We start from the raw sequence: 57,671 nt of genomic DNA, 5'->3' as shown, positions 1-57,671 counted from the left end.
TCCGGAATAACATTCGCATGGTTCCGGAAGGGCTGCGGCGCTACGATCGCGTCCACCGATGCATGTTCCAACAGCTCAAGGTGGCTGCCGTAAACGTCCGCTACGCCATAACGGCCGGCTACGTGACCGGCAAACGTTACCGTGCCCATAACGACGGCGATCCGGGAGCGCATGATCCCATTCAAGCCTGCGGAAGCGGCTGTCATAAAGGCTAGAAGCTACATCGAAGAAAACTATCAGCAGCCGATCACGCTGGAACAGCTTGCTAAAGTCACCTTCGTCAGCAAGTACTATTTGTCTCATTTGTTTCACCGGGAAGTGGGGATGTCCATCATCCAATTCCTGATCCGGTGTCGGATGGAAGCGGCAAAGCGCTACTTGATCATGACTGAACGGCCGGTGAAGGAAATAGGAGAATTGGTAGGTTATCAGAGCGGGCCGACGTTCCATAACCTTTTCAAGAAGGTAACCGGGCTTACGCCATGGCAATTCCGAGAGTCAGCTGGAGATAAGTAAAAATTATTTGATGCAGTTAACTAAAGTTAATTGGCTCTGAAAATGATATTTGCTAAGCTTGTCCTGCTCATTCAGTTAGAGGAGGACGAAGGTTGTGTTTCGTAAATTAAGCTGCATGCTGTTGCTTATCGCAATTGCTTTCGTATTTTTGCCGACGGGGGGTGAAAAAACGGCATTTGCCGCTGTGTCGGTGGAGGAGCTGCCATCGTCTTTTAACCCGCCGGAGCTGCTTCCCGGAGCTATGGCCAGTGCGCTTGGAGGGAACAAAATTCTTTTAACCGGGGGACAAAACGGAAGAAACAATTCTTTTCCGAAGAACTCGTACGTCTTCGATACGGTTACTCAAACCTGGACTTCCAATGCGCCTGCTTTGCCGGTGGCTTATCACGCGCAATCCATGCTGCCAAACGGCAGCGTGCTTGCCATTGGAGGGAATGCGTTCATGAATAATGTGGGCTACGTCTACAACGACGCTGTCCGCATTTATAATCCTTCCGCAAACGCTTGGACCAATGCGGCGAATTTCCCTCATACGGTGCTGGGACATTCCCAGAGCACGCTGCTTGACGGCCGCGTGTTGGCCGTAGGCGGAGCAAACGAAATTTATTCCCCAAACTCGGGATCCATCCTGTACAACAACGCATACATCTATAATCCCGCAGCCGACCGTTGGGATGAGGCTGCTCCTCTCCCAAGAGGCATATATGGCGCGGCTCAAAGTACGCTGAAGGACGGACGAGTACTGCTGACGGGCGGTCTTAGCGGATATGTATATTCCTTTGACTCCTATATTTACGATCCGGCAGCCAATACATGGGCAAAGGTCGCTAGTCTGCCATATGTCGGAATGGACATCTTTTCCAGGCATTCCCAAGTGACGCTTGCGAACGGAAAAGTATTGGTTATGGGCAATTATAATTTCTACCTGTATGATCCGGCGACGAATACTTGGACAATCGATGTTGAAAATCCGAATCATTTAACGAATGCCAGCCTTATCCCTATAGGGTCTGACGTTTATATCTTAGGCGGTTACAATGATAGGGATTATACGGACAATACCAAGATGTATAAATTGACCTTCGACTTTAATCCGCCAACAGCCCCTACGATTACAGGTGCGGGCAGCGGGTGGAGCGCATCGGATGTCGACTTAACCATTCAGCCAGGCATGGATGCGGAAACGGGAGTTAACCGGACGGAGTACAGCCTGACAGGCGCTACGTCCGTAAGCTGGACCCCGTATAACGGTTCCGATCCGGTAAGAATTTCAAATTCGGGACAAACAACGATATCCGCGCGAACGGTAGATAATGCCGGGAATATAAGCGCTATAGCAACCGCGGTTGTCAAGATTGACCGGACGCCGCCGACAACGCCAGCAATCAGCCTGTCGAAAGCAGGCTGGAGTTCAACTTCGGTATCGGCCTGGTTCTCGTCATCGTCGGATCCGGGCGGTTCGGGGGTAGATCGGATAGAATACAGCCTCTCCGGAGCCGTTACTCAAGCTTGGAAAACCTATACCGCCGGGTTCTCGATTCTTGCGCAAGGGCAAACGACCGTCCATGTGAGGGCCATTGATCAGGTAGGCAATGTAAGCGGCGAAGGGACAGCCGTTATTATGATCGATAAAGCGCCGCCAGCAGCCCCCATTATTACCCCGGCATCGGGAGCTTGGAGCAGTACGGATGTTACGGTAGCCGTCCTGGACGGAACGGATACGGGAGGTTCCGGCGTTGATCGGACCGAATACAGACTGACAGGCGCTTCTAACGTGAATTGGACGACTTATAATAGTCCGATCTTAATCGGGGCGAGCGGACAGACCACCGTTGAAGCAAGAACCATTGATCAGGCGGGCAATATCGGAACGAGCAAAACGGTAACCGTAAAGGTGGATAAAACCCAGCCAACGGCACCTGTCGTAACGCCGGATACGGCGAGCTGGACAAACGCTGCTTCCGTGCAGGTTGCGGTCGCCGGGGGAACGGATGCAGGCTCCGGGGTCAACAGGACCGAGTATAGTCTAAGCGGTGCTTCAACGCTCGGATGGACTACCTATACAGGGCAAGTGACGATCAGCGCGGAAGGACAAACGACGCTAAGCGCTAGAACGGTCGATAATGCCAATAACATCAGTTCGATCTCGACAACGGTTGTAAAAATTGACCGAACCAAGCCCGCTTCTCCGATTATAACTCCTTCTAACGGCACATGGTCCGCTTTGAGCGTAACGTTTACGGTTACAGCCGGAACGGATAACGGCGGTTCGGGAGCTGCACGAACGGAATTCAGCCTTAGCGGAGCAACAATTGTGGATTGGGCTACCTACCCGGGTACCGTGTTAATCAGCGCGGAAGGCCAGACAACCATTCACGCCAGAACCGTTGATCAGGCGGGCAATATAAGCACCGAACGAACGACGGTCGTATCCATAGACAAGACAAAACCAACCGCGCCGGTTGTTGCGGCATCGGCAACGGATTGGAGTTCGTCCGATGTGGCGGTAACGGTTGCTGCCGGAACCGATGCGGGCGGATCAGGCGTGAACAAAACGGAATACAAGCTGTCCGGAGCAACAACCAAAGACTGGACAACGTATACCGGAGCCCTATCGATAAGCGCCGAAGGCCAGACAACGGTTGAAGCAAGAACAACCGATAATGCTGGCAATACGAGTATGGCGGCTCCGTTTACGGTTAAGGTGGACAAAACAAAACCATCGGCGCCGATCGTTGCGCCGGATGTAACGGGCTGGACAAATGCAGCTTCGGTTAAGGTTACCGTTACGGCGGGAACGGATAGCGGTTCAGGAATCGGCCGCACGGAGTATAGCTTAAACGGTGCCGCTACACTTGCATGGACAACGTATACGGGCCAGCTATCCGTAACGGCCGAAGGCCAGACAACGATAAGCGCAAGAACGATCGACTTAGCGGGCAATATAGGTCCCGTAACGACGGGAACGGTGAACCTGGATCGGACATCGCCAGCAGCTCCGTCTATAAGCCCTGCAGGCGGAATCTGGTCAGGAGCTAATGTAACCGTAACGTTAACGGCCGGCGCGGACAACGCCTCTTCGGTCGACCGCGTTGAATATAAGCTGTCCGGTGCAACGACGCTGGGCTGGACTTCTTATTCGGCACCGATTCCGCTCACGGCGGAAGGAAAAACGACGGTTACGGCAAGGACGGTTGACAAGGCAGGAAACATAAGCGATGAGTCCGAGGAAATGCAATGGATTGATTTTACGCCGCCTGGAGAAACGCTGCTGTCTCCCGACATATCCGGTTGGAATGCCGGAGATCGTGTAACGGTAACCGCAACAGCGGGAACCGATAAGGGAGGATCCGGTGTGAAAGAAGTGGAGTATAGCCTGTCCGGTGCTGCCAATTCGGATTGGAAGCCTTACACGGGCCCCATTATCGTAACCGAGGAAGGTCAAACCGAGGTGTTTGCAAGAACGATAGACAAAGCAAGCAACAAGGGGACGGCCTCTAAAGTGACCGTTCAGATTGACCGAACCGCTCCGGAGCATCCTGAAATAGAGATCTCTACTGACAAGTGGACGAATTCGAGCGTTGACGTTACGATCACGCCGGGGACAGATCCTTTATCCGGTACAAGCCTTACCGAGTATAGCATGACCGGAGCAGTTGATACGGATTGGGCGACCTATACCGGAAAATTTACAGTATCGGCCGAAGGGAAGACTACGATCCACGCGAGAACGTTGGATCAGGCAGGAAATATAAGCGACATCTCGGACATAAGCGTATACGTGGATAAAACAGCACCAACCGCTCCGGAAATAGTCATTAATAAAACCGGCTGGGTTTCGGCGGATAAGGTGAATGTCTCGATAGAGCCCGGCGAAGATCAAGGGGGATCGGGAGTAAGCCGAACGGAGTACCGATTATCCGGAGCAACAACAACAGATTGGACGGTCTATTCCGTAACGGTTGGCGTTGAGGCTGAAGGCATTACGACGATCAGCGCAAGGACCATTGACAAGGCAGGGAATGTTGGAGAGGTGCGGGAAGCAAAGGTGCAAATCGATCGGTCATTACCCGAGGCTCCAGCGGTTGTACCCGATACGGAGGAATGGACATCGGCAAATGGCGTGAAGGTAAATATAACGGCTGGCTCTGATCGCGGTGAATCCGGCCTTGACCGTACCGAATACCGAATTTCGGGAGCCGGAGCGAAGGATTGGACGAGCTATGAAGGAGAGCTGTCGGTTACGGCGGAAGGAGAGAGTACGGTCAGCGCGAGGTCGATCGACAAAGCGGGTAATAGTAGCCCTATCGCGGAAGCGACCGTTCGCATTGACCGGACTCCGCCGTTATTGCCGGTCGTATTAACGCCGGAGAACAATGAGGTTACAAGCGATAACACACCGGAAATTTCAGGTACTGCCGAAGCAAATGCCGAAATTACGATTAAAATCGATGATCAAACGCTGCCAGCCGTCATTACCGACGGTGCAGGGAAATGGAAGGTTCAGCCGGTGTCCCCGTTAGCAGACGGCATTCATCATGTGTTGGTTACGATCCGGGATTCCGTGGGCAATACCTCCGCAGATTCCGCTCAGCTTGTATTTACTATTGATTCTACAGCACCTGCAGCTCCGATTATTGAAGCCCCGGCAAACGGTGCTATTACGGGCAGCAGCAAGCCGTTGCTTCAAGGACAAGCAGAGGCGGGCTCGAAGGTTACGATTTATATAGACGATTCGGCCGTAACAACGATTAATACTAGGGAAAACGGCATTTGGAGTTACCCGTTAACCGAAGCGCTCAAGGATGGGGTTCATATGGCGAAAGCCGTTGCCGAGGATTCCGTCGGCAATGTCAGCGGCGACTCAAATTCCGTCTCGTGGACGATAGACACCAAGGCGCCGGAAGCGCCGGTTATTCTTCAGCCCACAGAAGGAGCCGTTACGAAGGTGAACAAAGCCACCATTTCCGGAACGACGGAAGCGGACGCAGCTATTACTATTTTTATAGATAGCCATAAAGCTGCACAAGGACTAGCCAACAAATCCGGTCTCTGGTCGTTTACTCTTGCCGAAGAATTGCCCGATGGCAAGCATTCGATTTATGCCGTGGCTGCGGATGAAGCAGGGAATAAGGGACCTCAATCGGAAGAAGTAACATTTACGATAGATACAATCGCTCCCGAATGGGCTGACATATCGGCACCAATCGAAGGGGCACTGTTAAATACGGACAAACCTCTTATTCGCGGATATGCGGAGGCAAGAGCTTGGATTCGCTTAACGCTGGACGGATCAGCAATGGAGCCTTTTCAGGTTAATGAAGAAGGGGAATGGTCCTTTGTTCCTGCGGTTGGTCTAAGCGACGGCAGCCATCGGGTCAAGATCAAAGTCGCCGACGCCGCAGGCAATGCGAAAGAAGATGGCGTACAGCTGAATTTTGTCATTGATACGACTGCCCCATCGGCGCCGCTAGTCAATAAGCCGGATGAAGGTTCGAAGACGAACCGGACAAAACCCGAAATTGCCGGAACAGCGGAAAAGCACGCTGAGATTATTATTCAACTGGATGGCGAGCCTATTGGTAAAGTGTTAACCGGCGATGACGGCAAATGGAGCTTTGTACCGAGCCGGGATCTCGCAATAGGAGCACATATCGTTCAAGCAAAAGCAAAGGATGCTGCCGGCAACGAAAGCGACTTAACTTCCGAACATCGCTTTGAAATCGTGTCCAGCAATGCGAATTTAAGCACGCTTAGGCTCAGCGATATCCAAATGAATGAGCCGTTCGAGGAAGCAACGTTGAACTATACGGCGGGAGTTACGTATTCGGTATCAAAAACGAAAGTGATGGCTGTCCCAAGCGATGCGAATGCCAAAGTCGATATTTTGAATGAAAAAGGAGAGCCGCTGGGCGAAATCATTGATTTGGCAGTTGGCACTCAGACCATTACGGTTCGCGTTACGGCCCAGGATGGGACAACGGTACAGGAGTACACCGTGAAAATCACCCGATACAACCCGGTCAATCCGCCTCAGGTGGAGCCGGAAGAGCCCGGCAAGCTTGAGCTTGTCGCATGTAAGCCGGCAGCTGACGGCACATCCCAATTCGGCGATATGTCCGGACATTGGGCGGAAAAAACGGTGAAGGATGCATACGGCTGCGGAATCGTTCATGGCTTTAACGACGGCACGTTCCGGCCTGAGGGACAGGTAACGAGGGCGGAATTCGTCACGATGCTTATGAATGCGGTGATTGATAAATCTTCGTCTGCAGCACCGGAATCGGAGTTTTCGGATAAAGACGGCATTCCGGCTTGGGCAGCGGAAGCTATAGCCAGAGCAAAAGAGTTCGGAATTGTGAATGGTTATGCGGATGGCTCGTTCCGGCCGAACGATCAGGTTACCCGCGCGGAGCTTGTGACCATGCTGTCCAAAGCGGCGGGGATGAAGCCGCTGGCACCGGAGAAGGTGAAGGATTTGTTCTCCGACGCCTCGGATATTCCAGCTTGGTCTGCCGGCTATGTAGCCGCATTGCAGCAAGCAGGTATTTTGCAGGGAAGAGGAGACGGCAAGTTCGTGCCGTCAGGTCAGGCTACTCGAGCGGAGGCTGCAGTGCTGCTGCTGCGGCTCATCGAATTCTATCAAAATTAATAGAGAAGCGAAGAAACCATTGCCAGCCAAGGCAATGGTTTTTTTCTGTTTAATCAGCCTAGCCTCTCAAACTATTTTTGAGCAAAAAATGTCGAAATTTCAGTATAATAAAGATGATATGTCGGACTTAGAAGGAGATCGTATGTTATTCTCTGAACCTATTCTATTAAAAACAAAAATACGGCTTCCTGTTGTTAAGAAAAATCTTATTATCCGGGAGCGGCTGCTTGATTCGCTGGAGCAAGGGATGCAGGGCCGAATGGTGACGGTGTGTGCTCCGGCGGGCTCCGGAAAGTCTACGTTAATAGCACAATGGGCTCAATCCGCCCGAATTCAAATCTCGTGGGTTTCTCTGGATGAAAGAGATAATGATGTAGCGAGATTTTGGCGTTATGTATTAAATGCTTATATGGAAACGGGCCCATCCTCTTTAGCGGATTCGCTTTCGTCTGTTGGAGCATTCGTATCGGGCACAACGGTAAATGCGGTCATCGATACGCTTCTGAACGAACTGGCTGCCGCTCAAGATCCAATAGCCCTCGTGCTGGATGATTATCATCATATTGAACAGGCTGAAATTCATTACAGCTTGTCTTACTTTATAGAATACTTGCCATCCCATCACCGGATTATTATTGCAAGCCGGGGAGAAATCTCCTTTGACGCGGCCAAATGGCTTGCAAGAGGAGAACGAACGGATATCGGCATGCAGCAGCTTCATTTTACCCAAGAGGAGACGCAAGAGTTTTGCAGATCGGCAGGGATTTATTTGGAGCAAAGGCATACCCGCAAGCTGTTCGAGAAAACGGAAGGATGGGTTGCGGGGCTTCAGCTGGCTTCCATCTCGCTTCAGGCTCAACAGGATATTGAACGGATTATCGCTGGCTTTGACGGAAGCAACGAAAAGGTCTCCTCTTATTTGTTCCAGGAGGTGCTCGACAAGCTGCCTTCGGACATTACGGAGTTTCTCCTTCAAACCAGCGTATTCGAGCGCATGGACGCGGAGGTGTGCAATCAGGCGTTTAACCGTTCGGACAGTCGCGAAATGCTGGAGCAGCTTCGTATTCTCAATTTGTTTGTTATTCCGCTGGATAATCATAACGGCTGGTTCCGGTACCATTCGCTCTTTGCCGAATTTTTGAAGAACCGTCTCCGCTCCCGAAGCCTTGAGCAATGGTTGCACTATCATTATGCGGCTAGTCAGGCGTTTGCTGCCAGAGGGATGCTGGATAAGGCGATCGACCATGCGATAGCGGGAGAAAGCTACAAGGATGCTGCAGAGAGGTTGGAACAATATATTCCCGATGCGTTGAAGCAAGGCGAGCTTGCTTCGCTGCTTGAACGCATTCAGGCAGTCTCCGAACATATCCCGATCCCGGCGAGTTTATTAATGTATCAGGCCTTTGCTCATCTGTTGATGGGGCAGATGCATTTTTCCGCGGAGACCGTTGAGAAGCTGGAAAGAATGTACGAACAGCCCGATTCCGCGGGTGAGCTTGAACCGTTGCAGGGAGGCATGCTATTCCTTCAATCGAATCTGCTCTTCTATACGGGGCGTTACGAGCTGTGGGATTCGTTTGTCGGCTACCGGCTTCAAGGGGTGCTGCCGGAGGATCCCATCTTCTATAACTTTAATTACAATATGATTGAGCCGCTCGTCAGACGGACGGCTTTTGGCTTGAAGGGCATTTTGTCGGCCGATACCGAACGGATCGGACAGCGGTTCGTATCCGTACTGGAGCAGCACGGGTGGGGGCAATCGCTCATTAATTTGTATGTCGTTCAAGCCTTAAGCGAAGGCTACTACGAATGGAACAGGCAAAGCGACAGCCTGCAGCTCATTCGCAAAATCGAGCTGTCCGACAGGGCCAGACAGACGGCAGGCTTGTTTATTCCTAACCGGATTACGCTGTCACGCCTTTACGCCGCTGACGGACAGTATCGGAAAGCGCATGTAGCGATTGACGAAGCCATCCAAATGGCGGACCAAAAAGGCGAGTATCACTGGCTGTATCCGCTGCGCGCAAGCCGTGCCCATCTCTATGTGAAGGAAGACAATCTTTCGGAAGCCAAAGCGGAGATATCCAGACTGCGCATGTCAGACCGCATTCAACCGGCGTCTAACCGTTGGACCGAGTATACCGTGTATGCCAGAATACTGACCGCGCAAGGGAAAACAACCGAGGCTTTGAAGCAATTGGAATTTATCAAGTCTTCAATAGAACAGGATCCTTGCTTCCTTATTCGGACAGAGATCAGCGTTGTGCAGTCGCTCGCGGAATATCAGCGCGGCAATCGCGGCGCGGCTTTGCAGCTTCTTCAAGAAGCTCTTGCCATTGGCGAGCAGAACGGTTATATTCGCAGCTTTGTTGACGAGGGGATTCAAATGAAGAAGCTGCTGCAGATGTATGCGGAGCAACGGCAGCGAGAGGCTGAAGAAGATGAACCGTCGTGCGTTTCGCTAGCATATGTGAAGAAGCTGCTGGATTGCTTCCCGCAGCAGGAGAATCCCTCCCAGCCACAACCGGTACTGGTAGAGCCTTTAACGGAGCAGGAAACCTTTATCCTGCAGTTGCTGGGACAAGGTGCTCCTAACAAACAAATCGCGGCCAAGCTGGCTTTAAAGGAAGGCACGGTAAAAGTATACCTGTCCAGGATCTACGCCAAGCTTGGCGTATCCTCCCGGACACAGGCACTCGCGGCAGCCCGCCAGTTGGACGGGCCAGCCGAATAAAGCGGGGAATAAGAATGAACGCAGGTCAATTAACAAGCACGGGAACGTTTGGATTCCGTTTTACAATGCCGGAGCATCTGGCCCTATGCAACCTGTTTGCAATCGGACAAGATGTCATTCGGGACCAGCATTACCGCTGGGACGGTTTGACCCGGAATGACGGACCGCTGCTATTGTTCCAATATACGTTTGACGGAGAAGGGATTTACGAGAAGGGGACGGAGACCTTCCGTATTCAGGCGGGACAAGCCTTTATGACGGAGATCCCCGGGGATCACCGCTATTATTTTCCGCCCGAAGTATCGCATTGGTCCTTTATATTCGTATTAATTCGTCCTTCTCTCATTCTCCCGAATTGGGAAGAAGTGAAGAAGCAGCTGGGTGAAACTCCTTTCCTGCCGGCAGGAAGCCGTCCGATACGGCTGCTGCAGAGCATGTACGAAGAAGCTCAAGCCGGCCGGATCAAGGAGCCTTATACGGCTTCTTCCTATGTGTACCAGTTCATCTCCGAGCTATGCCGGTTCGCGCTTGCCCCACAGGAGGATACAAGGGAATGGCCGCTTAAGGTGAAAGAGGCAGTCGCTTATATTGATGCGCACTACGAAAATATGATCAGTCTGGATCAACTGGCCGACCAGCTTAGCTTATCGAAGTATCATCTGCTTCGCCTGTTCACCAGAACGGTTGGCATGTCGCCTAACGATTATTTGAATCAGGTGCGGATTAAAGAGGCGATCCGGCTGCTGAAGGAATCCGACTGGAGCGTGGAACGGATCGCGGAGCAGGTGGGCTATTCCGGCGGCAGTTATTTTATTAAATGGTTCCGCAAAATTACGGGTGAGACGCCGGGTCATTTCCGTAATGGAGAAGGCCAGCTTGTCTATAATCGGGTATATTTCGACTAATAGCTACAGTCGGAAGAGCGCAATATTTTACTATAATTGAAGCTAGATTACTGTAGATGACCTGATCCGATTGGAATTAATATAGGAATATAGCAGCAATTCATTCCTATTCATTCTTGAAATACAGGAGGGTCATTATGCAGCATCTTGAATTTGCCCCAACACCGCCGCTCGGGTGGAACAGCTGGGATTGTTACGGCGCAACCGTAAGGGAAGACGAAGTCCGCGGTAATGCCGATTACATGGCGCAGCATATGAAAGCTTTCGGCTGGGAGTATGTCGTTGTCGATATTCAGTGGTACGAACCGGGAGCCGTATCGGATCTTTACCGTCCTTTTGTCCGGCTTGAAATGGATGATTATTCCCGGCTTATTCCGGCAGTGAACCGGTTCCCGTCCGCTGAAGGCGGTCAAGGCTTCAAACCGCTTGCCGATTATGTGCATAGCCTTGGACTCAAGTTCGGCATTCACATTATGCGCGGGATTCCGCGTCAAGCCGTTCATGATAATACGCCAATCAAAGGCACCTCGGTAACGGCCCGAGATATCGCGCATACCTGCTCCTTCTGCGGTTGGAATACGGATATGTACGGCGTGGACGCAAAGAAGGAAGGCGCGCAGGAATATTACAACTCGCTCTTCGAAATGTACGCCGAGTGGGGCGTTGATTATATCAAAGTGGATGATATCGCCGACTCTTGGCTGCATGGCGGGGCGCATCTCGGCGAGATCGAACTGATTCGCAAAGCCATTGATCATGTAGGGCGTCCGATCGTGCTTAGCTTATCGCCTGGTCCAGCACCTGTGAAGCATGCGGATTTCCTGGAACAGAACGCAAATCTGTGGCGGATGACGGATGACTTCTGGGACCGCTGGCCGCTGCTGCTCGACATGTTCGACCGCTGCAAAACCTGGGAAGGGCTTCCGAAGCCTGGCAACTGGCCGGACTGCGATATGCTTCCGCTTGGCCGCATCGGCGTCCGTTGTTCGCATCCGGACCGTATGACCAACTTCACGCGCGACGAGCAGTTGACGATGATGACCTTGTGGTCGATCTTCCGTTCCCCGCTTATGATGGGCGGCGAAATGCGCGATAATGACGAATGGACGTTGTCTCTCTTGACGAACTGGGATGTGCTGCATATGCACCGAACCAGCTTTGGCGCAAGACAAGTATCGCGGATTGGCGATAGAGTGGTATGGTCGGCGGAAGGAAGCAATGGGGAACGTTATGTTGCATTGTTTAATACCGGTGAAGAAGAGACGGAAGTATCCGTATCCTTCGGCGATTTGGGTATGGACGGAGAAGCAAGCATTAAGAACTTGTGGACCGGCGAAGTAATCGGTACGCAAAGCTCCTCGTTATCTTCGGTTATTGCGCCGCATGGTGCCGCTTTGTACAGACTCGACACCGTATAAATATAAATGGCGAACTCCATTGGGGCTCGCCATTCTTCCTATGAGCGTTACTTCAATTGGTCTGCACGAAGCTCAGCGATCCCCGTATTCATCATGGAATCTACCTTCTCTCCATTGCTTGCCCGGAGCAGGGTCTCTACAATCATCCGTCCCCAAATCGTCTCGTTCTGCGAGATGAGGGCCGCAAGCTGTCCGTTAATCAAGGCATCATTGTTTGTGGAGGTAATCCCCATTGCTATAGCCAGCCGGTTTAACCCTTTTGCCTTCCAGATTAAGGTAGACGCGGAAGCGGAGATAAAGTCGAGACCGACCATGGCGTCAAAATGGGGATGGGCATCAATCATATTCTCGATATCGCTCATCGCTTGCTCTTCGCTGCCTTTATTATAATGAACCTCCAGCACGTCTATGGACGATTCCTGAGCCAGATAGTCAAGAAAGCCCTCCAGCCGCTGCTTCATTCCAAGCATTTCCTCCATGCCGTTCTCCACAATGATCATGCCTTTATGGCCAAGCAGACGGCTGACCGTCATGGCGTTTTGACGTCCGGTCATAAAGTTGTCTGCTCCGATATAAGCGGTGCGTTTGCTGTCTGGCGCATCCGATTCGAAGGTAACGACGGGAATCCCGGCCGCCACTGCTTTATTTATGACGGGAGCAAGCGCCTCGGAATCGACGGGGGATATGGCAATACCGTCAATTCCCTGTTTGATCATGGATTCCATAATGCGAATTTGCTGCTCGGTATTCGCCTCATCCGGCGCATTAACGATTAACGCCACATTGTTTTTCGCTGCGGTTTCGTTAGCGTTAAGCGTAATAAGCTCATAAGTCGGATAGGTCATCGGATAAATAATGCCAAAGGTTTTATCCTTCGTAAAGCTGCCGTTTGGCGAAGGGGAGCCTTGAGCAGCAGACAATGGCTGTTTTCCTGTACCGATGTTGGAACAGCCGCCAAGCAGCAGGGTGATCATGATAAAAAGTCCCGTCAGCCGTCTCATGCCGTCTCATCCTTTTCTCCTTGGTTGCGGTATTCCTTGGGTGTCATGCCCGTCATTTTCTTAAACAGATTGGAGAAATAATGAGGGTCATTATAGCCCACCTCAAAAGCAATCTCAAAGGACTTGCTGCGGGTCGTCTTAAGAAGCTCCATCGCCTTGCCGATTCGGATCTGCGTCAAATATTCGGTAAGCGTCTGACCGGTTTCCTGGCTGAATACTTTGCTCAGATGGCTAGGGCTGATCCTCACATGGGCAGCCATCATTTTGAGCGATAATTGTTCATTATTGTATTGAGCCTGAATGTGATCCTTCACTTGCTTGATCACATCCCCGTATTTGTCGGAGGATTCCGACCGCCACTGCCAGAGCTCTTGCAGCAGACTATTCAAATAAGAGCAGCAGTCCTCCCAAGCTGCTATTTTTTTAATCTCCTGCTGAAGCCGGGGTGCGCTGCAGCCCGGATCTGCACCGGTACGGAAGGTTTGCTTCGCGCAGCGCAGCGCCTCCAAGGTGAGGTCATTGAACAGATAGAAGCTGTAGCTGCTTCTAAAAGGAAGAGATTTTAACGGTGCCGCAAACTCCCTTACAAAAGTATCCCGCTCTGCGGGAATGCCAATCTTCATAAACTCAAGGAACTGATTGCGGTTGATGACAATGTCCATCGGCTCGTGAATGTCAAGGAGCGAAGCTTGGTTAAGCCGGGTAAGCCGGCTAATATATTTGTCTTCTTCCGCTTCCAGGTAGGAAATATGAATGCCCTGTATCCGCTCGTGTTGACTGCCCATTCCGGCGTAAATTTCGCAGCCGAACTGCTGCTCGAGCTGTAACCGGATATCGGTGTTGAACGTATGGAGAAACCCGGTTAGGCTTTCCGCGGAATTGCTCTTGAAAATAGAGACAAGCTCTGTCTTGCTGCGGTAAAAGGATAAGCATTCGATCGATTGTTCAAGCTGTTGATCAAGCTCGTTTCTGACGCTGGTCAATAGCTGCGGGTCGGCAGAATCAGCCGGTCTGACCTCCAGAATGACGGCGGCATAGAAGCGTGAGGTGAGGGGGAGATTCAGCTCTTTAGCCGTTTCAATCGCTTCCGAAGTGCCTATTAATCCGCCGCACAGGTCTGCCAGCAGCCTTTCTTTCGTAAGCGTCTGTCCTTTGAGCCGCTTCTGCTCCTCATCAATCTTAACGCTGACTTTACGGAGAAGCTCAATCAACTCGGCCGCGCTGACCGGCTTGAGGCAGTAGTCCTCGACACCAAGGCGAATCGCGTTTTGGGCATAACGGAATTCATCATGGCCGCTCATGATAATGACTTTGATATGAGGCATCTGTTTGCGGACAATGGCCGTTAATTCAAGTCCGTCCATAAACGGCATCTTGATGTCGGTAATCAGAATGTCGGGCTGCTGCTCCTCGATAAGCGGCAAGGCGATCTCTCCGTCCGGGGCGTCGCCGCAGTAGATAAAGCCTTCCTTCGTCCAGTCGACGCAGCTTCGGATATTTTCGCGAATCAATATTTCATCGTCAACGATCATCACTTTTTTCATCGTTATGACCATCCTTATTTTTTTGGAATACGAACGGAAATTTTGCTGCCTTCCCGGTAGACGCTTTCGATCTCGACCCCATACCGCTGGCCGAAATACAAGCGGATCCGTTGATGCACGTTTTGCAGGCCAAACCCGCCTTCCTGATCATCCTGCTTTACGGCAATAGAATCGACGGGCTGATCCAGTTCCTCCTGCAGCTCGACAAGCCTCTCGGGGGTCATTCCAATCCCGTTGTCTTCGACCGTAAGAACCAGATCGCGATCCTCCACATGCCCGCTGATTCTGATCATCCCTTGGCCGCGTTTGTTTTTGATGCCGTGATAAATGGCGTTCTCTATCAAAGGCTGCAGACTCATCTTCAGAATAGGGTAGACCTGCAGCTCGGGATCAACCTTAATCTCGTATTGCAAAATGTCATGATATCTCATCTGCTGGATGACCAGGTAAGTATGGGCATGCTCAAGCTCCGTCTTAACCGAGATCCAGTCCCGGCCTTTGTTCAAGCTTAACCGGAAAAACCTTGCCAAGGCCTTGACAAGCTTGATAACGCTTTCTTTTTTCTCCGCTTCCGCCATCCATATAATCGAGTCCAAGGTGTTGTACAGAAAATGGGGGTTAATCTGGGCTTGAAGGGTTCGCAGCTCCGCCAGCTGCTTCTGTTCCTGCTCCCGCCGGTTTTTTTCCATCAGACTTTTGATCTCTTCAATCATCCGGTTGAAGCTGTTGCCCAAGTCGGCAATTTCATCGGTTCCGCTTGGCGTGACCTTCGCATCGAGGTACCCGCTGGAGGCTTTGCGCATTTTGTTCATCAGAATTTGTATCGGGTGGGTCAGCCGGTTCGTCAAGAAGAAATACAGCGTTAACGCAAAGACCGCGCTGAGCGCAACGCTTACGATAATAAGCTGCCGGATGCCATTCGCTTCGGCGATAATTTCTTGAAAAGGAACAACGCCGACAATTTTCCAACCGGTTATTTGGGAGGTGCTGTACACGATGAACTGAGGCTTTGCTTTGGTGGAGAGAACAAAGCTGTCGCTTGTAGCGGTCATCGGTTCTTGATCGATCTGTTCCAGAATAGCAGGTGAGGCCGCAGGGGACTGAGGCTGGAACACGGTTGCTCCGTATTGGTCATTAATATAGAAGAAGCCGGTTTTGCCGATAACGGTATTTTTGAGAAAATCGTCAATCATCGCTTCATTGAGGTCAATGACGATAAAACCGATTACCTCATGGGTAATCCGTTGCTTGATCGCTGCAATAATGGACAAAGCATTCTGTCCCGGATAAGTGAAACCGTCCAACCGATTGGAATCGGAGGAGGATGACTCCGGAATTCGAAGGACCGCATCGGGATATTGCGTCAAATATTGAAAATACGGATTGCGTAGAGGATTTCGGTCAAGCTGGAAGACGCCTTTCCGTTCGCTGATGCCTTTTCCGTAAAAATTGACCATCGATATGTTCAGCACTTTGTCGTACTTATAGGTTTCGCGGTAGAACTTGAACGTCTGAAGAATGGATTTGGCTTCCTGATACGTCTCGGATTGCGAATAGAGAAATTGCAGCACTTGCGGATCTTTCCCCATCTCGAGAATTCTCTCGGTATCCCCGAACAATATATCCATATTGCGTGCTAATTGATCGGCGACCAGCTGGGTTGAGGCTTTACTATGATCGGAGACCGTGTTGTACGATTTCTGATAGGAGATGAGGCCAACCACCAGTAAAGGAACCGCGGTAAGAATAATAAACATGCTCAGCAATTTGGCCCTAAGGCTCGACGTAATCCATTTGATGAGCTTCATTGGCTGCTCTCCAATTGAGGATGAAATTTGTTTTCTTATTATAGCATGAAATTTTATGCTTTTAAGAGATTCGCGGTATAGTGCACCTTTTGCGTAAAAAATTACACTTTACGCTCCCGGTTGCCCGGAAGATGCCAAAAGGATTCAACGATTCTCCAAACGGACTCCGTATTTTCGCTCACCGGAACGGTTCTATACTTGAATCACGCCAAACATGGTGAACGAAAAGGGAGGATTAACCTGATGAAGCTAAAGAAAAGATGGGGACTTGCGGTAACGCTTGCCGTTATGGTGTCTATTGTAACCGCTTGCGGAGGTAACGGGGGCAACAACGGGAACAACTCGAACACGGCAAATGCAACCAATAAGCCGGCCGAGACGGCTGCGGCTCAAGAAACGGCAAGCAGCTCGGGAGCGGGCGATAAGAAAATTACGCTTGGCTTCTCGCAGGTAGGGGCGGAGAGCGGATGGCGTACGGCCAATACGAAGTCGATACAGGAATCGGCGAAAGAAGCCGGGTTCGATCTGAAGTTCTCGGACGCCCAGCAGAAGCAGGAAAACCAGATTAAAGCGATTCGTTCCTTCATTCAGCAAAAGGTTGATGTTATCGCCTTCTCTCCGGTAGTGGAATCGGGCTGGGATACGGTGCTGAAGGAAGCGAAGGATGCAGGCATTCCGGTCATTCTGACGGACCGTGCGGTTGATTCGGCTGATACGTCGCTGTATAAGACCTTTATCGGTTCGGACTTTATTGAAGAAGGCAAGAAAGCCGGTCAATGGCTCCTAGACCAATACAAAGATACGCAGAAAGATGTCAATATCGTCGAGCTGCAAGGAACAACGGGCTCCGCACCGGCAAATGACCGTAAAGCGGGCTTCCAGGATACGATTGCTTCGAATCCCAAGCTCAAAATTATCGCTTCCCAGACCGGCGACTTCACTCGTGCCAAAGGAAAGGAAGTTATGCAGGCTTTCCTGAAGGCGCATAAAGATATCGACGTTCTGTACGCGCATAACGACGACATGGCATTAGGGGCTATTCAAGCGATTGAAGCCGCAGGTCTTGTGCCGGGCAAAGACATTATTATCATTTCGGTAGACGCTGTTAAGGACGGGATGCAAGCCGCGGCAGACGGCAAGATCAACTTTATCGTGGAATGCAATCCTCTGCTTGGACCTCAATTGATGGAAGCCGCTCAAGCGGTCGTAGACGGCAAAGGGATTGATGCGCGTATCGTAACGAACGAAACAACCTTTACATCCGAGCAGGCGAAGGAAGCTTTGCCGAGCCGCCAGTACTAATAAAAAGAATGAAAAGCCGCCTGGAGCACCAGATTGCCGCTGGGCGGCTTTTTATCTTGGAAAGGAGAGAGCAGCATGCAAGCACCTATTCTTCAAATGACCGGAATTACCAAGCGGTTCCCCGGCGTAAAGGCCCTGTCCAATGTGGATTTTCGGCTGTTCCCCGGCGAGGTTCACGCGCTGATGGGAGAGAACGGCGCAGGCAAATCGACCCTCATTAAGGTGTTAACCGGCGTCTACTCGATCGATGAAGGTACGGTTACGATCGAGAATCAGGCGGTCTCGATCGGCGGTCCATTAGAGGCTCAGAGAGCCGGGATCAGCACCGTCTATCAGGAAGTGAATTTATGTCCGAACCTGACAGTGGCCGAAAACATTTATATAGGCAGAGAGCCAAGAAAATTCGGCAGAATTCTGTGGAACAAGATGAACAAGGAAGCCTCGTATCTTCTGAAGGAACGATTGAATCTGAGCATTGACGTTACGCTGCCGCTCCATGCTTATTCCGTCGCTATCCAGCAGCTTATTGCGATTGCCAGGGCTCTAAGCATTTCCGCTAAAGTGCTTATTCTCGACGAACCTACCTCCAGTCTGGATCAAAATGAGGTACAGCAGCTGTTCAGCATCATGCGCAAGTTGAAAAATGACGGACTGGCTATTCTGTTCGTTACCCATTTCCTCGATCAGGTCTATGAAATGTCCGACCGGATTACCGTTCTCCGGGGCGGAGAGCTGGAAGGGGAGTATATGGCAGCCGGGCTGTCGCGCATTGAGCTTGTTCTGAAGATGATTGGCAAGGATCTTACGCTGCTGGAAGAGCTGCCGAAGCTGTCTGAAGAGGCCGGGGATACAGTGGGGAACACGATGATTACCGCAACCTCGCTTGGCCGAAAAGGAGCGATTAACCCGTTCGATCTTGAGATCCGTAAGGGAGAGGTAATTGGATTAGCAGGCCTGCTGGGCTCCGGCCGGACGGAGATGGCAAGACTGCTCTTTGGCGTAGACCGGCCTGATCAAGGGAAGCTGCTTGCCGGGGAATCCGGCAGTCCGGTGAAATCGCCAAGAAGCGCTATTGATCTTGGCATTGCTTATTGCTCGGAGAACCGGAAGACCGAGGGTATTATAGACGACCTGACTGTCCGTGAAAATATTATCCTTGCGCTGCAGGCTGCAAGAGGCTGGCTCCGGCCGATCTCCCGCAAGAAGCAGGATGAAATCGCAGACCGGTATATCCGGATGCTTAACATTAATCCTCCGAACCCCGAACATCTGATTAAGAACCTGAGCGGCGGCAATCAGCAGAAGGTACTGCTTGCCCGCTGGCTGCTGACGGAACCCGACCTTTTGATTCTGGATGAACCAACGAGAGGGATCGATATCGGAGCCAAGGCGGAGATTCAGAAGCTGGTTCTCTCGCTTGCGAAGCAGGGAATGTCGGTTCTCTTTATTTCTTCGGAGCTGGAAGAAGTCATCCGCGTCAGCGACCGCGTGGCTGTACTGCGAGACCGTTCCAAAGTCAAGGAGCTTGGCAGCGGCGAAGTGAACCAGCAGCAAATTATGCAAGCGATGGCAGGGGGATAAGCTATGGGTGGCAAAATGTACCGGCATCATTTGTTCTGGCCGTTAGTTGTGCTTGGGGCGCTGCTGTTATTTAACCTCATCTATTCGCCGGATTTCTTCTCTCTAGTGATCCGAGGCGGCAACTTATACGGCAGCTTGATTGATATACTTAATTTCGGGGCTCCTTTAATTCTGGTCTCTATCGGAATGACTATTGTCATTGCAACGGGAGGAATTGACCTTTCCGTTGGTTCCATCGTTGCGATTTCCGCCGCTATGGCTTGTCTGACTATAAGCAAAGGCACGGATCAAAGCTCCATGCTGCTTGTAATTGGGGCGGTGTTGGCCTCCATCGCGCTGTCTATCGTGCTTGGCTTGTGGAATGGCACGCTTGTTACGGTCACGCGTATTCAGCCTATTATTGCGACTCTTATCTTAATGGTTGCCGGGCGCGGTATTGCGCAGTTAATTACCAGCGGGCAAATTATAACCATATCCAATTCGAACTACGAATATATCGGCGCGGGTTCGCTTGCTTCCTTGCCGTTTTCTATTTTTATCGTTGCGGCCGTTCTGTTGTTTGCCTCGCTGCTGACACGAAAAACAGCCATCGGATTGTTTATTGAATCCGTCGGCAGTAATCCGGAGGCTAGCCGGCTTGCCGGCCTTCGCTCCAGAACCGTTATTTTGACTGTCTATGTGTTCTGCGGCTTATGCGCGGGAATAGCAGGACTGATTCTAAGCTCGAACGTATCCAGCGCGGACGGAAACAACGCCGGTCTATGGTATGAGCTGGATGCCATTCTGGCTGTCGTAATTGGCGGAACCTCTTTAAATGGCGGACGGTTTTATTTAATGGGAACGGTTATTGGCGCTTTGATCATTCAGACTTTGACCACCACCATCTATATGATTGGCGTTCCGCCCGAAATTACGCTTGTCGTCAAAGCCTTTGTCGTGCTAGCCGTATGCCTCATTCAATCCGAGGCCTTCCGCCAGACGTTGATTACCCGCTGGAAAAAGAGGAATTACCCTGCAGAACAGGAGGTTACCCGCCATGCTTAACCGCAAATACGTTCCGATTCTTGTGACCTTTGGCTTGCTAGCGGTCATGTTCGCCGCGGGATCATTCCGCTACACCGGATTTTTCTCCGCACAAGTGCTGTATAATCTGCTCATTGATAATTCGTTTTTAATTATTACGGCCGTAGGGATGACCTTCGTCATTATTTCCGGCGGCATCGATCTGTCGGTCGGCTCCGTTATTGCCCTCACCACGATGATTTGCGCCACTTTGGTAGAGCGGCATGGCTGGTCACCGGCGCTAGTTATTCCGATGGTTCTTATCTTCGGGGCTTTATTCGGGACTTTGCTTGGGGCCATTATTCATTATTTCAAAATCCAGCCGTTTATCGTTACGCTTGCCGGAATGTTCCTAGCCAGAGGGATCTGTTACATTATCAGTATTGATACGATTACGGTAACAAACGGCTTTTTCACCAGGGTAGCCCAAACCAAGGTATCGCTGCCCGGCGGCAATATATCGATTAACGTCATCATCGCGTTGGTTGTTGTTCTTGCCGCTATTTATCTGGCGCATTATACGAGATTTGGCCGCAATGTGTATGCGATTGGGGGAAGCGAACAGTCCGCGCTCTTAATGGGGCTGCCGGTGGCCAGAACGAAAATATTGGTCTATACGTTCAGCGGCTTTTGCTCGTCTCTTGCGGGAGTGGTGTTTACTTTCTACATGTTATCCGGATACGGTTTGCATGCGATGGGATTGGAGCTTGATACGATTGCGGCGGTTGTTATAGGCGGAACATTGCTGACCGGCGGTGTCGGATACGTCGCGGGAACCTTAATTGGCGTATTGATACAGGGGGTTATCCAAACTATAATAAGCTTCGAAGGAACGCTTAGCTCCTGGTGGACAAAGATCGTGATCGGTTTGTTATTGTTTGTGTTTATCCTCTTCCAGAGGCTGCTCAGTGACCGGCGGGTCACGTTAAAGACATAGTTATTCCGTAATTTCAAGGGGGCGGAACGGTAATGAAGAAGCTAATCTATCTTTTATTTGGTTTGTTCATGATCCTACTGCTCCAAGGCTGCACTTCCCGGGAGGAAGCGACTGTCCCCTCGCCGCCCTTAGACAGCGAAGCGCCGCCAGCCATAAGCGAATGGCTGAAGAGCTCTGCCTCGAACGTAAATCCCGGTAAAACGATAACTCTCGGCTTCTCCCAATTGGGAAGCGAAAGCGCATGGCGCCTCGCCAATACGGCCTCTGTCCAGGATGCGGCTGCCGAGTCGGGTATTCGGTTAGTTTTGAGAAATGCGGAGCAGTCCCAATCCAAGCAATTCGAAGCCATCCGCTCTTTTATTGAGATGAAGGTGGATGTGATCGCTATTGCTCCGGTCGTGGAATCCGGCTGGGAGGATATTCTTCGTGAGATTAAGCAGGCCGGGATTCCGATAGTCATCTTGGACCGCTCGGTTGACGTGAAGGATACGTCCCTGTTCGTCACGACAATTGGCTCTAACCTTTATGAAGAAGGCGTAAGGGCGGGCAAATACCTTCTTGACCTGATGCGCAGCCAGCCTGGCCCGATCCGGATCGCGGAACTGCAGGGAACCAAAGGCTCTACGCCTTCCATTCAGAGGGGAGAAGGATTCCGCAGCATTATTAAGGCAAGAAAAGATATGGTCATTACGCAAAGCGCACCCGCCGACTTCACGGAAGAGGAGGGCAGAGAGGTTATGCGGACCTTCCTGAAAGTTCCGGAAAACGAGCGTCCGCAAGTATTATTCGCTCACAATGACGATATGGCTCTTGGCGCCATTGAGTCTATTGAGGCAGCAGGCCTAAGACCTGGTGTCGATATTATAGTCATTTCGGTTGACGGCTCCCGCAAGGCGCTGCAGCAGCTTGCGGCAGGCAAGCTGAACGCCGTGGTGGAGTGCAATCCGCTGCTTGGGCCTCAGCTTATGCAGACGGTCAAAGAGATTATGGCCGGAAGGACGCTGCCTAAGCGAATGGTGCCGCCGGAGGATGTCTTTACGCAAGAGAGAGCGGCGCAAGAGATAAGCAAACGTAAATTCTAGCAATTAGGGATAAACAGAAAATCCGCTCAAGGCGGATTTTTTTCTTTTTGCCAAGTTCCGTCTCGTATATAATAGATCTGGTTATCTTTGGAAGTTTAGCTTTGGAAGTTCTCGGAGCCGTCTATCAGGAGAGGAGAGGTTGGTTTGCAGGAGCAGTTAGTGAAGGCAAACAAAATGGCTTGGGAGACGAAGGCTTATGAAGCTTGGGTCCGGCAATACGGTACCCCCGTTGAATTGGCCGAGACGTTAAGACAGACGGGCATTCATAATCTGCGTTATTGGCTGAAGTACATAGGCGATCCGGCGGGGAAGCGGGTGCTTAATCTGCTGGGATCGCATGGCAGAAAAGCGATTTCGCTGGCCATGCAAGGAGCAGAGGTTACGGTCGTGGATTTATCCGCGGAAAATCGGAGGTATGCGCTGGATGTTGCGGCTGCGGCCGAAGTAAAGCTGAACTACATCTGCTCGGATGCCCTGTCTATTCCGGATGAGGAAGAACTGGGACAATTCGATATTGTCCTGATGGAGTTTGGTGTCTTGCATTACTTCTCCGATCTGAATGCGATCTTTGATGTTGTCCGCCGAAGGCTGCGCACGAACGGAAGATTTCTGCTGACGGATTTCCATCCTTTTGCACGAGCCTGGGTAACCTCAAGAAACCTCACTGAGCCAAGCGGCAATTACTTCGAGAAAGGGATTAAGGAGGGCGATGTTGCTTTCGCCAAGCTCCTGCCGGAGGAAGAAAGGGAAGGTCTTGGCAAAGTGCTGGCCTGCAGCTGGACGGTTGGCGATATTTTGTCGGCGGCGGGTGCAGCCGGTTTATTTATTCGAGGCTTTGAAGAAATTCCGAGTTCAGCGAACCCAAATTTTCCCGAGTTCTATACGCTTGTTGCCGACAAGATCGATATCGCTTTGGCGCCGCTTTATCCAAATCCAAATGGGGAGAAGTGATTCGCGTGACCAATAAGCAATTGGAGCAGGTTGAGATTGTTACATTGGAAGAGAAGCATTTTGTGGGAGTGGCGGTAACAAATGCGTTCAGGCGCGTAAATCCTAAAAGCATCCAGGAGGTTAATGATCTTTTTCTGTCCAGAATTAAAGAGATTCCGAATGTGATTAATTCAGGCAGTTATGTTTGCCCTCATTTTGCCAACGATTTTTTGTTCACTTATATATACAGCATGGAAGTATCCCGAATTGACGAAGTTCCCGAAGGAATGCTTGGCTTTTCCGTTCCGGGACAGAGCTATGCCAAGGTAAGGTCAAACGAACAGGATCCTTATGCGTTGATCAAGGCAGCCCTGGAAGCGATGAATCTTAAAAACAATACGAGATCTCTAGCGCTTGAAGTATTCCGTTTCGGTGAAGAACAGCATGTTCGCAATGCGGATGTGTATGTTCCAATTTTGTAGAAGCACATCTCTAGAGAGAGTAGAGTTATAGATTGCAACCGGAGAATCCGGATTGACGGGACCAGCGGACCCGCAGGTCCAGCAGCAGGAGCAGCCGAAGCAACGGGTAAATCCGTCCTTTCTAAATGATGGGACAGAAATAGTTCTTTTGGACAATGACCGAACAAAATAGGCCAGAGCAAAGTTGTTTGTCGGTTATGTACAAGCGTGCTGAGCATAGAGTAAAACTAACGCAAGATTAAGCCTCAGGAGGCAGCCGTGATGGCAGCCTTCTTTTTGCTGATAATCACCGATTAGGCGTCGGATTTGCGGGAAAATTGAAACATTTTGGCTTGTACCAGCGTTATACTTAACATAAAAAGGTATAGTCACGGCACGCGAAAGGGGCGACTGAATTGCAATTATTTTTTCGTGAAAATTTTTGGAATGCCGGTGTGACGGAGATTTTAAATGAGCAGGAGCAGCAGGTCGGGCAGTTGGATATGAGAAGCGCTTTTAGCTCTGCCATCGATATCTATGGAGCTAACGGCGAACTGCTCTATAACGGGAGGTTCCCTTTCTTCTCGGGCAAGTGGGAGGTCAGCGGGGCGGACGGAGAGGAAGCAGGAGTGCTTAGAAGCAGGCTCTCGTTTTTCTCGAAAAAATATTCCTATGAGACGATAGGTCGCGGTGATTACGAGATTATTTCGCCGGCCTTTTCGAGAGAATACGATGTAATAGATGAATCCGATAACGTTGTCGCCCAATTCAAACAAGTTAACGGATGGTTGTCGTCCGGTGCTTTCGTGCTCGATAATCAATGCGAATTTCTGGATTCCTACGAACTAATTGCCGTAATCATCGGCATGCATGCCATGCAGAAGGCTGCAAGCAGCGCGGGAACCGCCGGGACTTAAATGATAGAAGACGCTCTAATTAGGGGCGTCTTTTTTTGATATTCAGATCTATGCATTCCACAATCTTTATCATATAATTTGGTAGAATTATGTCGAATATTACATACATAAAGGAATGGTCTAACATGCAGTTAAAAAAAATAATGACAATTCTATTGATTGTCTGTCTCGTGCTGCCATTGCCAATTAGGCATGCTGCCGCGGCAGGAAATGATGTCAGCGTACAAGCAGTAAGCGTGGGTGGCGAGCTCTATCCGTCGTTTTCGAACAATGTTTCGGATTACGAGGTTTACATGGATAAAAGCTCGAATCCAAATACCCACATTGGCTTGTTGGTGAACGATAATCAAACGAAACTGGAATACCGGGTAAATAGCGACACTTGGAATCCGATCGGGAATTGGACTTCGAGCGGAAATTTATTCATGAACCCGGGGCTGAATTTAATAGAGGCGAAAATTACTTCCGCCGATAATACGGCAACCCGAATGATCAGCTTTCATGTTCACCGGCCGCTGCCAAACGATTCTACCGTTAGGAAATTAACGGTGTCGGAAGGAGCTTTATCGCCGGGCTTTGATTCTGCTATTACAAGCTACACCGTGAATGTCCCGTATACGACGTCTTCGATTGCTTTTGCTCCGACTCTCGCGGATGAGGATGCTTCAGCGACAGTAAATGGCCTAGTTGCGATAAGCGGTCAGGCGAGCGATGCCGTTAATCTTAATGTCGGCAGCAACAGCATTCCCATAATGGCGACGTCTGCAGATGGCAGTACGGTAACAACCTATTCGGTAAACGTAGTTCGTGCAGCGGCTAGCTCAAATGCCGATCTATCCATTCTGAATCTATCGGCAGGTAATCTACTTCCGTTGTTCTCAAGCGGCACAACCTCCTATACAGCCGAGGTAGCTAACAACGTATCGTCAACGGCCGTAACGCCAACATCGGCGGAAGGTCACTCTACTATTCGAGTGAGCGTTAACGGTGGAACCAACGAAGCGGTAATTAGCGGAACGGCAAGCTCAAACTTGCCTCTCTTTGTAGGTGACAACCTCATTAAAGTCCAAGTTACAGCACAGGATGGCAGCGCCGAAAAGACCTATAGTATCAGCCTTCATCGCCGCAGCGCGAATGCGGATTTGTCCAGCTTAAGCTTATCGGCCGGAAGTCTGAATCCGTCGTTTAACAGCGAAGTGACGGAGTACGATGTCGAGGTGCCAAGCGCAACCGCCAGCTTCACCTTTAAGCCTAAGGTGGCGGATCCCTTGGCCAAGGTAGAATGGCAATCCGGCATCGGCACGTATACCAGCCTAGCCGATAACACGGACTGCCCTGAGATCCCGCTGCAGGATGGATTAAACACATTGCATATCAAAGTTACAGCTGATGACGGCAATGCGAAAACTTATACAATCCGCATCGAGCGGCAAAGCAGTAATGCTAAATTAAGCAGCTTGACGGCATCCGAAGGGACATTAAACCCAGCATTTGACGAAAATACTTTCACCTATAACGCAAGTGTTGCTTATGCCGTTGATTCCATTACCTTGAAGCCGGTTGTCGCCGAGAGTCACGCTACCGTGGAGTTGAGCTTGAATCACAGTGCGTATTCCAGCCTTGCAAGCGGGGCGAACAGCGTTCCGCTTAACTTGAATCAGGGCAGCAATACGATACAAATTAAGGTGACCGCCCAAAGCGGTGCAGAACAAATCTATTCGGTCATTCTCAACCGAGGATATGCGCCAACTTCGCCGCCTCCGACTGTAACACCAGATCTTCCGGCCCAGCCCGTCGGCTTTAACGATATTGCCGGTCACTGGGCAGAGAAGCTGATTGTTAACGGAGCCGAGCAGGGCTGGATAAGCGGTTTTCCGGATGGAAGCTTCAGCCCAGATCAAGCTGTGACCCGTCAGGAGTTTGCCGTTATCGTAACTAACGCATTAGGCCTGAAGCCGGATACGCAAGCTGGCAGCCATACCTTCTCGGATCAATCGGAGATTGCGCCATTTGCGAAAGATGCCGTAAATCTTGCTTATCAGAAGGGTATGATTAAAGGATATGAGGACGGCAGCTTCCACCCGAATGCGGAAATAAGCCGAATGGAAATGGCGGCAATTCTCATGCGTGCGGCTGGAGAGCAGGCAGTAACGGCTTCTACCGGTTTTGCAGACGATAGTCTCATTCCTTCATGGGCAAAGTCGCTTGTAGCGGCTGCTTACGATGCGGGAATCGTTAACGGAAGAGGCAACAACCGATTTATGCCTTTGGCTGCGGCTACGCGAGCAGAGGCAGTAACAATGGTGCTTCATTTGCTCGATTACAACAAATCGCATTAATGGGAAAGCTTCTTCGAATGTTTCATTTCGGAGAAGCTTTTTTAATGAAATCAGCCATAAATAACCACTAATTTTGAACTGAATTTACATATAAAACCAAGGGTATCCATGGAAATTGCTTTCGTTGTACGATAACAGCGGCACATAAGAAAGCGTTTTCAATTAATGTGCTAAACCAAACTTTCACAGAGGAGAAGGTGTAATGAGGAAAAAGGTTGCAGGTATCATTGCTATTATCGCGCTAGCAGCTAGTTTGTTCAGCAATGGAGTTATGGCCTCATCCGGCAGCAAATCGCAAGCTTATGACTGGGGGAGAGTAAAGACGGTTGGCGGAGGATTTGTCCCCGGTATCATCTACAATCCTTCCGAGAAAGATCTTGTATATGTCAGAACGGACATTGGAGGAGCCTACCGTTGGGACAAGAAGACGAATACCTGGAAGCAGCTGCTTGATTGGGTCGGCTATGACAATTGGAATATGGCCGGCGTGGAGAGCCTTGCAACCGATCCTGTAGATCCGAACCGGGTATACATTGCCGCAGGTACATATTCAAACGACTTTACGGATCAGAATGGGGTTATGCTGCGCTCCACCGATAAAGGGGAGAATTGGAAAAAGACCGAGCTGCCGTTCAAATTCGGCGGCAATATGCCCGGCCGCTCGATGGGCGAACGTCTAACGATTGATCCGAATAATAACAGCGTTCTGTATTTTGGCGCGCGGAACGGCAACGGATTGTGGCGAAGCACCGATTACGGCGCGACTTGGAGCAAAGTCGCCTCTTTTACGGCAGGGCAAAACGTGAAGGATTATTACGGCGGCGAGGTCGGACCGGTATGGATCGCCTTTGATGCGTCAACAGGGAAAAAGGCTGATGCAAAGCATAAGAAATCGGCGCAAACGACGCAGACGATTTACGTGGGAGTTGCAGACACGGAACAAAGCATTTACAAAAGTACGGACGGCGGCGCGACCTGGGCACCGGTTGCCGGACAGCCGCATGAAGGCTTTGTTCCTCATCATGGCGTAATTACGGCAGACGGGAAGCTGTATATTACGTATAACAGCGCGATTGGCCCTTACGACGGTCCGGCGTGGAACGGAACGAAAGCCGGTTCGGTCTGGAAACTCGATACGAAAAGCGGGGCGTGGACGGATATCAGTCCGGTTGTCATTGCGCCAACCGATACCAGCGGAGTCCCTTCCTATCCGTTCGGGGGGCTTGCGGTAGATCCTTCCAATCCGAATACGGTGATGGTCGCAACAATGAATATGTGGTGGCCGGATGAGCATATTTTCCGAAGCACGGATGGCGGAGCGACCTGGACGTCCTTCTGGACGATGGGGGAAGGCTATTCGAGGGTGAATAAGTATGATCTGGATTACTCGCAATCCCCATGGCTGGATTGGGGTAGAACGTCGAGTCCGACCGATGTCGAGCAAAATCCGAAGCTTGGCTGGATGATCGGCGATCTCGAGATTGATCCGTTTAATCCGGACCGGCTTCTGTACGGAACAGGCGCAACGCTATTCGCTGCGGATCATTTGACGGCGTTGGACCGCAATAACGGGGATAAAGTACAGGTGTCCGTACATGCGGAAGGCATTGAGGAAACGGCTGTCCTCGGTCTGATCAGCCCTCCGGACGGCGCGCATCTGATCAGCGCAATGGGCGACATCGGCGGCTTCCGGCATGAAGACCTGGACAAAGCGCCAACCATGATCACGAACCCTTACTTTGGAACAAGCACGGATCTGGATTACGCCGAGTTGAATTCGAACTTAATCGTACGGGTAGGCAATGCGGAGAACAAAGATGCCAGGTTGGGCTTCTCTACCGATAACGGGGTAACCTGGACGCCAGCCGCGAATGCGTGGACAGATGCTGACGGGGATAAAACGCAGGGCGGAACGGTTGCCCTTAGCGCTAACGGAAGTACCATTGTATGGGCTCCAAAAAGCGCTTCGGCAGACCTTAGCAGACCGGTTAGCTACTCGAAAGACCATGGGCAGACCTGGAAAGCTTCGGCCGGCATTCCGGAGGGAGCAACGGTATCATCGGACCGCGTTAACTCCTCCAAATTTTACGCATATGCGGACGGGGCTTTCTATGTAAGCAAGGATGGCGGGGCAACCTTTGTTAAATCCGTCAAGGCGGTTAACCTGCCATCAAAGCTGAACAGCAAGTTTAAAGCGGTTCCGGGTGTTGAAGGCGATATTTGGCTGGTTGCGGCGAAGGATAATACGAACACGCAAAGCGAATACGGCATTTTCCATTCTACCGATTCGGGTGCCACCTTTACGAAGTTGAAAAATGTGCAGGAATCGGCGATGATCGGCTTTGGCAAGGCTGCACCGGGTCAATCGTATATGGCGATATATATGAATGGGCGTATCAACGGCAAATTTGGATTCTACCGGTCGGATGATGCGGGCCGCAGCTGGATTCGGATCAATGATGATCTCCATCAATATGCGAATGCGACGCAAGCCATTACCGGCGATCCGCGCGTATACGGGCGCGTGTATATCGGTACTAACGGTTTTGGCATCGTGCGGGGAGATATCGCAGCCAACAAACCGAAGCCGGGGAATAGCGGACCAAAAGAAAAATAAACGAGGGTAGACGATAAAACATCCGGTACGGGTTGTACCGGGTGTTTTATTAGCGTTGGTATTGAAATCGATTTCAAACCAACAGCACACACTACGCAAGTGATTTTCATATATTTAATGCTATAAAACGGCACTTTTCAAATGAAAGCGGTTAATTTCTTTTTGATAACTTATTGAAATCGATTTCAATTGATGATATTATCCAATTCAGGAAAGCAACATGACATACATCACGGGGATTAATAAAAGGAACAGGGGGTGCAACAAGGCTTAATTATTAGATGGCTATTAAGAACAGCAGTACTCAGCATTACAGAAAAAGTTTCTGAGAGGGGCTTGAAGCATGGGAGCAAATATGTGGAAACGGATGGCCGCGCAGACTCTTGTCGCCGGTCTTGTTGTCTCGAGCTTTACCGGCATAGCGTTGCCGGCGGTATCGGCAGCTGCCGGCGATCCGGTTAATGTATGGATGACAACCGGTGACAAGAGCAATCTGATCGCCAAGCAGCCGGATGTCGCATTCGAAACAAACGGCGCGCCGGCAGAGCTTACGATTGATGTAGACGAAAATACGAAGTATCAGACGATTGACGGCTTCGGAGGCGCTCTAACGGATTCTTCGGCGTATGTCATTTCTCAAATGGATAGTCAGGCGAAAGACGTTCTGATGAATAAGCTGTTCAGCCGCGAAGGCGACGGCGTAGGCTTCAGTTATATGCGGCTACCGATGGGCGCAAGCGATTTTGCAACCAGTATATATACGTATGATGATATGCCTAAGGGAGAGACGGATCCGAATCTGGAGCATTTCTCGGTTGCTCATGACAGCGCATACATTATTCCGTTCCTTAAGCAAGCGCTGCAAATTAACCCGGATCTGAAAATTATGGGCACGCCTTGGAGCGCGCCGGGCTGGATGAAAACAACGGACTCATCGGTTAAAGGAAAGCTGAAAGAGGAATATTACGGGGTTTACGCGCAATACTTCGTCAAATTTATTGAAGCCTATGAAGCGGAAGGAATTCCTATTGACGCTATTACGCTTCAGAACGAACCGCATTTCGAACCGGCCGATTACCCGGGGATGAGAATGGAACCGGAAGATCAAGCGAAGTTCGTGAAGGATTATCTGGGGCCTGCGTTTGAAGAAGCTAAGATCGATACCAAAATTGTGGTCTGGGATCATAACTGGAGTGAGCCGGACTACCCGATCGAGGTTCTGAACGACCCGGATGCGAAGAAGTATATTGCCGGTTCTGCCTTCCATGGCTATTCGGGCAATGTCACCGCGCAATCGCTTGTTCATGACCAGCATCCGGACAAAGACATTTATTTCACGGAAAGCTCCGGCGGTGAATTCGCGCCTGATTTTGCCGGCAACGTTCAGTGGGATACTCAAAATCTCATCATTGGCGCTACCCGCAACTGGGCGCGTACCTCACTCAAATGGAACATTGCGCTTGACGAGAATCATGGTCCGTATGTAGGCGGCTGTTCAGACTGCCGCGGTATCGTAACGGTTAACAGCGGCACGGATGAAGTCAAGTACAACGAAGAGTTTTATGCTTTTGGCCAGGCCAGCAAATTTGTTCTGCCGGGTGCACAGCGGATCAAGTCCAATACGTTTGGCGCGGGCAGCATCGAGGATGTTGCGTTCGTCAACAAGGACGGCTCCAAGGTGCTGGTAGCACTGAACTCGTCGAAGCAGCCGAAGGACTTCAAAGTACGCTGGGGATCCAAAAGCTTCGCGTACACGCTTCCTGCCGGCGCCGTAGCCAGCTTTGTATGGAACGGAACGCAGGACAGCGCGGCGGCAATCAGTCCTTATGCTGCCTTGCAGGCTGAGGATTACAGTGAAATGAACGGCGTGAAAACGGCAGTGACCACGGACGCCGGCGGCGGCAAATCTGTCGGTGCAACGGCGGATGGCAGCTACATCGCATTCGGTAACGTTGAATTCCTGAATGGCACGGCAAGCGTGAAAGTCAGAGCGCAATCGCAAGGCGACGGCGGCATCGAGTTCCGTCTCGACCGTCCGGATGGCGCATATGTAGGCGGCGTAGATCTCACGGATACAAACGGGGCATGGATTACAAAAGCCGCTCAAGCGGAATCCGTATCCGGCAAGCACAAGTTGTATGTCGTGTTCCGCGGCAAAGTGAATCTGAACTGGTTCCAGTTCTCTTATGATTTTGTGCAAAGCAGCTATAACTATTTGAGCATCGGCGGCAGCTTTGAAGAAGGCGGACTTGCCGGATGGAATGGCTGGACGCCCGAAGGTCAAGCCTCCGCTCAAAAGGCGGACAGGGATAATCCGAGAAGCGGCTCTTATAAGCTTACTCATTATTTAGGCGGCAGTACGCCATACGAACAGACCACATACCGCACGGTGAAAGTTCCTAACGGTACGTATAAAGCTTCCGTCTGGTATCAAAAGGGCGGCGATACGAACGTAAGCCTGGAAGCGAAGAAATACGGCGGCGCCGATCTAAGCGTTGCAGCGGCAACAACGGCTTACGTAGGTTCTTGGACGCAAATCGTCATTCCGGAAATTCAAGTGACAAACGGACAAGTGGAGCTGGGTATCCATTCCCTCAATAAAGGCGGCGAATGGGCTGCGTTTGACGATGTGGAATTGATTCCGGTTATTGCAAAAGCTCCATCGGCAGTACAAGGCATCAACGCCCCGGGGACACCGCAAGAAGTCGGCGCCAAGCTCTCTGGCGGTCACACAATCGAACTGTCTTGGACGGCAGCCGCGGATGTAGACGGTTATAAAATTTACCGCTCTACCACGGATTCGGAAACTTCGGCAAACGGGGTATATCCGGATTACCGTCTTATTGGTTTGGCTGCAGGAGATGCGTCCGGTTATGCGGACCAAGGGCTTCGCGGCAGTACGGCCTATTCCTATCGCGTTACGGCGTTTAACGCAAACGGCGAATCTGCGGCAAGCTCTTCCGTAAACGCAACAACAGCGGCAGGCTCGGATTCCGTGGCACCTTCGGCACCCGTTGGCCTGACGGCGGAGCCGGGAATCGAACAGGTTAAATTGGCTTGGGAACCAAACGTCGAGACCGATTTCCTCAAGTACAACATTTATGTCAACGGCTTTAAACGGGCATCGGTTGATCCTGCTCCGTCTTCCGTCTATACGGTGACCAACCTGAAAGCGGGCACGCGTTATACCTTTACGGTGAAAGCGGTAGACCAAGCAGGCAACGAATCGGCGGCTAGCCATGCAGTCACCGAGACGCCTACGGTGGCAAGCGTTCTGGTACCTTTCCCAGATAACAATCTCGATTTCGAAACAACCGACAGCAATGGCAAAGCAACCCTTGCTCCATGGCAGGAATGGCATCCGGGTACGCAGTCGAATGCTTCGTCCATCGACAATGATAACCCGCGCGGCAAATATAAAATGACTCATTGGTCCGGTTCGGCTTACCAGCAATCGAACTATCAGACGCTTACCGTTCCAAACGGTGTATACAAGGTTCAAGTGTGGGTAAGAACGGGTGGAGGACAAAACAAGTTCCAGCTCGAGGTATCGGGCTACGGCGAGAATGCACCGCAGCTTACGAAAGATATGAAAGGCGCAAGCGGCAGCGTCTACACTCCTTTTGCGATCGACCGTATTGAAGTGACGAACGGCAAGCTGCAAATCGGCGTTTTCTCGGATGCAAAAGCGGGCAACTGGGCGGCGATCGACGATTTCGAAGTGTACCGTTATCCGGATGCTACGGTCGGTGTAACCGGCATAATTCTTGATAAAACTCAGCTTGCTCTCGATCTGACCAACACCAAGACGGGCACGCTGACCGCAACAATTCAACCGGACAACGCGGAGAACCATAACCTGTATTGGAGCAGCAGCAATTCATCGGTTGCAACGGTAACGGATGGCGTGGTAACGGCAAAAGGAACAGGTACGGCCGAAATAACCGTTACAACGGAAGACGGCGGCTTCACGGCAACAGCAACCGTAACCGTTACAAGCGGCAGCTCAACATCAACTCCATCCACTGGCGGAGGCGCAACGACCGGACCTGTCATCACGACTTCGGGAACAGGATCTACGATCAGTGGGTTTACGGCAACAACGGAAACCGCTCCTAACGGAGAGTCGGCGTCTGTTGTAAAAGTGGATGCAGCTATTCTGGCAAACGCGGCTCAAGGCAGCAAAGCGGAATCCATTATAATTGATTTAACTGATCTGAAAGGGCAAAGCAATCTGCAGGCAGAATTCCCTGTCCCTACGCTTGCCGAGCTTTTGAAGAACAACAAGTCTTTGACCCTCACGGTCAAAACCAGCCTGGGAACGTATGAGCTTCCTTTGCAGGCTTTGTTAAACAGCTCCGTAACAAACGGACAACAGCTTCGCGTAGCAATCAGTGCGGTATCCGACGCGGTTAAGCATGCAGGCGAGCTGGCTTTGCAGCAGCAAAACGGTACATTGGTTGGAGCTCCGGTTCAATTTAATGTATGGGCAGGCAGCCATTCGAATTGGCAAGAGGTTAAGAACTTTGGCAAGCAGTACGTAAGCCGTACGATTCCGCTTGGCAAACCTGCCTTGAAGCCAACCGCAGCTGTTGTAATCGGCGCAGACGGCTCTGTAACTCCGGTACCAACGACATTTGTTACAAATGCAAACGGTAACGTAACCGCGGTAATCCGCACGAATCATAACAGCGTCTACGCGGTATTGGCCTTAAACAAATCGTTTGCCGATACGAAAGGACATTGGGCCGAAAAAGAGATTAGCGCTCTTGCTTCGAGCTTGATTGTTAACGGTGAAACCGCCGATCGATTTGCTCCTGAGCAGCAGTTGACCCGTGCGGAGTGGGTAGCGATGCTGACCCGAGCTCTTGGTTTGACAGCAGGCAACCCTGCAAGCAGCTTTAAGGATGTAACCGCAAATGCTTGGTATGCCGACGCGGTAGCGGCGGCGACAGAAGCGGGTATCATTCAAGGCTTTACGGATGGAACGTTCCGTCCGAATGACAAAATTACAAGACAGCAGCTTGCCGTAACCGCGGCTAATGTCCTTGCCTTTGTCGGCAAGTCGCAAGCTGCCGGCGCAGATCAGCTTGCGGCCTTGAAGGATGGCAGCGAAATCGCAGCCTGGGCAGCTGACGCGGTGGCGCAATCGCTGAAATCCGGACTGATTAAAGGGACGCCGGAAGGCTACTATTACCCGGATAAAACAGCAACGCGCGCGGAAGCAGCAACGATTCTGAACAGACTGATTGCTACGGTTCAAGACTAATTAACAGTAAAGCCGGCTATCCGATGGATAGCCGGCTTCTTTTTATTAGAGGATCAGACCTGACGCTTCGTCAAATCCCAGCATCAGATTCATATTTTGAATAGCGGCACCCGAAGCTCCCTTGCCTAAATTATCGTATCTCGAAACAATCGTCATATGATCGTCCTGTCCGAAAACAAAAATTTCTAACCGGTTCGTGTTCTTGCATTCGTCAATCAGAAAATGACCGTCCTCCAGATAGGCCTCCGAATCGTAGGGCATGACCTGAACAAATCGCTCCGATTCGTAATACGCCGCCAATATTTCATGCACTGTTTTTGCGGAAGCCTTCTTAGACATACTTCTTCCTGTTAGCGGAACGGTCATTGCCAGTCCTTGGGGGAAATTCGCTTTGATAGGCATGAATAATGGCTCATATTCAAGCCCCGATAACATGGCCATTTCGGGTAAATGCTTATGTTTACGCAGCAAAGAATAAGGCCTCGGAACCTGAAGTTTATGGATGGAAGCAGAGTCTGCATGCTCGTATTCGTCAATTCCGCTTTTTCCCGCTCCCGTGTAACCCGAGATTGAATAACAGGAAGCGGGATAGTCCTTCTGAAGGACACCGGATTCTATTAAGGGTCTAACGGAGAGGATAAAGCCGGTGGCATGGCAGCCTGGCACAGAGATTCTCGTTGAGGATTGTATACGTTCCCGCTGGTGTTTTAATTCCGGCAACCCATATGCCCAGCTTTTGTCCGTTCTGAATAATGAGCTTGCGTTTATTATTTTTGTCTTTTCATTATTGACCAGCGAGATGGATTCTTTGGCAGCTGAATCGGGAAGACAGAGGAATGCGAGATCCGCTTCAATAAGTCGTTTTTCCCGCTCCTTGAGGTCCTTTCTTTTCGCGGGATCAATTTTTAGAACTTCAATAGATGAGAACCGGGACAAATACTCAAGCAGCTTGAGGCCGGTTGTCCCTTCTTGACCATCCACAAATACGATGTGCTTCATCCTTTTTAGCAACCTCCACTATTGAATGTTAATTCATAATAATGTATAAATATACACTCAACTATTAAAGATGACCAGTCTTTTTCAAATTTTTGAAAATCCTGTAACCTTTTTCTGTTTCGTTCGTCTATAACCTTTAGAAATAAAGTATAGATTGGAGCTCGAAGGGATGCCTTATACGCTAGCTCATCCGATATTTGCTTATCCGTTAAAAAAGATAAACCGAAAACTTTTGAGCGTTACGGGTCTGGTGCTGGGCAGCATGGGGCCGGATATGGAGTATTTCGTGCGGCTGGAGCCTTATCAATCTATCGGGCATACAGCTGCGGGCTTATTCCTGCAGGTTATTCCGCTTAGCCTCGTGCTTGGCTTGTTGTTTCATTATGTGGTCAAATCCTCGCTTGCTCTTCATCTGCCGTCATTATTTGATCTGGATAAACGCGCCTATCATCTGATCGGCAGCTGGGATATGAGAAGCTTCAAGGCGTGGTTTTTTTATTTGTTATCCGTGATTATCGGGTTCTGTACGCATATTCTGGTGGACGGGTTTACCCATGAGAGAGGTTACTTTGTACATCATTTGAATATTTTGAACCGGATTTTGTTTCTGAATCTGCCTTTATTTAAATTGCTGCAGTACAGCTTTTCTCTGCTGGGATTGATGGTCATAACGCTAACGGTCCTTATCAAGCTGTATAAAAGCAATCCGGAGAATGAAGATATTCTTACCGTGCCTTCTTATCAGAAATGGTTGTACTGGATGGTTGTGTTCCTATGGGCGGTGCTGCTTACGGGGCTAAAATTAAATGCTAGCGGACTGCCGGCTATCAGTATTTTGGCTGTCGCGCCTGTTTCGGGAATTTGCGTTGGCCTAGTAGCCGCTTCCATGATTTACAGAAGAACGTAGTCTTCTATAAAATGGGAGAGGAAGCGTTTGCTTTACTTCATATGCGGAGGGGAAGTTTAGAATGGGGAAAGTGATTTTGTTTCAAGGGGATTCCATCACGGATTGCGGACGTTCTCGTGAAGGGTATGCAGGTCAATTGCTCGGGCAAGGATATGCGTACCATATTGCCGGTCGGCTGGGCAACGAGCAAGCGGAGGCCGGACATCAATTCATTAACCGGGGGATTAGCGGGAACCGGGTATCCGATCTGTACGCGCGCTGGAATGAAGATGCGATTGCGCTGCGACCGGATGTTCTTAGCATCCTGATCGGGGTTAACGATACATGGCGTATTATGGATAAGCTGCCTAGCGGCGCGACAGACCGTTTCGAGCGGGCTTACCGCGTTCTGCTGGAGGAGACAAAGGAAGTATTGCCGGAGACCGGGCTTGTTCTCTGCGAACCGTTTGTTCTGCGGACAGGCGTAACTGCTCAGGAATGGAGCGGCTGGCGCGAGAGAGTAGAGCGGCAGAGCGAGATAGTTAAGCAATTAGCGGAAGAATATCAGGCGGTATTTGTACCTTTTCAGCAGGCTTTTGACCAAGCGGCGGAAAAAGCAGAGCCTGATTATTGGCTGTTTGACGGCGTGCATCCAACGGCTGCCGGCCATTATTTGATGGCTTCCGAATGGTTGAAGGCGGTGCAGAGCAGCCCGCTTGCCATTCATTGACCAACATAACCGAATTATTTCCTGTTGTTTCCCACTATGTGAGAAAAGAGTGTCGAGTCTTCCCGAATTCAGCTCTACAATAAGGCTATAGACAACAGACACGCTTCACACTGGAGGGAATTGGGATGAACATACTGGCGTTTCGGCATTTCGACTTTGACGACATAGGCGCTTTCTCGGAGTGGGCGCAATGGGGCGGGCATCAGCTAACGGTTGTTGACCCAGCTGTGGAATTGGATAACAAGTGGCTGGATTCAACGGAGCTGCTGCTTATTCTTGGCGGGCCAATGAGCGTCTATCAAGAAGAACGATACCCTTGGCTTGCGGATGAGAAAAGGTTTGTAAAATCCGCGATGGACCGCGGGATTAAAATATTAGGAATCTGCCTAGGCGCTCAGATGCTTGCGGAGATTCTTGGCGCAAAAGTTTACCGGCATACGCTTAAGGAAATCGGCTGGCACCGCATTGAGCGCAGCGGTGAAGAACATCCTTGGCTGAAAGAAATGCCGGCCGAGTTCCACTCGTTCCAATGGCATGGCGATACGTTCGACCTGCCTGAAGGAGCAACCCTCCTTGCCACCTCGGAGGCTTGCGGACATCAAGCCTTCTCGTACGGTGATGATGTACTGGCCCTGCAGTTTCATCTCGAGACTACGCCTGCTTGTATGGAGCAAATGGTAACGCGTTGGGCAAGCGAGCTGGTTAATGCGCCCTATATCCAATCGGCCGAAGAAATTCGCCGCAATATGCATCGCGTCGCCGCTTCCTTCCATATATTGCATCAAGTGTTGGATCAAGCAGCTCTATCGCCTGTGAAAGCATCTTAATAGAGAACCCTCCCGACTTCATAGACGGGAGGGTTCTTCTGTTTGCCCAAAAGGTGTTCTTATTGGCCTAGCGCAGCCCGGCCATGTTCGCCGGTCCGAATCCGGATGGCATCGGCAATGTCCGTAACGAATATTTTGCCGTCGCCAATGGCGCCTGTTCTTGCAGCCTCGATAACGGCTTCTACCGCTTCTTCATAGAGATCGTCGCTAACGACGGTTTCGATTTTGTTTTTTAATATGAAATCCGTCTGATACTCCACTCCGCGGTATAAGGTCCGCGTTCCTTTCTGGATGCCTTGACCGCGGACGTCGCTGATGGTCATGCCGCTGATTCCGATGGTGTGAAGGGCGGCTGTTACGCTGCTTAATTTCTCGGGACGAATAATAATGGTCAACAGCTTCATGGTTACACTCCTTTCATCTCGGTACTCGCGGTCAACACGGTGCCTGCAGGCTGATACTCCGCTTGCGGCCTGGCGGGAATGCCGCTGTTCATCGCTTCAAAGGTGTTATAGGCGTTCTCCCCGTGCAGACTGAGGTCAAGCCCGGTTAATTCCTGCTCTTCCGACACCCTTAGGGTTGTGAATAAAGAGATTGCCTTCAAGATGACGAAGGTGCCAACGGCCGCAAGTCCAATCGCAACTAGCACATCAATGCATTGAATAAGGACCTGCTTGGCATTGCCGTGGATAAGTCCGTCTGCGCCTGCAGGGTTAACCTTGGTGCTCGCGAATATACCGGTCGCAATAGCTCCCCAAATCCCGCCAATCCCGTGAATGCCGAATACATCAAGGGAATCATCGTATTGCAGCTTGGCTTTGACAACATGAAGGCCCCAATAGCAAATGACGCTTGCAAGAGCGCCGATTGGAATAGCCGAGAGCACCGACACAAAGCCCGCTGCTGGTGTAATGGCAACAAGTCCGGCAATGACGCCGGTTACACCGCCCACCATTGTTGCTTTTCCTCTCAGTCTCCATTCCATAATCATCCATAGTACACCGCCTGCCGCGGCAGCAACCTGCGTTGTAACAACAGCAAGGCTTGCTAAACCGCCTGAAGCAAGGGCGCTGCCCGCATTAAAGCCAAACCAGCCGAACCAGAGGCACATCGCCCCGATCATAAAGAAAATAAGATTGTGAGGAGGAAGAGTCCGGTTAGGGAAGGAGCGACGTTTGCCTACAACCAGAGCGGCAACCAGCGCGCTTACACCGGATAAAATGTGAACGACCGTTCCGCCGGCGAAGTCAAGCCCGCCAAGCTTCGAGAGCCAGCCGCCACCCCATGCCCAGAACGCCATCGGGGCATATACAAAGGTAACCCACAGAACGGCGAATATGACCCATACGTTAAACTTGATCCGTTCGGCTACACCGCCGGAGATTAAAGCGGTTGTTATGGCCGCGAACATCCCCTGATACATGGCGAAGATTAAATGCGGAATCGTTAGGCCATCCTTAGCGTCCATGCCGACATGCTGGAAGCCGATAAACTCAAATCCTCCAAACATGCCGGAAACTCCGGGGCCAAAAGCGAAGCTATAGCCCCATAGCACCCAGACAAGCGTAACGATCACAAAAGCGCTCAAGCTATGCATCACGGTAGAGAGGATATTCCGCTGGCCAACGAGTCCTCCATAGAACAGAGCGAGACCCGGCATGAACATAAACATAACGAGTACGGTTGCGACGATAATCCAGGTCGTGTCCCCGGTATCTACAACAGCGGTTTCACCTTCCGCGAAGGCGGTTAAAGGAATTGCGGTGAAGAGAAGAGTCATCATTGAAGCAATCGATAAGTACTTTTTCCAGGATGTCAGCATGTAAGTCCCTCCTATAGTTATATGTTATCTTTCATGACGTAATTATGACCGGATATCCAAATAGAGAGAACGGGAGTATCCCGGTATGTGAGAAAATCGAAAAATTCGGACAAATCAAATCCTAATTTTCTCAATATTCGGGAAACAGAGGTTTGACTGAGATGAAAGACGGGATATTATTGTCACATAAGTTAACATTAATTTATCGAAGAGAGGCGATTGAAATGACACAACTTACTTTATCGTTAGCGAATCACCCGCTGGAGCCGCTTAGCCGGGAGGAAATGAGTGCCGCTGTACACATTCTGAAAGAGCAGCAGCAATTAACCGAGTCCGACCGGTTTGTACATGTTGCGTTGAAAGAGCCCAAGAAGGAGATTGTCATGGAATATGACGGCTCCACACCGTTTGAGAGAGAAGCGTTTATCATTATTCTGAACAAGAAAGAGAATGCCACCTATGAAGCGGTGGTTTCCCTTACTGGGCAAAAGGTAGTCTCCTGGGTGCATGTTCCTGGCGTTCAGCCAACGATCATGCTGGATGAGCAGGCGGAATGCGAGATTGCCGTTCGCAAGAGTCTGCTGTTTATTGAAGCGCTGGAGCGGCTCGACATCCACACGCCGGAGCTTGTTATGGTAGATTTGTGGTCGCCGGGCAATTGGGGAACGGAGGAGGATGCGACACTTCGGCTAGCCAGACCCTTATGCTTCCTGCGCAGCGATGAGAAGGATAACGGTTATGCTCGTCCATTGCCGATTGTTCCAATCATAGATTTGAATACGATGGAAGTGCTTCGGGTTGAAGAATATGAATATACGAAAATACCTGACAAGGAATTCAACTATACGCCTGAGCGGGTAGGGCCGCTGCGCAGCGGAATCAAGCCCGTTGAAATTACGCAGCCGGAAGGTCCAAGCTTTACGATTAACGGGCATGAGATCGAGTGGCAGAATTGGAAGTTCCGAATCGGCTTTAACGCCCGCGAAGGTCTAACGCTGCATACCTTGTCCTATCACGATCAGGGTCGCGACCGTCCGGTGCTGTACCGCGGCTCCTTGTCGGAGATGGTTGTGCCTTATGGCGATCCGGGTCCAATTCAGAACCGGAAAAACGCGTTCGACAGCGGGGAATACGGAATTGGCCAATTGGCGAACAGCCTGGAACTTGGCTGCGACTGCGTAGGATATATTAAATACTTCGACGGTGTCATGACGGACAGCAGGGGGGATTTATTCGTCATCAAAAACGCCATCTGCATGCATGAGGAAGACTTCGGCATTCTGTGGAAGCATACGGATTGGCGGACAAACGATGTAGAGGTTAGGCGTTCCCGCCGGTTAGTCATCTCCTCTATTTCAACGGTAGCTAATTATGAATACGGATTTTTCTGGTATCTCTATCAGGACGGCAATATTCAATTCGAGGTGAAGCTGACGGGCATCCTGTCCACGGCTGGACTTCATCCGGGAGAAACGCCGAAGTATGGCAATATGGTGGGGCCTGATCTCTATGCGCCCAATCATCAGCATTTCTTCAACGTTCGTCTCGATATGCAGATTGACGGCAACGAGAACTCGGTCTATGAGGTCAATGTCGTATCGGAGGAGCCGGGCGAGAACAATCCGAGAGAGAACGCTTTTTATGCCAAATCCACTTTGCTGGAGACGGAGCTTCAGGCTAAGCGGGACATTAAGCTGGAGACGGCGAGGTATTGGAAGTTTGTAAACGATAACGTGAAAAATGAGCTTGGCCAATCCGTCGGCTTCAAAATCGTGACGGGAGAGAACTGCTTCCCGTTTGCTTCGGACAATTCCAGTCTGATCAAGCGTGCCGGATTTATTAAGCATCATCTGTGGGTTACCCCATACGACGAGGATGAGATGTATGCCTCCGGCAAATATCCGAACCAGCATCTGGGCGGAGACGGGTTGTCCGCTTGGGCGGAGAAGGACCGGGATATTAAAAATACCGACGTTGTCGTATGGTACACGATGGGTCATACCCATGTACCACGTCCGGAGGATTGGCCGGTCATGCCTGCCGCGTATATCGGCTTTATGCTGAAGCCGGTCAGCTTCTTTAATCAAAGCCCGGCCATTAACCTGCCTCCGCAGGCGAAGAAGAAATATTGCGGCAGCACAGTGAAGGCGGACAGCTGCCAGAGCTAAGTTGGGCATAGAAAGGAGAGGCATGTCTAATGATCAAACTGCGGCACCTGAGCTTAGAGTCGAAATATTCGGTGCTATCGATGGTATCCGTGTCCGGCGTGCTTATTTTGCACCTTGTTCATTGGCTGACAATGCCTCTTATTATGGGGACGGTCAGCGGAATGCATCATCACCATCAGGAAACGGGTAACAATAGTTCCTTTCTGTTGAGTACCGTAATGATGGTTTTATTCCTTATTAATCTGGCAAGCATGTATTTTGCCGTCCGGCAGCTGATCGCCGCCGTTATGAAGAAGGACAGTCATACGGGGCATTCGATTGTATGCACAACAATCTCTCTAGCCGTTTTGTGTGTAGGGATTTATACCTTAATATCTTTTTGAAGCTTTGGGAGAGCTGATGCGTGTCAGGATGCATCAGCTTTTTCCCCGTGAAAGAATGAATTGCCAAACGATAAACGTCCATTCTACAATAAGAAGGAATAGGGATGTTCGAAAATATGACATGGAGGCGAAGCTCATGTCCGTGATCTCGAAGGCGATACATATACTGGATTACCTAGTGCCGCAGGGGAGCGAGAAGGAAATCAGCGTGACGGAGATCAGCCGCGAATTGGATATGCCTGTGCAGAGCGTACATCGCATTCTCGCTTCCTTGTCGGAGCATGGCTTTGTCTCCCAGAACAGCAAGACGAAGAAATACAAGCTGGGCTTGTCAATTATGAAATACGGATTTCTGATGTGGGACAGCTTGCGGTTCCGCTCCATTGCCAGACCGTTTATGGAAGAGCTGTCGAAGCAGACGAAGGAAACGGTCTACCTGGCTACCCGCGAGAACACCGAAGGCGTATATATTGACAATATCGATTCTCCCCAGCTGCTCAAAATATCCGAGCCGATCGGGCTTAGGCTGCCGCTTGTCATCGGAGCTTCCAATCGGGTAATACTGGCTTACATGACAGCCTCTTCGAGGGAATCCATTCTGAATCAGATTGATTGGGGGGGACTGCCGTCCTTGCGGCCTTTAACCAGGGAATATATTGCGAATGATCTGGAGCAGATTCGCAAGCGCGGGTATGCGATTACCTCCGGCGAAGCAACGGAAGGGACAACGGGGATCGGCGCGCCTATCTTCTCCTACGAGAATACGGTGATCGGTTCGCTGAATTGCGCCGGCCCAACCTTGCGTTTTACGGCGGAGAACATCGAGAAGTACAGCTATTACGTGAAGAAATACGCGGATTTGATCTCTCAGGAGTTAGGGTACCGTCATTTGTACCGAATCAGCGAATAATCAAAAAACGGTGAATATTCAATAATAAATCCCCTTAGGCGATCGGCTCGCTTAAGGGGATTTTGTTTGTGTCGGTCAGCTGTTTTCTGAGCTGGGAAGGGGCAACGCTTTTGTACTTCTTGTACATTTTCGTAAAATAATTGGAGTTGTCGCAGCCGACACGGCCCGCAATCTCGGTAATGGAGAGATCGCCGGCGAGCAGCAGCCGCTCCGCTTCATTCACTCGGCATACGTTGACGTAATCTATAAAAGTCCGGCCGGTCAGCTTTTTGAACATTTTGCAGAAATGATGGACGTTCAGGTTCATCCGTCTTGCCGCATCGGCTACCGTCTGCTTGTCCGCAAAGTTGGCTTCAATATATTCAATTAATGCCTTGAACTGTTCGCGGTTATGTACATATTGATTAGTCGCCTGTTCCGGAAGCTGCTGCGGCAAAAATTTGCGGGACAGCAGAGTGAGCAGCATGTGAAGCTGCGATTTCACCATCAGCTGATAAGCGGGCTGCTTCGCTTTAAACTCCGAATTGGCCTGCTCCAGCAAGTAATAATAATCCGCGCAGGACGGATCAAGCCGGGTTGGCTTGACCGGCAACTGTACCCGGCCCTCCAAATAAGGCAGAACATATTTCGTATGAAGAGAATCCTGCATCCAGTTTTGGAAGAGGGAGCTGTTATAGACGATAGCGAGGTAAGAGAGATCTCCTTCGCACAGACTGTAGCCGACATGAAGCGCTCCGGCCGGCACAAATAAAACATCTCCCGGATGAGCCTCGTAAGATTCGCTGTCGATGTGAAAGACGGCACTCCCTTGCTGCATGACGATTATTTCGAAATGTTCATGCCAATGCAAATAGAGAATCAGCTCGCTCGGCTTCTTCTGAAGAGCGCGGTTCGAAAAAAATTGAACCGGGTGCATTTTTTCATCTATTCGAGTATTCTCGCGCAATTCCTTCGGATAGCTCATGAAAGACTCAACTCCACAATATTGGACTAGTAAAACACAAGAATGGTCGAGAATCGTCCATTATCCCGCGCTATACTGAGGTTGCATTCAAAATTAATCCACCAAAATAGGAGTGGTAATGATATGACGAATATACTTCGGATCGGAACATTGGTTGGCGGAGGCGACGCGGTACGCGTTATTCCTCAGATTGCTCCTCACGGCTTCGAATCGTATAGCTTGACGTTCTGGCAGACAACTGGCGACACGGATCTAATCGAGACGGCGAAGCGGGTTCGCGAGCTGTCGGATGAATACGGTTTCATTATATCGACGGTTGGCATCTTTGGCAATCCGTTGACCGGCGCGGGAAATAACGCGGATACCCTTGCAAGCTGGGAAAGACTGATCGATCATGCGCATTTGTTCGGGACGGACATCGTATCCGGGTTTACCGGACGCTTAACCGGCGAATCCATTGACAGCTCTATAACGCGGTACGCGGAGGTATTCGGAGAGCTGGGCAAGCGAGCGGCGGATAAGGGAGTCCGAATAGCGTTCGAGAATTGCGATATGGGCGGAACATGGGAGAGCGGCGATTGGAACATTGCGCATAACCCGACGGCTTGGGAAATGATGTTTAACGCAATCCCATCCGACAATATCGGTCTGCAGTGGGAGCCATGCCATCAGATGGTTTCGCTGATCGACCCGATCCCGCAGCTCCGCAAATGGGTGAACAAAGTGTTCCACGTTCATGGCAAGGACGCAACTATTGCATGGGATATCGTAAAGGAATACGGCATTCATGGTCCAAAGGAATTCGTGTGGCACAGGACGCCGGGCTTTGGCGATACGAACTGGACGGATATTATTACCATTCTCAGACAAGCCGGCTATCAAGGAACGATCGATATCGAAGGCTGGCATGATCCGGTCTACCGCGACGAGCTGGAAATGACGGGACAAGTCCACGCATTAAATTATTTGAAGCAATGCCGCGGCGGACAGTTTGTGCCAAATCCGAAATAGGGGAGTGCATGAGAATGAGCGCAACATATAAAGTTGTAGTAGCGGGCTGCGGGGGCATGTCGAACATCTGGATCGATACGGCCATCGAGCGTGAGGATACGGAGATTGTCGCTTTAGTCGATATCAAGCAGGAGTTTGCCGAGAAAATGAGGGAGAAGAAGGGGCTGAACTGCCCTACCTTCACCGATCTTGCCGAGGCGATTCAGCAGACCGGCGCTAATCTTGTCTTTGACGTGACGATACCCGCGAGCCATCACCGGATCGCAAGCACGGCCATGCAGCTTGGCTGCAATATTTTTGGAGAGAAGCCGCTCGCGGAAACGGCGGAAGAATGCAAGGATCTGATCCGGATTGCGGACGAGACGGGAAAATCGCATGCCGTCATGCAGAACCGGCGGTTTGATCCCCGTATTCGCGCGCTGCGCCATCTGCTGGACTCGGGTACGATTGGCAAACCGGGCTTTGTGAACGCAGACTTTTTCCTGGGACCGCATTTCGGGGGATTCCGGGAAACGATGGCAAGTCCGCTGCTGCTCGATATGGCGATCCATACGTTTGACCAGGCGCGTCTTATTCTGGGAGCAGACCCGGTGTCGGTTTATTGCCATGAATTTAACCCGCCGGGTTCTTGGTACGAAGGGGCTGCCGCAGCAGTGTGCATCTTCGAAATGTCTGACGGCTCGGTGTTCAATTACCGTGGTTCCTGGTGTGCGGAAGGTGCCAATACATCCTGGGAAGCAGACTGGAGAATCACGGGCGAGAAGGGTACGGCGATCTGGAACGGGCATGATGCCCCATATGCGGAAGTCGTCGCGCCGGAACCGCAGGATGGGAAGTTCATTAAATCGTTTGTCCGGGTAGATGCAGATACAAAGGTCTATAATGCCCATTCGGAAAGAACCGGGCATCCGGGCTGCCTGGACGAGATGTTCCTCTCGCTAGAGGAAAACCGCAGGGCGGAAACCGACAGCCGGGATAACCAATACAGCATGGCTATGGTAAATGCGGCGTTGGAAAGCGCGCGGACGGGTCACAAAGTAACGATTGCGGATTTTATTCAGAGGTAGCAGATTGGCAGGAGCGGGGAGCGGGAGCTTTCCCGCTCTTTTGTTTTTGAATATATTTGTTTATGCCCGAAATATTTTTGTTTTCAAATATAAACAAACATGTTACTATCAAAACATAAAGATAAAACAACGTATTCGGAGGTAAACAAAATGGTACAAAGCTTATGGCAATCATCTAAAGCATCTGAATTCACAAACGGACTCGATCAATTGGTTTATCGCTCTAACCTGATCGGAGCAGACCGCCGCGTGTGCAACATCTACGGCGGCAATACTTCCACGAAAACAACGGTTAAAGATTTCCGCGGCCGCGATATTGAAGTGATGTACGTGAAAGGCAGCGGTTCGGACCTTGGTTCGATGAAAGCGGCGAACTTCACCGGTCTTCGCATGGAAGATATCCGTCCTTTGTTCGAACGCGATGCCATGACGGACGAGGAAATGGTTGCTTACCTAGGCAACTGCATGATTGACGCGAAGCATCCGCGTGCTTCGATCGAGACGCTGCTGCATGCCTTCCTGCCATTCAAGCATGTAGACCATACGCATCCGGATGCGATTATCAGTCTGTGCTGCGCGGATAACGGCCGCCATCTGGCGGAAGAGATTTTCGGCAACCGCTTCGTATGGGTGCCTTACGTGCGTCCCGGCTTTACTCTCTCGAAAATGATCGCGGAAGGCGTACTTGCTAATCCCAATGCCGAGCTGGTCCTGATGGAGAAGCATGGCCTTGTAACTTGGGGAGAAACGTCCGAAGAAAGCTATGCGCAGACAATCAAGATTATTAATGAAGCAGAAGCATTCATTGAAGCCCGCGTCAATGAAGCCAAATTATTCGGCGGCGTGAAGCATGAAGCCCTTCCGGCTGAGGTTCGCCGTCAAATCGTATCGCAAGTGATGCCTACGATCCGCGGTGCCGTATCCGACGTGAAGAAAATGATCCTGTCGTTTGACGACCAAGACGATGTGCTTGCTTTCGTTGGCGGCGCGGACGCTCCGCAGCTGTCGCAGGTAGGCGCTGCTTGCCCGGACCATCTCGTTCATACGAAGGTTGTTCCGCTCTTTATCGATTGGACGCCTAACGCGGAGGATATCGACGGCCTGAAGTCGAAATTGATTGAAGGCGTTGCCGCTTATAAAGAGCAATACAAAGCTTACTTCGAGGAAAACAAAAACGAAGGCGACGTCATGTTTGAAGCGGCTCCGCGCGTAATCCTCATTCCGGGTCTCGGCATGATCAACACGGGCAAGAGCTGGGCGCTGTCGCAAGTGAGCGGTGCTTTGTACCATCGCGCGATTTCCGTTATGCGCGGCGCTACGGCACTGGGCAGCTTCGTATCGCTGAGCGCGAACGAATCGTACAACGTAGAGTATTGGCCGCTTGAGCTTTACAAGCTGTCGCTGGCTCCGGCTGAAGCCGAATTCTCCCGCAAGGTTGCCTTTATTACGGGCGGCGCCGGCGGTATCGGCAGCGAGACGGCTCGCCGCCTTGTATCGGAAGGCGCTCATGTCGTGCTGGCCGACCTGAATCTGGAAGGCGCGCAAAAGGTTGCGCAAGAAATTAACGACAAATACGGCGAGAACCGCGCTTACGCCGTAAAAATGGACGTTACCGACGAGCAAGCGGTGCAGGCTGCTTATGCGGAAGTAGCTCTCGTCTACGGCGGCGTGGATATTATCGTCAATAACGCAGGCTTGGCAACATCCAGCCCGTTTGACGAAACCTCCCTCAAAGAATGGAATCTGAATATTAACGTGCTTGGCACCGGTTATTTCCTTGTTGCCCGTGAAGCGTTCAAGCAAATGAAGCAGCAGGGCATTGGCGGCAACATGGTATTTATCGGTTCCAAGAACTCGATCTTCGCAGGCAAGAGCGTTACGGCTTACAGCTCGGCAAAAGCGTTGGAAGCTCATCTGGCACGCTGCATCGCAGCGGAAGGCGGCGAATTCGGCATTCGAGTCAATACGATTCTGCCGGACGCGATTTTGCAGGGCTCCGCGATTTGGAATGGCGCATGGCGCAACGAGCGTGCCGCGGCTTACGGCATCGAGCCTGACCAATTGGAAGAGCACTACCGCAAACGGACTACGCTGCTCGTCAATATTTATCCACGAGATATTGCGGAAGGCATCGCCTTCTTCGCATCTTCGAAATCGGACAAAACAACCGGCTGTATGCTGACGATTGACGGCGGTGTACCGGCTGCATTCACACGCTAAGAAGGAGGGCATCCGTACAGATGGATCAAAACGTAAAGCAAGCTTATGAAGCGGCAAAAGCATTGTATGCCCAGCATGGGATTGATACCGATGAAGTACTGCGCAAGCTGGAGGAGGTTAAAGTCTCCATGCATTGCTGGCAAGGCGATGACGTAAAAGGCTTTCTGAACGCGGACCAGGAATTGACCGGCGGCATTTCGGTTACCGGCCAATATCCGGGCGCGGCAAGAACGCCGGAGGAGCTTCGCTCCGATCTGGAGAAGGCATTCTCCCTCATTCCGGGCAAGCATAAAGTCAACCTTCATGCGATCTATACGGATACAAACGAAAAGGTTGAGCTGGATCAGCTTGAGCCGCGTCATTACGAAGGCTGGGTTAACTGGGCGAAGGAGCAGGGGCTTGGACTCGACTTCAACCCAACCTGCTTCTCGCATGAGAAATCGAACGACGGCTTTACGCTTAGCCATCCGGATCCGGAGATCCGCCAATTCTGGATTGATCACTGCAAGGCTTCCCGCCGGATCGGCGCTTACTTTGGCGAGCAGCTGGGCCAGACATGCGTGACTAACGTCTGGGTTCCGGACGGCTTCAAGGATAATCCGGTTGACCGGATGACCCCGCGCAAACGTCTGAAGGCTTCGCTCGATGAAGTGTTTGCCGAGCCGCTTGATCCGAATTACAACCTGGACGCGGTGGAGAGCAAGTTGTTCGGGCTTGGCTCGGAAGCGTATGTGGTTGGCTCCCACGAATTTTATATGGGCTACGGCTTGCAGAATAACAAGCTGATCTGTCTGGATGCGGGTCATTTCCATCCGACGGAAGTCATCTCGAATAAATTGTCTTCACTCGCTCTCTTCACAAGTGGCATTCTGCTTCACGTAAGCCGCCCGATGAGATGGGATAGCGACCATGTCGTCATCATGGACGATGAGCTGCTTGAGATCGGCAGAGAGCTGGTTCGCCATGATCTGCTGGGCACAACCCATATCGGACTTGATTTCTTCGATGCCAGCATTAACCGCGTGGCGGCTTGGGTTGTCGGCACGCGCAACACCATCAAGGCTTTGCTCCGCGCGATGCTCGAGCCGGTGGAAACACTGAAGAAAATCGAGCTGGAAGGCGATTATACGACCCGCCTTGCGCTCACCGAGGAGTTTAAGTCGTATCCGTTTGGCGCGATCTGGGATTACTATTGCGCGACGAAGGGTGTTCCGGTCCGCGAGCAATGGATTAGCAAAGTGAAAGAATACGAACAAAACGTATTGCTGAAGCGCGGTTAGGAGGGCGACCGGTTGTCGGACATATTAGCGTTTGACCTTGGAGCAAGCAGCGGGAGAGCGATTCTAGGCCGTCTGAAGGACGGCAAGATCGAAACCGAAGAGCTCCACCGCTTTCCTAACGATCCGGTGCAGACGGGCGACCGTCTGCACTGGGATATTTTGCGGTTGTATCACGAGATCAAGCAAGGCCTGCTTAAGGCCAAGCTTAAGGGGATACAGCCGCTTAGCATCGGCATTGATTCCTGGGCGGTTGATTACGGACTTATCGCAGCTGACGGGAGTCTGCTAAGCAATCCGCTTCATTATCGGGACAGCTCAAGCGCCGGAATGATGGAGAGACTTCAGGAGGAATTAACGCCTGCGGAAATCTTCAAGCGGACGGGTATTCAGTTCCTGCCGTTTAATACGATTTACCAGCTCTATGCGGCCAAGCTGAATCAATCTCCGCAGCTTGCTGCAGCGAAGCATTTCCTGATGATTCCGGATCTGCTTCGGTATTTCCTAACCGGCGAAATGCACAACGAGTTTTCCAACGCAACGACGACTCAGCTGTACAACCCGCTTAAGCAGCAATGGGATGGGGAACTGCTGCAGCATCTTGGCCTTCCGCAGTCTTTGTTCGGGCAAGTGCTTCAACCTGGCTCGCCGGCCGGGAATTTGCAGCCATCCGTTCAAGAGGAGCTTGGCCTTGGTCCGATAGCGGTTCATGCCGTTGCGGAGCATGATACGGCATCGGCCGTTGTCGCCGTACCGGCTCTTGAACGTTCCTTCGCTTACTTAAGCTGCGGAACCTGGTCGCTGCTCGGAACGGAGATCCAGGAGCCGATTATGACGGCGGAAGCGGAGCAGCTTAATTTTACGAATGAGGGCGGCTTTGGCGGCACTTACCGTTTGTTGAAGAACATCATGGGCTTATGGATTCTGCAGGAGAGCCGGAGAGAGTGGGAACGTTCCGGACAGAATTACAGCTTCCCCGAGCTTGTGAAGCTTGCCGGAGAAGCTCCTGCGTTCACAGCCTTTATCGACCCGGATGATCCCGTGTTTATGGCTCCAGGCGACATGCCGGCGAGAGTCAAGGAATATTGCAGGAAGACGAATCAGCCGGTTCCGGAGGAAGTTGGCACGCTTGTCCGCTGCATTCTGGAAAGCCTCGCCTTCAAATACCGTTACGTGCTTGAATTAACGGAACGGTTGTCCGGCCAGCAGTTTAACGGTCTTCATATGGTTGGCGGCGGCATTCATAATACGCTGCTCTGCCAGTGGACGGCAAATGCGATCGGCAAGCCGGTATGGGCGGGACCCGCTGAAGGCAGCGCGATCGGCAACCTGGCGGTTCAATGGATTGCCAGAGGCGAATTCGCGGACATATGGGAAGCCCGGCGTGTTATCAGGGATTCTTTCCCGGTTACGATTTACGGCCCTGAACAAGGGGAAGCATGGTATGATGGATACGGACGATTCCTGGAGATTACAGCACTCCGATAAAAGTCTATCCACCAGCGACCTTGCGTAAGAGGATGTATTTACGGGCAGCGGTACTGCGGGGATGATCTCGCTGTATTTGCTGCCTTTTTATTTTTAATACTTGCGCATGATGACTGGGGGGACAACGCCTTGAGGCAGGGGTTATTAGCTTTCTATTATAATTTGCGAATCAAGTATAAAATAATCGTCCTGCTAGCTTTTATGATGGCGGTTATCGGCATTGCAACCTTTGCGGTTATGAAGTATGCCTTTCATGCTTACGACAAGGAAATCTACAAACAATCGGCAAGCGCCCTTAACAGTGCTTCGCTTGGCGTCGAAAAGGAGCTCCGCAATATGGAGAAGATCTCCTTCAAGATTGCGACGGACAGCTACATTCAGGATTATTTGAGCGAGATCAAGGCAGGCGGCTCCGAGTACAGCAACTATATAACCGCGGTTAATATACGCCAGCGGCTTTTAACCTTCACCAGCAACGAGAAATATATTCTGTCGTTTCATGTGATGGATGTTTTTTCGAAGCAATATGGAAACGGATACAAAATGATCAACCTCTCCAGTGAAAGAACCGAACAGGTTGTTCATGAGACCAATACCAAGTTTGGCGGCGCCCAGTTTGTCTTTCCGGATTACGGGGATAACGCGCTTATTGCGGGCAGGGAAATCCGCAGGGTGGACGGGCTGGAGCTGGATCATCTCGGCAATATGGCGGTCAGGATCGACATCGACAGGCTCTATAGCGATCTTGTAACCTCGGCGGATAATTCCAAAGCGTATTTTGCCATCATGCAGAAGGACGGACATCTGGTCTATCCGCATGATCAGCCTAACGGTATGGATCTAACCTCCTTGCAGTTAACCGGACAGCAGGGCTTCAAAATTGTATCGTTGTCGGGCAAAAACTATTTCATCACCTATTATTCCTCCAGCTATCTGGATTGGGTGTACGTAAACGTGATGCCTTACGATCAGATCTTCCATACAACGGAATCCGCGAAAAATACCGTTATTATCGTCTATATCCTACTCTCGATTCTAATTCTGGGAGCAGCGCTCAGCTTCTCGCGCTCCATAACGGGGCCGATTGAACGGCTGAATCAGAGAATGAAGCGGATCCAGCTCGGGCATTTCGAATTTGCGGAAGAACCGGAGGAGCGCAATCTCGCGAAGGATGAAGCCGGCCAGCTGCAGCGCAATTTCCGGATGATGGTGGGACGGATTGACGAGCTGATCAACGAAAATTATGTAAAGCAACTGACGATCAAGGATACGGAATTCAAGGCGCTGCAGGCGCAGATTAATCCGCATTTTTTATACAATACGCTGGAGTCCATCAACTGGTCGGCCAAAATCGCCGGACATAAGCAGATCTCCATTATGGTTGAGTCACTGGGTTACTTGCTGCGCAGCACGATCAGCCACAAGCAGCCAACCGTGACGCTAGAGGATGAAATGAGGCTGGTCAGCCATTATATCGCGATCCAGCATATCCGTTTCGAAGAACGCCTTATCTTCGAGAACCGGATCCCGGACCGTCTGCTAGGAATTTACGTGCCGAAGCTGAGCCTGCAGCCGCTTGTCGAGAACGCGATCCATTACGGGCTAGAGCAAATGATAGAAGCCTGCATGATCACGATTACGGCGGAAGAATATGAAAGCGGCATTGCAATAACCGTATCGGATAATGGACCGGGACTTGCAGGGGATGTCATTGATCAGCTTAGAAGCGGGGAAATCAAGCCAAGAGGAACGGGAATCGGCCTGCGCAACATAGAGGACCGCATCAAGATGCTGTTTGGAGAAGCTTACGGCATTCGTGTAGAGAGCGTTCCGCAGCAAGACACACGAATTACCTTGTATCTGCCAATCGAAATGGGGGAGAGAACATGAAGTATAAAGTGCTGTTGATTGACGATGAACGAATTATTCTGGAAGGTATTGCTTCTCTGATGGACTGGGATAAACACGGAACGCAGCTTGCCGGTACGGCACGCAACGGATTGGAGGCCCTTCAATTTATCGAGACTCAGACACCGGACATTATTATCAGCGATATCCGCATGCCTGGCATGGACGGTCTAAGTCTAGTGAAGCGGGTAAAGGAAGCTTATCCGCATATTGCGTGCATTATGCTGAGCGGCTTTGGCGATTTCGAATATGCCCGTCAAGCGATGCAGTATGGGGTTAAGCATTATTTGCTGAAGCCTTGCAACGAGAATACAATCGCCGAAGCGCTTGAATCGGTCGTAGAACAGCTTGATCAGGAACGGCGTGCGGATGCGTTCCTGCAGCGGATGCAAGAGGAGCTGAAGAAGGTACTGCCTAGCGCGAAGGAGCAGTTTCTGAAAGAGTATGTCACGAACAAGCGTTACGGGCGCCGCGAATGGGACGAGTACGGCAGGCTGTTCGGCATTCAGCTCGAGAATCTGGAAGCCAGGCTGCTGCTGTGCCAGCTTGAGGGTCCGTTTGAGTTCGATCATCTCTTTGCGCTGAAAAATATCGCCGAAGATATTATCGGCAAGCCTACCATTCTGCTCAGCACCACGATAGGCAGCCAGCTGCTTATCCTGATCCGGGATCAATATCCCGAAAGCGAGCTGCTCACCATTTTGGCGGATGTCAAACGGACATTCACGGGGTATTTCAAGCTGGATACAACCATAGCGATCAGTGACGCCGGCGAATTGGCGGAAGCCCGCAAGATGTTCATGGATACGCGAAGCTGTCTGAACCATCGCTTCTATCTGGGCGGGGGAAGCCTTATTACGGTCCGGGATATTCAGCAGCAGGATCAGCAAGAGGAGCAGGCCTTTTTGTTTGACGATACGCAGCTCTGCATGGCGGCCAAATCAGGCAACTGGGAAGAAGTGAACAAGGAGCTGGAGGAGGCATTCCGGATTCTGGCGGAGCTTAGGCTGGATAACTCCACGGCCAAATCGTACGTCATTCCCTTGTATGTAGCGTTAATCCGGCAGGCGGAACCAAAGCGGATGAACGAATATTTGCAGCTGCTGGCCAAGCTTGAATCTCTAAGCACCTTGCAGGCGCTTCAAAGCTTTGTAGAGGATGCGGCAAAACAAATCTGCCAGGAGAATTACGAGATTCAATCCTGCCGGCACTCCGGCATCATTCAGAAGATGATGAATATCGTCAGCGAGCATATGAGCAATCCGGCCCTTTCCCTGCAATGGGCGGCAAGCGAGATTTTGTACATGAACGCGGATTATTTAGGCAAGCTGTTCAAGAAAGAGACAGGGGATAAATTCTCGAACTATGTCATGAAAACGCGAATGGACAAAGCGCTGGAGCTGATCGAGGCAGGCAGCGACGTTAAAGTATTTGAACTGGCGGAGCAGCTGGGCTTTGGCGATAATCCCCACTATTTCAGCCAGGTCTTTAAGAAATATACCGGGAAGTCACCATCGGATTTCAAGAAAACGTCCTAAGCAAGATGTCTGTTTTTTGACGAAAAATCACTGGTTATTCGATTCCGGGCTCTCCTTTTTAACTGTACTATAGGAAATGTAAACACTTACATGGTTTAAGGAAGGGGCGCTAGAAACATGGGAAAGAAGCTATCAGCAGCAATCGCACTCATCTTGGCTACGACTCTTACAGCATGCGGCGGGGGCAACAATAACAACGCAAATCAAGCCGCCAATACGGGGGCAAGCACTTCGGCAAATGCAGGAAAAACGGATGCGGGGAAAAACATTACGCTCCGTATCGCTTGGTGGGGTTCGCAGCCTCGACATGATTACACCCTGGAAGTTATCAAAATGTATGAGGCCGCTCATCCAAACGTGAAGATCGAGTCCGAATACGCCAACTTTGACGACTACTGGAAGAAGCTTGCTCCTGAGGCCGCTGCTAGCGAGCTGCCGGACATTGTGCAGATGGATATCTCCTACCTGTCTCAGTACGGCTCCAAAGGACAGCTTGCCGATCTTACGCCTTACCTGAACAACCAGATTGATACGACAGATATCTCGGAGAACGCAATCTCCGGCGGTAAGCTGGGCGACAAGCTTTATGGCTTTAACCTTGGCGTCAACACCGTAAACTTCCAATACGACCCTGCGCTTCTGAAGAAGCTGGGCGTAGACAAGCCGGCTGATGACTGGACATGGGATGACTATTTCGCGCTTGCCTCGAAAGCGAAGGAAGCGGGTCTCTACTTCGATAACGGCTTCCGTCCGGAAGTATTCTTCGGCTACTACCTGCGTACGAAAGGCCAGCATCTTTACAACGCCGAAGGCAATGCGCTTGGTTACGAGGACGACCAACTGTTCGTTGACTTCTTCAAGCCGCTGGCTCAGCTCGTGAAGGATGGAGATACGCCTCCGCCGGACGTAAAAGCTCAAATTAAAGGCCTGGAAGATGACCTGATGGTTAAAGGCCAGCAAGTAGGGATCTGGCAATGGACGAACCAGTTCGTTGGTATTCAGCAAGTAGCGAACCGTCCGCTCGAAATGGCTAATATGCCAAACCCTGATCGCGTGAAAGGCCTCTACCTGAAGCCAAGCATGTACTTCTCGATCGCTCAGAACTCCAAGCAAAAAGAAGCGGCAGCCGACTTTATCAACTTCTTCGTCAACGATGTTGAAGCCAACAAGCTGATTAAAGGCGACCGCGGCGTACCTGTAAACAGCAAAGTGATTGAAGCTATCAAACCAACGCTTGAGCCAGCTCAGCAGCAAGTATTCGATTATGTGGCATGGGCGCAAGATAACAGCTCGCAAATGGATCCGCCGGATCCGATTGGCGCAGCAGAGATTATTACCTTGTTCAGCTCGCTTGCGGAGCAAATGGACTTCCAGCAAATTACGCCGGAAGATGCCGCTAAGCAATTCCGCGAGGAAGCCAATGCGATATTAGCCAAAAACAAATAAGAATGACAGGCAGGAATGGCTGGCCGTTGACGGCCAGCCATCCTTTATGAAAGGCTTATATTTCACCGCGAAACGTGTGCTGCTCCTCCTGGGCGCCAGCCGTTTCACCGGTAGCGAATCTTGTGCAGGAGTTGGTCCGAATGAAAGCGATCTTTAAGAGAGATTTGACGGGTTACGCGTTTATCAGCCCCTTTGTTGTCGGCTTTCTTGTATTTACCTTTGTTCCGATTTTGGCATCCCTCTATTTATCGTTTACCGATTATGACCTGTTCACCACCCCCTCTTGGGTTGGCATCGATAATTACCATGACCTCTTCACGAGCGACAAGAAGTTCTGGAAGTCGTTAAAAGTTACGTTCCTGTACGTATTTATCGGAGTTCCTCTTCGTTTGTTCTTCGCTCTTATGGTTGCCATGCTGCTTAATACCGCTTCGAGAGCGGTCGGCGTGTATCGGACCTTGTTTTACCTTCCATCCATTATCGGCGGCAGCGTTGCCGTATCCATCATGTGGCGCAACCTGTACGGCGATAAAGGGATTATTAACGGATTGCTTCAATTTGTCGGTCTGGATGCGGTCAGATGGTTTGCCGATCCCATGGCAGCGCTGTGGATGCTCATTACCTTGTCGGCTTGGCAGTTCGGTTCTTCGATGCTGATCTTCCTGGCAGGCTTGAAGAACATACCGGTCAGCTTATACGAAGCCTCAAGCGTAGACGGCGCAAACGGATTTAACCGATTCTTTAAAATAACGGTGCCCATGCTGACACCGATCATATTGTTTAACGCCATTATGCAAACAATCGGAGCTTTCATGACGTTTGTTCCGGCTTACATTATTTCCAAAGGTACAGGCGGTCCGCTGGACGGCACCTTGCTCTATTCCTTGTATCTGTTCCGCCAAGGCTTCCAATTCTTCGATATGGGCACCGCATCGGCAATGGCTTGGATCAT

39 protein-coding genes (2 of these 39 only partly in view) are annotated in these 57,671 nt (G+C 50.9%); 31 read left to right on the top strand and 8 right to left on the bottom strand.

The window, feature by feature from the left end; genetic code table 11:
* A protein-coding gene (locus WFJ73_RS07450) for a Gfo/Idh/MocA family protein (protein WP_336772439.1) crosses the window boundary here: on the bottom strand, positions 1–173 show its start. The gene continues 253 nt to the left of window position 1, outside the view; 173 of the gene's 426 nt are visible here — the first part of the coding sequence; it begins with the start codon at positions 171–173; the stop codon falls past the left edge of the window.
* Between WFJ73_RS07450 and WFJ73_RS07445 the strand changes: the two genes are divergently transcribed.
* From WFJ73_RS07445 to WFJ73_RS07425, 5 genes are all read left to right on the top strand, one after another.
* Complete coding sequence (locus WFJ73_RS07445; protein WP_336772438.1) at positions 172–516, top strand: helix-turn-helix transcriptional regulator; 345 nt, start codon at positions 172–174, stop codon at positions 514–516. The two genes, WFJ73_RS07450 and WFJ73_RS07445, sit on opposite strands and share 2 nt — an antisense overlap.
* A 94-nt stretch (positions 517–610) precedes the next feature.
* Positions 611–7,168, top strand: coding sequence for an OmpL47-type beta-barrel domain-containing protein (locus tag WFJ73_RS07440; protein ID WP_336772437.1), 6,558 nt, complete (start codon positions 611–613; stop codon positions 7,166–7,168).
* 142 nt (positions 7,169–7,310) lie between these two features.
* Entirely contained in the window at positions 7,311–9,902 is a 2,592-nt protein-coding gene (locus WFJ73_RS07435; protein WP_336772436.1) for a LuxR C-terminal-related transcriptional regulator, read from the top strand.
* Between the two features lie 14 nt (positions 9,903–9,916).
* Positions 9,917–10,807, top strand: a complete 891-nt coding sequence (locus tag WFJ73_RS07430) for a helix-turn-helix transcriptional regulator (RefSeq protein WP_336772435.1) — start codon at positions 9,917–9,919, stop codon at positions 10,805–10,807.
* 137 nt (positions 10,808–10,944) lie between these two features.
* The gene (locus WFJ73_RS07425) at positions 10,945–12,225 is read left to right on the top strand and encodes a glycoside hydrolase family 27 protein (RefSeq protein ID WP_336772434.1); all 1,281 of its coding nucleotides are present in this window, start codon (positions 10,945–10,947) and stop codon (positions 12,223–12,225) included.
* A gap of 47 nt (positions 12,226–12,272) precedes the next feature.
* Here the strand turns inward: WFJ73_RS07425 and WFJ73_RS07420 are convergent, their stop codons facing one another.
* The 3 genes from WFJ73_RS07420 to WFJ73_RS07410 are packed head-to-tail and all read right to left on the bottom strand — an operon-like array spanning position 12,273 to position 16,578.
* Positions 12,273–13,226, bottom strand: a complete 954-nt coding sequence (locus tag WFJ73_RS07420; RefSeq protein WP_336772433.1) for a sugar ABC transporter substrate-binding protein — start codon at positions 13,224–13,226, stop codon at positions 12,273–12,275.
* On the bottom strand, positions 13,223–14,770 hold the full coding sequence (locus tag WFJ73_RS07415; protein WP_336772432.1) for a response regulator transcription factor: 1,548 nt from the start codon (positions 14,768–14,770) through the stop codon (positions 13,223–13,225). Before WFJ73_RS07415 ends, WFJ73_RS07420 begins: the two co-directional genes overlap by 4 nt.
* A gap of 14 nt (positions 14,771–14,784) precedes the next feature.
* Positions 14,785–16,578, bottom strand: a complete 1,794-nt coding sequence (locus WFJ73_RS07410; RefSeq protein ID WP_336772431.1) for a sensor histidine kinase — start codon at positions 16,576–16,578, stop codon at positions 14,785–14,787.
* A gap of 243 nt (positions 16,579–16,821) precedes the next feature.
* Between WFJ73_RS07410 and WFJ73_RS07405 the strand changes: the two genes are divergently transcribed.
* The 11 genes from WFJ73_RS07405 (at position 16,822) to WFJ73_RS07355 (ending at position 35,075) form a co-directional block, all read left to right on the top strand.
* Positions 16,822–17,880, top strand: a complete 1,059-nt coding sequence (locus WFJ73_RS07405; protein ID WP_336772430.1) for an ABC transporter substrate-binding protein — start codon at positions 16,822–16,824, stop codon at positions 17,878–17,880.
* 75 nt (positions 17,881–17,955) lie between these two features.
* Positions 17,956–19,461: a sugar ABC transporter ATP-binding protein gene (locus WFJ73_RS07400; RefSeq protein WP_336772429.1), complete on the top strand. Its 1,506-nt coding sequence runs from the start codon at positions 17,956–17,958 to the stop codon at positions 19,459–19,461.
* Positions 19,462–19,464: 3 nt separating this feature from the next.
* Entirely contained in the window at positions 19,465–20,505 is a 1,041-nt protein-coding gene (locus WFJ73_RS07395; RefSeq protein ID WP_336772428.1) for an ABC transporter permease, read from the top strand.
* Positions 20,498–21,460: a galactofuranose ABC transporter, permease protein YjfF gene (gene yjfF, locus WFJ73_RS07390; RefSeq protein ID WP_336772427.1), complete on the top strand. Its 963-nt coding sequence runs from the start codon at positions 20,498–20,500 to the stop codon at positions 21,458–21,460. Before WFJ73_RS07395 ends, yjfF begins: the two co-directional genes overlap by 8 nt.
* Positions 21,461–21,492: 32 nt before the next feature.
* Positions 21,493–22,542 carry a substrate-binding domain-containing protein gene (locus WFJ73_RS07385; protein WP_336772426.1) on the top strand — a complete coding sequence of 350 codons (1,050 nt, stop codon included), beginning with the start codon at positions 21,493–21,495 and terminating at the stop codon, positions 22,540–22,542.
* Positions 22,543–22,686: 144 nt separating this feature from the next.
* Positions 22,687–23,493, top strand: a complete 807-nt coding sequence (locus WFJ73_RS07380) for a class I SAM-dependent methyltransferase (RefSeq protein ID WP_336772425.1) — start codon at positions 22,687–22,689, stop codon at positions 23,491–23,493.
* 5 nt (positions 23,494–23,498) lie between these two features.
* Positions 23,499–23,954, top strand: coding sequence for a GyrI-like domain-containing protein (locus WFJ73_RS07375; RefSeq protein ID WP_336772424.1), 456 nt, complete (start codon positions 23,499–23,501; stop codon positions 23,952–23,954).
* 395 nt (positions 23,955–24,349) lie between these two features.
* A complete protein-coding gene (locus WFJ73_RS07370; protein ID WP_336772423.1) occupies positions 24,350–24,850 on the top strand; it encodes a hypothetical protein in 501 nt (166 codons plus the stop codon).
* 143 nt (positions 24,851–24,993) lie between these two features.
* Positions 24,994–27,189, top strand: coding sequence for a cadherin-like beta sandwich domain-containing protein (locus tag WFJ73_RS07365; protein WP_336772422.1), 2,196 nt, complete (start codon positions 24,994–24,996; stop codon positions 27,187–27,189).
* Positions 27,190–27,391: 202 nt separating this feature from the next.
* Positions 27,392–29,806, top strand: a complete 2,415-nt coding sequence (locus tag WFJ73_RS07360; protein ID WP_336772421.1) for a WD40/YVTN/BNR-like repeat-containing protein — start codon at positions 27,392–27,394, stop codon at positions 29,804–29,806.
* A gap of 343 nt (positions 29,807–30,149) precedes the next feature.
* A complete protein-coding gene (locus tag WFJ73_RS07355; RefSeq protein WP_336772420.1) occupies positions 30,150–35,075 on the top strand; it encodes an S-layer homology domain-containing protein in 4,926 nt (1,641 codons plus the stop codon).
* 45 nt (positions 35,076–35,120) lie between these two features.
* Here WFJ73_RS07355 and argC read toward each other — a convergent pair whose 3' ends face one another.
* Positions 35,121–36,074, bottom strand: a complete 954-nt coding sequence (gene argC, locus WFJ73_RS07350; protein WP_336772419.1) for an N-acetyl-gamma-glutamyl-phosphate reductase — start codon at positions 36,072–36,074, stop codon at positions 35,121–35,123.
* Between the two features lie 169 nt (positions 36,075–36,243).
* Here argC and WFJ73_RS07345 point away from each other — a divergent pair, with 169 nt between their 5' ends.
* The 3 genes from WFJ73_RS07345 (at position 36,244) to WFJ73_RS07335 (ending at position 38,517) form a co-directional block, all read left to right on the top strand.
* The gene (locus tag WFJ73_RS07345) at positions 36,244–36,981 is read left to right on the top strand and encodes a DUF4184 family protein (protein ID WP_336772418.1); all 738 of its coding nucleotides are present in this window, start codon (positions 36,244–36,246) and stop codon (positions 36,979–36,981) included.
* A 61-nt stretch (positions 36,982–37,042) separates the two neighbouring features.
* Entirely contained in the window at positions 37,043–37,690 is a 648-nt protein-coding gene (locus tag WFJ73_RS07340) for an SGNH/GDSL hydrolase family protein (RefSeq protein WP_336772417.1), read from the top strand.
* 125 nt (positions 37,691–37,815) lie between these two features.
* Positions 37,816–38,517 carry a type 1 glutamine amidotransferase gene (locus WFJ73_RS07335; protein WP_336772416.1) on the top strand — a complete coding sequence of 234 codons (702 nt, stop codon included), beginning with the start codon at positions 37,816–37,818 and terminating at the stop codon, positions 38,515–38,517.
* Between the two features lie 59 nt (positions 38,518–38,576).
* Here WFJ73_RS07335 and WFJ73_RS07330 read toward each other — a convergent pair whose 3' ends face one another.
* Both WFJ73_RS07330 and WFJ73_RS07325 read right to left on the bottom strand, forming a co-directional pair.
* Positions 38,577–38,921 carry a P-II family nitrogen regulator gene (locus WFJ73_RS07330; RefSeq protein ID WP_336772415.1) on the bottom strand — a complete coding sequence of 115 codons (345 nt, stop codon included), beginning with the start codon at positions 38,919–38,921 and terminating at the stop codon, positions 38,577–38,579.
* 2 nt (positions 38,922–38,923) lie between these two features.
* Complete coding sequence (locus WFJ73_RS07325; RefSeq protein WP_336772414.1) at positions 38,924–40,339, bottom strand: ammonium transporter; 1,416 nt, start codon at positions 40,337–40,339, stop codon at positions 38,924–38,926.
* Positions 40,340–40,563: 224 nt separating this feature from the next.
* Between WFJ73_RS07325 and WFJ73_RS07320 the strand changes: the two genes are divergently transcribed.
* From WFJ73_RS07320 to WFJ73_RS07310, 3 genes are all read left to right on the top strand, one after another.
* Positions 40,564–42,507, top strand: coding sequence for a primary-amine oxidase (locus WFJ73_RS07320; protein WP_336772413.1), 1,944 nt, complete (start codon positions 40,564–40,566; stop codon positions 42,505–42,507).
* 29 nt (positions 42,508–42,536) lie between these two features.
* Positions 42,537–42,890, top strand: a complete 354-nt coding sequence (locus tag WFJ73_RS07315) for a hypothetical protein (RefSeq protein WP_336772412.1) — start codon at positions 42,537–42,539, stop codon at positions 42,888–42,890.
* A 136-nt stretch (positions 42,891–43,026) separates the two neighbouring features.
* The gene (locus WFJ73_RS07310) at positions 43,027–43,800 is read left to right on the top strand and encodes an IclR family transcriptional regulator (protein ID WP_336772411.1); all 774 of its coding nucleotides are present in this window, start codon (positions 43,027–43,029) and stop codon (positions 43,798–43,800) included.
* A gap of 34 nt (positions 43,801–43,834) precedes the next feature.
* On the opposite strand, the gene WFJ73_RS07305 is transcribed toward WFJ73_RS07310, so the two are convergent.
* Positions 43,835–44,764 carry a helix-turn-helix domain-containing protein gene (locus WFJ73_RS07305; protein WP_336772410.1) on the bottom strand — a complete coding sequence of 310 codons (930 nt, stop codon included), beginning with the start codon at positions 44,762–44,764 and terminating at the stop codon, positions 43,835–43,837.
* A 123-nt stretch (positions 44,765–44,887) separates the two neighbouring features.
* Between WFJ73_RS07305 and WFJ73_RS07300 the strand changes: the two genes are divergently transcribed.
* The 9 genes from WFJ73_RS07300 to WFJ73_RS07260 form a co-directional block, all read left to right on the top strand.
* Entirely contained in the window at positions 44,888–45,775 is an 888-nt protein-coding gene (locus WFJ73_RS07300; RefSeq protein WP_336772409.1) for a sugar phosphate isomerase/epimerase family protein, read from the top strand.
* Positions 45,776–45,789: 14 nt separating this feature from the next.
* The gene (locus WFJ73_RS07295) at positions 45,790–46,842 is read left to right on the top strand and encodes a Gfo/Idh/MocA family protein (protein ID WP_336772408.1); all 1,053 of its coding nucleotides are present in this window, start codon (positions 45,790–45,792) and stop codon (positions 46,840–46,842) included.
* A gap of 150 nt (positions 46,843–46,992) precedes the next feature.
* Entirely contained in the window at positions 46,993–49,062 is a 2,070-nt protein-coding gene (locus tag WFJ73_RS07290; RefSeq protein ID WP_336772407.1) for a bifunctional aldolase/short-chain dehydrogenase, read from the top strand.
* Between the two features lie 20 nt (positions 49,063–49,082).
* Positions 49,083–50,342 (top strand): L-rhamnose isomerase, encoded by a 1,260-nt coding sequence (gene rhaA / locus WFJ73_RS07285; protein ID WP_336772406.1) that lies wholly within the window; start codon positions 49,083–49,085, stop codon positions 50,340–50,342.
* A 12-nt stretch (positions 50,343–50,354) separates the two neighbouring features.
* Positions 50,355–51,827 carry a rhamnulokinase gene (locus tag WFJ73_RS07280; RefSeq protein ID WP_336772405.1) on the top strand — a complete coding sequence of 491 codons (1,473 nt, stop codon included), beginning with the start codon at positions 50,355–50,357 and terminating at the stop codon, positions 51,825–51,827.
* 129 nt (positions 51,828–51,956) lie between these two features.
* Entirely contained in the window at positions 51,957–53,717 is a 1,761-nt protein-coding gene (locus WFJ73_RS07275; protein ID WP_336772404.1) for a cache domain-containing sensor histidine kinase, read from the top strand.
* The gene (locus WFJ73_RS07270) at positions 53,714–55,273 is read left to right on the top strand and encodes a response regulator transcription factor (protein ID WP_336772403.1); all 1,560 of its coding nucleotides are present in this window, start codon (positions 53,714–53,716) and stop codon (positions 55,271–55,273) included. The genes WFJ73_RS07275 and WFJ73_RS07270 overlap by 4 nt, the downstream gene beginning before the upstream one ends.
* Positions 55,274–55,390: 117 nt before the next feature.
* Complete coding sequence (locus WFJ73_RS07265; RefSeq protein WP_336772402.1) at positions 55,391–56,719, top strand: ABC transporter substrate-binding protein; 1,329 nt, start codon at positions 55,391–55,393, stop codon at positions 56,717–56,719.
* Between the two features lie 140 nt (positions 56,720–56,859).
* A protein-coding gene (locus WFJ73_RS07260; protein ID WP_336772401.1) for a carbohydrate ABC transporter permease crosses the window boundary here: on the top strand, positions 56,860–57,671 show its 5' portion. Its footprint extends 82 nt past the window's final position; the window shows 812 of its 894 coding nt (coding positions 1–812); the start codon lies at positions 56,860–56,862; its stop codon lies off the right edge, out of view.

Origin of the sequence: Paenibacillus sp. MMO-58, assembly GCF_037146255.1 — a bacterium.
GTDB lineage: Bacteria > Bacillota > Bacilli > Paenibacillales > Paenibacillaceae > Pristimantibacillus.
Note: the sequence above shows the minus strand (reverse complement) of the source record. Positions and strands in the feature narration are given on the sequence as shown.

Coding starts and splice junctions, on each gene's coding strand:
- WFJ73_RS07445 (WP_336772438.1), top strand. CDS start 172: ATGATCCCATTCAAGCCTGCGGAAGCGGCTGTCATAAAGGCTAGAAGC.
- WFJ73_RS07435 (WP_336772436.1), top strand. CDS start 7,311: ATGTTATTCTCTGAACCTATTCTATTAAAAACAAAAATACGGCTTCCT.
- WFJ73_RS07430 (WP_336772435.1), top strand. CDS start 9,917: ATGAACGCAGGTCAATTAACAAGCACGGGAACGTTTGGATTCCGTTTT.
- WFJ73_RS07425 (WP_336772434.1), top strand. CDS start 10,945: ATGCAGCATCTTGAATTTGCCCCAACACCGCCGCTCGGGTGGAACAGC.
- WFJ73_RS07420 (WP_336772433.1), bottom strand. CDS start 13,226: ATGAGACGGCTGACGGGACTTTTTATCATGATCACCCTGCTGCTTGGC.
- WFJ73_RS07415 (WP_336772432.1), bottom strand. CDS start 14,770: ATGAAAAAAGTGATGATCGTTGACGATGAAATATTGATTCGCGAAAAT.
- WFJ73_RS07410 (WP_336772431.1), bottom strand. CDS start 16,578: ATGAAGCTCATCAAATGGATTACGTCGAGCCTTAGGGCCAAATTGCTG.
- WFJ73_RS07405 (WP_336772430.1), top strand. CDS start 16,822: ATGAAGCTAAAGAAAAGATGGGGACTTGCGGTAACGCTTGCCGTTATG.
- WFJ73_RS07400 (WP_336772429.1), top strand. CDS start 17,956: ATGCAAGCACCTATTCTTCAAATGACCGGAATTACCAAGCGGTTCCCC.
- WFJ73_RS07395 (WP_336772428.1), top strand. CDS start 19,465: ATGGGTGGCAAAATGTACCGGCATCATTTGTTCTGGCCGTTAGTTGTG.
- yjfF (WP_336772427.1), top strand. CDS start 20,498: ATGCTTAACCGCAAATACGTTCCGATTCTTGTGACCTTTGGCTTGCTA.
- WFJ73_RS07385 (WP_336772426.1), top strand. CDS start 21,493: ATGAAGAAGCTAATCTATCTTTTATTTGGTTTGTTCATGATCCTACTG.
- WFJ73_RS07365 (WP_336772422.1), top strand. CDS start 24,994: ATGACAATTCTATTGATTGTCTGTCTCGTGCTGCCATTGCCAATTAGG.
- WFJ73_RS07360 (WP_336772421.1), top strand. CDS start 27,392: ATGAGGAAAAAGGTTGCAGGTATCATTGCTATTATCGCGCTAGCAGCT.
- WFJ73_RS07355 (WP_336772420.1), top strand. CDS start 30,150: ATGGGAGCAAATATGTGGAAACGGATGGCCGCGCAGACTCTTGTCGCC.
- argC (WP_336772419.1), bottom strand. CDS start 36,074: ATGAAGCACATCGTATTTGTGGATGGTCAAGAAGGGACAACCGGCCTC.
- WFJ73_RS07345 (WP_336772418.1), top strand. CDS start 36,244: ATGCCTTATACGCTAGCTCATCCGATATTTGCTTATCCGTTAAAAAAG.
- WFJ73_RS07340 (WP_336772417.1), top strand. CDS start 37,043: ATGGGGAAAGTGATTTTGTTTCAAGGGGATTCCATCACGGATTGCGGA.
- WFJ73_RS07335 (WP_336772416.1), top strand. CDS start 37,816: ATGAACATACTGGCGTTTCGGCATTTCGACTTTGACGACATAGGCGCT.
- WFJ73_RS07330 (WP_336772415.1), bottom strand. CDS start 38,921: ATGAAGCTGTTGACCATTATTATTCGTCCCGAGAAATTAAGCAGCGTA.
- WFJ73_RS07325 (WP_336772414.1), bottom strand. CDS start 40,339: ATGCTGACATCCTGGAAAAAGTACTTATCGATTGCTTCAATGATGACT.
- WFJ73_RS07320 (WP_336772413.1), top strand. CDS start 40,564: ATGACACAACTTACTTTATCGTTAGCGAATCACCCGCTGGAGCCGCTT.
- WFJ73_RS07315 (WP_336772412.1), top strand. CDS start 42,537: ATGATCAAACTGCGGCACCTGAGCTTAGAGTCGAAATATTCGGTGCTA.
- WFJ73_RS07310 (WP_336772411.1), top strand. CDS start 43,027: ATGTCCGTGATCTCGAAGGCGATACATATACTGGATTACCTAGTGCCG.
- WFJ73_RS07305 (WP_336772410.1), bottom strand. CDS start 44,764: ATGAGCTATCCGAAGGAATTGCGCGAGAATACTCGAATAGATGAAAAA.
- WFJ73_RS07300 (WP_336772409.1), top strand. CDS start 44,888: ATGACGAATATACTTCGGATCGGAACATTGGTTGGCGGAGGCGACGCG.
- WFJ73_RS07295 (WP_336772408.1), top strand. CDS start 45,790: ATGAGCGCAACATATAAAGTTGTAGTAGCGGGCTGCGGGGGCATGTCG.
- WFJ73_RS07290 (WP_336772407.1), top strand. CDS start 46,993: ATGGTACAAAGCTTATGGCAATCATCTAAAGCATCTGAATTCACAAAC.
- rhaA (WP_336772406.1), top strand. CDS start 49,083: ATGGATCAAAACGTAAAGCAAGCTTATGAAGCGGCAAAAGCATTGTAT.
- WFJ73_RS07270 (WP_336772403.1), top strand. CDS start 53,714: ATGAAGTATAAAGTGCTGTTGATTGACGATGAACGAATTATTCTGGAA.
- WFJ73_RS07265 (WP_336772402.1), top strand. CDS start 55,391: ATGGGAAAGAAGCTATCAGCAGCAATCGCACTCATCTTGGCTACGACT.